Source organism: Streptococcus mitis SK1080 (assembly GCF_000220085.1).
Lineage (GTDB): Bacteria > Bacillota > Bacilli > Lactobacillales > Streptococcaceae > Streptococcus > Streptococcus mitis_K.
Genome location: NZ_AFQV01000027.1, coordinates 1 through 57671, shown reverse-complemented (window position 1 = coordinate 57671; position 57671 = coordinate 1). Strand labels below are relative to the sequence as shown.

52 protein-coding genes, 1 tRNA gene and 6 pseudogenes (1 of these 59 running past the window's edge) are annotated in these 57671 nt (G+C 41.0%); 39 read left to right on the top strand and 20 right to left on the bottom strand.

Annotated elements, in window-relative coordinates:
- Nucleotides 1-538 carry the 3' portion of an ABC transporter ATP-binding protein gene (locus tag HMPREF9957_RS11300; RefSeq protein WP_000571430.1) on the top strand. Its footprint begins 95 nt before the window's first position, so 538 of the gene's 633 nt are visible here — the last part of the coding sequence; the start codon falls outside the window, past its left edge; the stop codon is at nt 536-538.
- Between the two features lie 139 nt (nt 539-677).
- Nucleotides 678-836, top strand: a pseudogene (locus HMPREF9957_RS0102700) (competence protein ComA); the annotation flags it as partial.
- 180 nt (nt 837-1016) lie between these two features.
- On the opposite strand, the pseudogene tpx reads toward HMPREF9957_RS0102700, so the two are convergent.
- The 4 genes and pseudogenes from tpx to HMPREF9957_RS11280 form a co-directional block, all read right to left on the bottom strand.
- Nucleotides 1017-1507 (bottom strand): annotated as a pseudogene (tpx, locus tag HMPREF9957_RS11295) (thiol peroxidase).
- Between the two features lie 420 nt (nt 1508-1927).
- Nucleotides 1928-2857, bottom strand: coding sequence for a metal ABC transporter substrate-binding lipoprotein/adhesin PsaA (gene psaA / locus HMPREF9957_RS11290; protein ID WP_000733078.1), 930 nt, complete (start codon nt 2855-2857; stop codon nt 1928-1930).
- Between the two features lie 31 nt (nt 2858-2888).
- Nucleotides 2889-3737 (bottom strand): metal ABC transporter permease, encoded by an 849-nt coding sequence (locus HMPREF9957_RS11285; RefSeq protein ID WP_000559776.1) that lies wholly within the window; start codon nt 3735-3737, stop codon nt 2889-2891.
- Nucleotides 3734-4456 (bottom strand): metal ABC transporter ATP-binding protein, encoded by a 723-nt coding sequence (locus tag HMPREF9957_RS11280; protein ID WP_000619145.1) that lies wholly within the window; start codon nt 4454-4456, stop codon nt 3734-3736. The genes HMPREF9957_RS11285 and HMPREF9957_RS11280 overlap by 4 nt, the downstream gene beginning before the upstream one ends.
- Before the next feature lie 175 nt (nt 4457-4631).
- Between HMPREF9957_RS11280 and pepO the strand changes: the two genes are divergently transcribed.
- Entirely contained in the window at nt 4632-6524 is a 1893-nt protein-coding gene (gene pepO, locus HMPREF9957_RS11275; protein ID WP_000199256.1) for an endopeptidase PepO, read from the top strand.
- Nucleotides 6525-6637: 113 nt separating this feature from the next.
- Here the strand turns inward: pepO and HMPREF9957_RS11270 are convergent, their stop codons facing one another.
- Entirely contained in the window at nt 6638-7267 is a 630-nt protein-coding gene (locus HMPREF9957_RS11270; protein WP_000690862.1) for an MBL fold metallo-hydrolase, read from the bottom strand.
- 123 nt (nt 7268-7390) lie between these two features.
- The gene (locus HMPREF9957_RS11265) at nt 7391-7618 is read right to left on the bottom strand and encodes a hypothetical protein (protein WP_313970275.1); all 228 of its coding nucleotides are present in this window, start codon (nt 7616-7618) and stop codon (nt 7391-7393) included.
- 379 nt (nt 7619-7997) lie between these two features.
- Here HMPREF9957_RS11265 and HMPREF9957_RS11255 point away from each other — a divergent pair, with 379 nt between their 5' ends.
- Both HMPREF9957_RS11255 and dtd read left to right on the top strand, forming a co-directional pair.
- Nucleotides 7998-10220, top strand: a complete 2223-nt coding sequence (locus HMPREF9957_RS11255; protein ID WP_001123786.1) for a RelA/SpoT family protein — start codon at nt 7998-8000, stop codon at nt 10218-10220.
- A gap of 29 nt (nt 10221-10249) precedes the next feature.
- The gene (gene dtd / locus HMPREF9957_RS11250) at nt 10250-10693 is read left to right on the top strand and encodes a D-aminoacyl-tRNA deacylase (RefSeq protein ID WP_000691439.1); all 444 of its coding nucleotides are present in this window, start codon (nt 10250-10252) and stop codon (nt 10691-10693) included.
- A gap of 38 nt (nt 10694-10731) precedes the next feature.
- Here the strand turns inward: dtd and HMPREF9957_RS12875 are convergent, their stop codons facing one another.
- A complete protein-coding gene (locus HMPREF9957_RS12875) occupies nt 10732-11145 on the bottom strand; it encodes a hypothetical protein (RefSeq protein WP_000789399.1) in 414 nt (137 codons plus the stop codon).
- Nucleotides 11146-11308: 163 nt separating this feature from the next.
- Entirely contained in the window at nt 11309-11959 is a 651-nt protein-coding gene (locus tag HMPREF9957_RS11245; protein ID WP_000188507.1) for a metal-dependent transcriptional regulator, read from the bottom strand.
- Between the two features lie 111 nt (nt 11960-12070).
- Here HMPREF9957_RS11245 and HMPREF9957_RS11240 point away from each other — a divergent pair, with 111 nt between their 5' ends.
- On the top strand, nt 12071-12913 hold the full coding sequence (locus HMPREF9957_RS11240) for a metallophosphoesterase family protein (RefSeq protein ID WP_000160948.1): 843 nt from the start codon (nt 12071-12073) through the stop codon (nt 12911-12913).
- Between the two features lie 75 nt (nt 12914-12988).
- On the top strand, nt 12989-13426 hold the full coding sequence (locus HMPREF9957_RS11235) for an Rrf2 family transcriptional regulator (RefSeq protein WP_001166787.1): 438 nt from the start codon (nt 12989-12991) through the stop codon (nt 13424-13426).
- Between the two features lie 162 nt (nt 13427-13588).
- Here the strand turns inward: HMPREF9957_RS11235 and HMPREF9957_RS11230 are convergent, their stop codons facing one another.
- The 3 genes from HMPREF9957_RS11230 to HMPREF9957_RS11220 form a co-directional block, all read right to left on the bottom strand.
- A complete protein-coding gene (locus HMPREF9957_RS11230; protein ID WP_001273802.1) occupies nt 13589-14662 on the bottom strand; it encodes a DUF2974 domain-containing protein in 1074 nt (357 codons plus the stop codon).
- Nucleotides 14663-14785: 123 nt separating this feature from the next.
- Nucleotides 14786-15562: a ferredoxin reductase domain-containing protein gene (locus HMPREF9957_RS11225; protein WP_000820257.1), complete on the bottom strand. Its 777-nt coding sequence runs from the start codon at nt 15560-15562 to the stop codon at nt 14786-14788.
- 88 nt (nt 15563-15650) lie between these two features.
- Nucleotides 15651-16220, bottom strand: coding sequence for a TetR/AcrR family transcriptional regulator (locus HMPREF9957_RS11220; RefSeq protein WP_141562089.1), 570 nt, complete (start codon nt 16218-16220; stop codon nt 15651-15653).
- Nucleotides 16221-16628: 408 nt separating this feature from the next.
- On the opposite strand from HMPREF9957_RS11220, the gene HMPREF9957_RS11215 reads away from it, so the two are divergent.
- From HMPREF9957_RS11215 to HMPREF9957_RS11200, 4 genes are all read left to right on the top strand, one after another.
- On the top strand, nt 16629-17306 hold the full coding sequence (locus tag HMPREF9957_RS11215) for a response regulator transcription factor (RefSeq protein WP_000548995.1): 678 nt from the start codon (nt 16629-16631) through the stop codon (nt 17304-17306).
- Nucleotides 17299-18273, top strand: a complete 975-nt coding sequence (locus HMPREF9957_RS11210; protein WP_000887966.1) for a sensor histidine kinase — start codon at nt 17299-17301, stop codon at nt 18271-18273. Before HMPREF9957_RS11215 ends, HMPREF9957_RS11210 begins: the two co-directional genes overlap by 8 nt.
- A gap of 799 nt (nt 18274-19072) precedes the next feature.
- Nucleotides 19073-20584, top strand: coding sequence for an ATP-binding cassette domain-containing protein (locus HMPREF9957_RS11205; protein WP_004242726.1), 1512 nt, complete (start codon nt 19073-19075; stop codon nt 20582-20584).
- A gap of 293 nt (nt 20585-20877) precedes the next feature.
- Nucleotides 20878-21927 carry a DUF389 domain-containing protein gene (locus tag HMPREF9957_RS11200; protein WP_000016478.1) on the top strand — a complete coding sequence of 350 codons (1050 nt, stop codon included), beginning with the start codon at nt 20878-20880 and terminating at the stop codon, nt 21925-21927.
- Between the two features lie 255 nt (nt 21928-22182).
- On the opposite strand, the gene thrS is transcribed toward HMPREF9957_RS11200, so the two are convergent.
- The 3 genes and pseudogenes from thrS to HMPREF9957_RS0102680 form a co-directional block, all read right to left on the bottom strand.
- Entirely contained in the window at nt 22183-24126 is a 1944-nt protein-coding gene (gene thrS / locus HMPREF9957_RS11195; RefSeq protein ID WP_000608364.1) for a threonine--tRNA ligase, read from the bottom strand.
- Nucleotides 24127-24166: 40 nt separating this feature from the next.
- A pseudogene (locus tag HMPREF9957_RS13720) lies at nt 24167-24348 on the bottom strand (hypothetical protein).
- A gap of 100 nt (nt 24349-24448) precedes the next feature.
- Nucleotides 24449-24822 (bottom strand): annotated as a pseudogene (locus tag HMPREF9957_RS0102680) (hypothetical protein).
- 204 nt (nt 24823-25026) lie between these two features.
- Between HMPREF9957_RS0102680 and rpsO the strand changes: the two are divergent.
- The 6 genes from rpsO (at nt 25027) to HMPREF9957_RS11165 (ending at nt 30464) form a co-directional block, all read left to right on the top strand.
- Nucleotides 25027-25296 carry a 30S ribosomal protein S15 gene (gene rpsO / locus HMPREF9957_RS11190; protein WP_001018251.1) on the top strand — a complete coding sequence of 90 codons (270 nt, stop codon included), beginning with the start codon at nt 25027-25029 and terminating at the stop codon, nt 25294-25296.
- A gap of 814 nt (nt 25297-26110) precedes the next feature.
- Nucleotides 26111-26722, top strand: a complete 612-nt coding sequence (locus HMPREF9957_RS11185) for a CadD family cadmium resistance transporter (RefSeq protein WP_000531717.1) — start codon at nt 26111-26113, stop codon at nt 26720-26722.
- 235 nt (nt 26723-26957) lie between these two features.
- Nucleotides 26958-28004 carry a FecCD family ABC transporter permease gene (locus HMPREF9957_RS11180; protein WP_000949314.1) on the top strand — a complete coding sequence of 349 codons (1047 nt, stop codon included), beginning with the start codon at nt 26958-26960 and terminating at the stop codon, nt 28002-28004.
- A 1-nt stretch (nt 28005) separates the two neighbouring features.
- Complete coding sequence (locus HMPREF9957_RS11175) at nt 28006-28761, top strand: ABC transporter ATP-binding protein (RefSeq protein WP_000363108.1); 756 nt, start codon at nt 28006-28008, stop codon at nt 28759-28761.
- Between the two features lie 19 nt (nt 28762-28780).
- Nucleotides 28781-29791 (top strand): ABC transporter substrate-binding protein, encoded by a 1011-nt coding sequence (locus tag HMPREF9957_RS11170; RefSeq protein ID WP_000753251.1) that lies wholly within the window; start codon nt 28781-28783, stop codon nt 29789-29791.
- A complete protein-coding gene (locus HMPREF9957_RS11165) occupies nt 29772-30464 on the top strand; it encodes an alpha/beta hydrolase-fold protein (protein WP_000175758.1) in 693 nt (230 codons plus the stop codon). Before HMPREF9957_RS11170 ends, HMPREF9957_RS11165 begins: the two co-directional genes overlap by 20 nt.
- A 43-nt stretch (nt 30465-30507) precedes the next feature.
- Here the strand turns inward: HMPREF9957_RS11165 and HMPREF9957_RS11160 are convergent, their stop codons facing one another.
- Nucleotides 30508-31257 (bottom strand): lysophospholipid acyltransferase family protein, encoded by a 750-nt coding sequence (locus HMPREF9957_RS11160; protein ID WP_000500198.1) that lies wholly within the window; start codon nt 31255-31257, stop codon nt 30508-30510.
- Between the two features lie 132 nt (nt 31258-31389).
- Between HMPREF9957_RS11160 and HMPREF9957_RS11155 the strand changes: the two genes are divergently transcribed.
- The 6 genes from HMPREF9957_RS11155 to HMPREF9957_RS11130 all read left to right on the top strand — a co-directional run bounded on the left by HMPREF9957_RS11155 (nt 31390) and on the right by HMPREF9957_RS11130 (nt 38486).
- Entirely contained in the window at nt 31390-33726 is a 2337-nt protein-coding gene (locus HMPREF9957_RS11155) for a cation-translocating P-type ATPase (RefSeq protein ID WP_004242755.1), read from the top strand.
- 101 nt (nt 33727-33827) lie between these two features.
- Nucleotides 33828-34505, top strand: coding sequence for a tRNA (adenine(22)-N(1))-methyltransferase (locus HMPREF9957_RS11150; RefSeq protein ID WP_000624071.1), 678 nt, complete (start codon nt 33828-33830; stop codon nt 34503-34505).
- Complete coding sequence (locus tag HMPREF9957_RS11145) at nt 34492-35289, top strand: Nif3-like dinuclear metal center hexameric protein (protein WP_000881157.1); 798 nt, start codon at nt 34492-34494, stop codon at nt 35287-35289. The genes HMPREF9957_RS11150 and HMPREF9957_RS11145 overlap by 14 nt, the downstream gene beginning before the upstream one ends.
- 16 nt (nt 35290-35305) lie before the next feature.
- The gene (locus HMPREF9957_RS11140) at nt 35306-36409 is read left to right on the top strand and encodes an NAD(P)/FAD-dependent oxidoreductase (protein WP_000754645.1); all 1104 of its coding nucleotides are present in this window, start codon (nt 35306-35308) and stop codon (nt 36407-36409) included.
- 102 nt (nt 36410-36511) lie between these two features.
- On the top strand, nt 36512-37531 hold the full coding sequence (gene galE / locus HMPREF9957_RS11135; RefSeq protein WP_001156511.1) for a UDP-glucose 4-epimerase GalE: 1020 nt from the start codon (nt 36512-36514) through the stop codon (nt 37529-37531).
- Nucleotide 37532: 1 nt separating this feature from the next.
- Nucleotides 37533-38486, top strand: coding sequence for a glycosyltransferase family 2 protein (locus HMPREF9957_RS11130; RefSeq protein WP_004242728.1), 954 nt, complete (start codon nt 37533-37535; stop codon nt 38484-38486).
- A gap of 80 nt (nt 38487-38566) precedes the next feature.
- Here the strand turns inward: HMPREF9957_RS11130 and HMPREF9957_RS12865 are convergent, their stop codons facing one another.
- Nucleotides 38567-38764 carry a ferredoxin gene (locus HMPREF9957_RS12865; RefSeq protein ID WP_004235080.1) on the bottom strand — a complete coding sequence of 66 codons (198 nt, stop codon included), beginning with the start codon at nt 38762-38764 and terminating at the stop codon, nt 38567-38569.
- A gap of 45 nt (nt 38765-38809) precedes the next feature.
- Between HMPREF9957_RS12865 and HMPREF9957_RS11125 the strand changes: the two genes are divergently transcribed.
- From HMPREF9957_RS11125 to HMPREF9957_RS11090, 8 genes are all read left to right on the top strand, one after another.
- Nucleotides 38810-39283, top strand: coding sequence for an SAG1386/EF1546 family surface-associated protein (locus HMPREF9957_RS11125; protein ID WP_001040910.1), 474 nt, complete (start codon nt 38810-38812; stop codon nt 39281-39283).
- Nucleotides 39284-39291: 8 nt separating this feature from the next.
- A complete protein-coding gene (gene cmk, locus HMPREF9957_RS11120) occupies nt 39292-39963 on the top strand; it encodes a (d)CMP kinase (protein WP_000849401.1) in 672 nt (223 codons plus the stop codon).
- A gap of 129 nt (nt 39964-40092) precedes the next feature.
- Nucleotides 40093-40431 carry a zinc ribbon domain-containing protein YjdM gene (locus tag HMPREF9957_RS11115; RefSeq protein WP_001061603.1) on the top strand — a complete coding sequence of 113 codons (339 nt, stop codon included), beginning with the start codon at nt 40093-40095 and terminating at the stop codon, nt 40429-40431.
- 2 nt (nt 40432-40433) lie between these two features.
- Nucleotides 40434-41063 carry a Pr6Pr family membrane protein gene (locus tag HMPREF9957_RS11110; protein ID WP_000033946.1) on the top strand — a complete coding sequence of 210 codons (630 nt, stop codon included), beginning with the start codon at nt 40434-40436 and terminating at the stop codon, nt 41061-41063.
- A gap of 124 nt (nt 41064-41187) precedes the next feature.
- On the top strand, nt 41188-42339 hold the full coding sequence (locus HMPREF9957_RS11105) for an MFS transporter (protein ID WP_000808690.1): 1152 nt from the start codon (nt 41188-41190) through the stop codon (nt 42337-42339).
- Between the two features lie 98 nt (nt 42340-42437).
- A complete protein-coding gene (gene truA, locus HMPREF9957_RS11100; protein ID WP_000199182.1) occupies nt 42438-43187 on the top strand; it encodes a tRNA pseudouridine(38-40) synthase TruA in 750 nt (249 codons plus the stop codon).
- Entirely contained in the window at nt 43177-43950 is a 774-nt protein-coding gene (locus HMPREF9957_RS11095) for a bifunctional hydroxymethylpyrimidine kinase/phosphomethylpyrimidine kinase (RefSeq protein WP_000794773.1), read from the top strand. The genes truA and HMPREF9957_RS11095 overlap by 11 nt, the downstream gene beginning before the upstream one ends.
- Nucleotides 43928-44389, top strand: a complete 462-nt coding sequence (locus tag HMPREF9957_RS11090) for an ECF transporter S component (protein ID WP_000814971.1) — start codon at nt 43928-43930, stop codon at nt 44387-44389. Before HMPREF9957_RS11095 ends, HMPREF9957_RS11090 begins: the two co-directional genes overlap by 23 nt.
- A gap of 100 nt (nt 44390-44489) precedes the next feature.
- On the opposite strand, the gene HMPREF9957_RS11085 is transcribed toward HMPREF9957_RS11090, so the two are convergent.
- The 4 genes from HMPREF9957_RS11085 to HMPREF9957_RS11070 all read right to left on the bottom strand — a co-directional run bounded on the left by HMPREF9957_RS11085 (nt 44490) and on the right by HMPREF9957_RS11070 (nt 49240).
- Nucleotides 44490-45572: a M24 family metallopeptidase gene (locus HMPREF9957_RS11085; RefSeq protein WP_000040933.1), complete on the bottom strand. Its 1083-nt coding sequence runs from the start codon at nt 45570-45572 to the stop codon at nt 44490-44492.
- A gap of 127 nt (nt 45573-45699) precedes the next feature.
- Nucleotides 45700-46482: a lipid II isoglutaminyl synthase subunit GatD gene (gatD, locus tag HMPREF9957_RS11080; protein WP_000263160.1), complete on the bottom strand. Its 783-nt coding sequence runs from the start codon at nt 46480-46482 to the stop codon at nt 45700-45702.
- Nucleotides 46482-47825: a lipid II isoglutaminyl synthase subunit MurT gene (gene murT, locus HMPREF9957_RS11075; RefSeq protein WP_001050240.1), complete on the bottom strand. Its 1344-nt coding sequence runs from the start codon at nt 47823-47825 to the stop codon at nt 46482-46484. Before murT ends, gatD begins: the two co-directional genes overlap by 1 nt.
- A gap of 98 nt (nt 47826-47923) precedes the next feature.
- Nucleotides 47924-49240: an FAD-containing oxidoreductase gene (locus HMPREF9957_RS11070; RefSeq protein WP_000958929.1), complete on the bottom strand. Its 1317-nt coding sequence runs from the start codon at nt 49238-49240 to the stop codon at nt 47924-47926.
- Nucleotides 49241-49568: 328 nt separating this feature from the next.
- Between HMPREF9957_RS11070 and cshA the strand changes: the two genes are divergently transcribed.
- From cshA to HMPREF9957_RS11035, 8 genes and pseudogenes are all read left to right on the top strand, one after another.
- Nucleotides 49569-51143 (top strand): degradosome RNA helicase CshA, encoded by a 1575-nt coding sequence (gene cshA / locus HMPREF9957_RS11065; protein WP_000671120.1) that lies wholly within the window; start codon nt 49569-49571, stop codon nt 51141-51143.
- A gap of 255 nt (nt 51144-51398) precedes the next feature.
- Nucleotides 51399-52187: a GTP-sensing pleiotropic transcriptional regulator CodY gene (codY, locus tag HMPREF9957_RS11060; protein ID WP_000940732.1), complete on the top strand. Its 789-nt coding sequence runs from the start codon at nt 51399-51401 to the stop codon at nt 52185-52187.
- A complete protein-coding gene (locus HMPREF9957_RS11055; protein ID WP_000158735.1) occupies nt 52187-52762 on the top strand; it encodes a cysteine hydrolase family protein in 576 nt (191 codons plus the stop codon). Before codY ends, HMPREF9957_RS11055 begins: the two co-directional genes overlap by 1 nt.
- A gap of 80 nt (nt 52763-52842) precedes the next feature.
- Nucleotides 52843-52928: transfer RNA gene (locus tag HMPREF9957_RS11050), tRNA-Leu, on the top strand.
- 209 nt (nt 52929-53137) lie between these two features.
- Nucleotides 53138-54124: an Rpn family recombination-promoting nuclease/putative transposase gene (locus HMPREF9957_RS11045; protein WP_000603324.1), complete on the top strand. Its 987-nt coding sequence runs from the start codon at nt 53138-53140 to the stop codon at nt 54122-54124.
- Nucleotides 54121-54528: pseudogene (locus HMPREF9957_RS12855) on the top strand (Rpn family recombination-promoting nuclease/putative transposase); the annotation flags it as partial. The gene HMPREF9957_RS11045 and the pseudogene HMPREF9957_RS12855, both read left to right, overlap by 4 nt.
- 7 nt (nt 54529-54535) lie before the next feature.
- Nucleotides 54536-54931, top strand: a pseudogene (locus HMPREF9957_RS12850) (Rpn family recombination-promoting nuclease/putative transposase); the annotation flags it as partial.
- A gap of 377 nt (nt 54932-55308) precedes the next feature.
- On the top strand, nt 55309-57671 hold a 2363-nt coding region (locus HMPREF9957_RS11035), incomplete at its 3' end, for a YSIRK-type signal peptide-containing protein (RefSeq protein WP_000487816.1).

Below are 57671 nucleotides of genomic sequence, written 5' to 3'. Positions count from 1 at the left end.
AATTGGTTCAAGTGGTAGCGGAAAAACAACCTTGATGAACATGATTGGGAAATTAGAATCTTATGATGGGACGATTTTTTACCGAGGTAAAGACTTGGCCAATTATAAATCGAGTGATTTTTTCCGTCACGAATTGGGCTACCTCTTCCAGAACTTTGGCTTAATTGAAAACCAAAGTATTGAAGAAAACCTTAAGCTAGGTTTCATTGGTCAAAAGTTGAGTCGGGCGGAACAGCGGTTGAGGCAGAAGCAGGCTTTAGAACAGGTCGGTCTGGCTTATCTTGACCTAGATAAGCGCATCTTTGAGTTATCGGGCGGAGAATCGCAACGGGTTGCCTTGGCAAAAGTTATCTTAAAGAATCCACCCTTTATTCTGGCAGATGAGCCAACAGCTTCAATAGACCCAGCAACCTCTCAGTTGATTATGGAGATTTTGCTATCTCTTCGAGATGATAATAGGCTAATCATTATCGCAACACATAATCCGGCAATTTGGGAGATGGCTGATGAAGTGTTCACGATGGATCGTCTGAAATAAAAATCCTTGTTTTTATTACACGATGAGTTACTGAAATATTATCATGAATCAATAATTGGAGTTAATTTAGAATTGTACTTTATTAATATTGAGGTAACTTTTTCTTGATAAAGGAAGAAATAGTGGAGAGGAAGTTAGAATGAAAAAATTCGACAATTATATTATTGAGATGCCTTGCGATTCTAATTCAGATAAACTGCAAAAAATCTTAATAATTGAAAGTTTGGTAGATGATATTTTGCAATTTTCTCTCAGAATCAATAATAGTGTAGGAGAGATTTTCCTCCTACAACCGTTTCAAAAGAAATATTTACCCATTGGGAGAAGATGTTGCAGTGGATAATGTGTTACTCACTGAAAAATATAATTTTCAACGAAAAGATTTTGAAGGATTCATTTCAAAATAAACAATAATTAAAGAATAAGAAAAATCCTCCGTTTCAAAGAGTAGGGAACTCTTTGTGACAGAGGATTTTTTCTATAGGACTTTAGCAGCTGCAATTGCGGCTTCGAAGTTTGGTTCAGAGTTGATATTATCCACGTATTCAACGTAGCGAATCGTATTGTCAGTATCGAGGACAAAGACTGCGCGTGCCAGGAGGTGCCACTCATTGATTAAGAGGGCATAATCACGTCCAAAGGAATGGTCGAAATAGTCTGAGAGCATGATGGCATTTTCAATACCTTCAGCACCGCACCAACGTTTTTGGGCAAAAGGTAGGTCCTTTGAAACAGTCAAGACAACTGTATTATCCAGTCCAGCCAGTTCTTCATTAAAACGACGCGTTTGAGTTGAGCAGATACCTGTATCGATAGAAGGCACGACACTTAAGACTTTTTCTTGCCATCAAAATCAGCCAGAGATTTTTTAGAAAGGTCTGTTGTAGTGAGTGAAAAATCAAGAGCCTTGTCGCCGACTTGTAGTTGTTTACCTGTAAAGCTCACAGGATTTCCGAGAAAAGTTACCATAGGATACTCCAATCTTTTTTCTTCCATTTTAGCTGAAACAGTCGGAATTTTCCAATGATTTGACCGGAAATGTGGGCATAGAAAAAACGCCAGCTCATGTGAGAATGACGTTTTTCAGATTTTTTATCTATTTGATATTTCTCGAAGGTAGTGCGGACGGGAGCAACTTCCTTCGGAATTTCATCCCTAATTTTTGAGCCTTAGGTCTCAAAAATTCCGTCCTAGATAAGATCAAAGTTCTTATCTAGGATACCACTACAGTGAGAAATATCTGGTAAAAACTCACTTCGTTCGTACTGATTTAAGAAATCTTTATTCTTATAAACGCTTTTTTTAGCTAGAGATAGAACTAACAAAGCTAATATTAGAAGTAATGTAAAGAGAGACAAGAACCTAGTAATAGATAAACTAACATCTAGATTATTTTGCTAATCCTTCAGCAATCTTGTCAAGGTTGTATTTCATCATGTTGTAGTAGCTGTCGCCTTCTTTACCTTGTTCTGCGATAGAGTCAGTAAAGATTTGAGCGTAGATTGGGATGTTTGTGTCTTGTGAAACAGTCTTCATTGGACGGTCATCCACACTTGATTCTACAAAGAGTGAAGGAGTTTTTGTTTGGCGAAGTTTTTCAACCAAGGTCTTGATTTGGTCAGGAGTTCCTTCTTCTTCAGTGTTAATTTCCCAGATGTAGGCACTTGGGACACCGTAGGCTTTAGAGAAGTATTTGAAGCATCCTTCACTGGTTACGATCAATTTTTTCTCAGCAGGGATGTTGTTAAATTTCTCCTTAGCTTCCTTGTCAAGTTTGTCTAGTTTTTCAGTATATTCTTTGAGATTTTTTTCGTAGAATTCCTTGTTGCTAGGGTCTTTAGCGCTCAATTGTTTTGCGATATTCTTAGCAAAAATCATCCCATTTTCAAGGTTGAGCCACGCGTGTGGGTCTTCTTTACCTTTTTCGTTTTGGCCTTCAAGGTAGATAACATCAACGCCTTCGCTGACTGCAAAGTAGTCTTTGTTTTCAGTTTTCTTGGCATTTTCTACCAATTTTGTAAACCAAGCATTGCCACCAGTTTCAAGGTTGATCCCGTTATAGAAAATCAAATCAGCTTGAGAAGTTTTCTTAACGTCTTCAGGGAGTGGTTCGTATTCGTGTGGGTCTTGACCAACAGGAACGATACTGTGAAGATCAATCTTATCACCAGCAATATTTTTAGTAATATCAGCGATGATTGAGTTTGTAGCAACAACTTTTAGTTTTTGACCAGAAGCTGCATCTTTTTTTCCGCTAGCACATGCTACAAGAGCGATGACGGAAAGAAAGAGAACGAGTAATGTACCTAATTTTTTCATTAGATCCTCCAATTTATTGGGGTTTTGCCCCTTATTTTAACAAATGTTTATTTTTCAGTTTCAAATATCGTTGTTTTGGAGCGATAAAGAAGCTAATGAGAAAGAAACTAGCGGCTGTAAGCACGATACTAGAACCTGCCGCAACGTTAAAGCTATAGCCGATAAAGAGTCCCAAAACTGAAGCTGTAGCTCCAAAGGTTGAGGAAAGGAAAATCATGCTTTTTAGGCTATTAGCATACAGATAAGCAGTTGCAGCTGGGGTAATCAGCATGGCTACAATCAGGATAGTTCCGACACTTTGCATGGCTGTCACAGACACGAGAGTCAAGAGTACCATGAGAAGGTAGTGATAGAAATTGACAGGCATTCCCATGGCTTTGGCCAAGAGTTCATCAAAGGAAGTTATCAAGAGTTGCTTGAAGAAAATCCAGATTAACAAGAGAATGGCTGCCCCCACACCCATAGTAATAAACATATCCGTATCTTGGACGGCCAGGATATTACCAAAAAGGATATGGAACAGGTCAGTTGAACTTTTAGCGACACTAATCAAGATGATACCGAGGGCTAAGAAAGAAGAAAAGGTAATGCCGATGGCGGTATCGCTTTTGATAATCGAGTTCCCCTTGATGTAGGTAATGATGATGGCAGCTAGCAATCCAAAGACAATGGCTCCGATAAAGAAGTCAAGGCCCAAGATAAAGGAGAGGGCTACACCTGGCAAGACAGCATGTGAAATGGCATCTCCCATGAGTGACATCCCGCGTAGGATGATGAAACATCCCACAGCTCCAGCTACGACCCCGATGACAATGGCTGTTATCAAGGCATTTTGTAAGAAATGGAATTTTTGCAATCCATCGATAAATTCTGCAATCATAGGTCACCTCCATTGAAAAATAGTCGATTACCGTAAGCTTCTTTGAGATTGGCTTCGGTAAAGGTTTCTTTGGTTGGACCAAAGGCAATCACTTCTCGATTGACAAGCAAGACTTGATCGAAGTAGTGGGCAACCTTGCTGAGGTCGTGGTGGACGATGAGAACCGTCTTCCCAGCTTTTTTCAGATCTCTCAGCGTATTCATGATGATTTCCTCACTAACAGAGTCAATCCCAACAAAGGGTTCATCCAAGAGGATATAGTCGGCTTCCTGCACCAAACATCTGGCAATCAAGACCCGCTGGAACTGACCTCCAGACAGTTGACTGATTTGACGTTCAGCGTAGTCAGCTAGACCGACAATTTCAAGGGCCTCTTGCACTTTCTTCCAATGTTTAGCCTTTAAACTTCGAAAGAGAGGGATAGAGGGAAAGAGTCCTAGCGAGACACATTCCTTGACCTTGATGGGAAAGTTGTAGTCGATATTGATTTTTTGTTCGACATAGGCGATTCGATGTAAGGATTTTTTAACTTCCTTGTCATCGAGAAATGCCTGACCTTGATGTGGGATAATTCCCAGCATCCCTTTTAATAATGTTGATTTCCCAGCACCGTTTGGACCAATAATACCGGTAATTGTTGGTCCGTGGAGCACTAGTGAAATATCCTTAAGTGCCAACGTTTCTTTGTAGGAGACACTGAGGTTTTCAATACGTATCATAAACTTGTATTCCTCCTGCCTCTTAATATACATTAAAAAAAAATTAAGTCAAGTTAATTTTTAAAAAATTAAAATAATAACTGAGAAATGATGGCAAGAGAAAGTTCATTTTTAATTGCATTCCCAGTTAATTTTTGTTAAGCTAAAAACAAGTACAAATGAAAGCGAGAACAAGATGACACGTTATCAAGATGATTTTTATGATGCAATCAATGGAGAATGGCAACAGACAGCTGAAATTCCAGCAGATAAGTCTCAAACAGGTGGTTTTATCGATTTAGATGAGGAAATCGAAGAACTTATGCTGGCGACTACAGATAAGTGGTTGGCAGGGCAAGATGTTCCAGAGGATGCTATCTTGGCGAACTTTGTCAAATACCACCGCCTAGTTCGTGACTTTGATAAGAGAGAAGCTGACGGTATTAAACCTGTCTTACCACTCCTTAAAGAACTCCAAGAATTGGAGACTTTTGCGGATTTTACAGCTAGACTAGCAGAGTTTGAACTTGCAGGAAAACCTAACTTCCTACCTTTTGGTGTATCGCCAGACTTTATGGATGCCAGAATCAACGTTTTATGGGCTAGCGCTCCAAGCACGATCCTGCCAGATACGACCTACTATGCTGAAGATCATCCTCAGCGCGAAGAGCTCTTGACTCTTTGGAAAGAAACTAGCACAAATCTCCTCAAAGCTTATGATTTCTCTGATGAAGAAATTGAAGACTTGCTAGAGAAAAGACTAGAATTGGACCGCCGAGTTGCGTTAGTAGTGCTCTCTAATGAAGAAAGTTCAGAGTATGCTAAACTCTATCATCCATATTCATATGAAGACTTCAAGAAATTTGCGCCTGCCCTACCTTTGGATGACTTCTTCCAAGCTGTTCTTGGACAAGTGCCAGACAAGGTTATTGTAGACGAGGAACGTTTCTGGCAAGCAGCAGATCAATTCTATAGTGAAGAAGCTTGGCCTCTCCTCAAGGCAACCTTGATTTTGAGTGTTGTGAATCTCTCAACCAGCTATTTAACAGAAGAAATCCGTGTCTTGTCAGGTGCCTATAGCCGTGCGCTTTCAGGAGTTCCAGAAGCCAAAGACAAGGTCAAGGCAGCCTACCAGCTAGCACAAGGTCCTTTCAAACAAGTCTTGGGGCTCTGGTATGCCCATGAAAAATTCTCTCCAGAGGCTAAGGCGGACGTGGAGAAAAAAGTGGCAACTATGATTGATGTCTATAAGGAACGCTTGGCTAAGAATGACTGGCTGACTCCTGAAACTCGTGACAAGGCAATCGTAAAACTCAATGTCATCAAGCCTTATATTGGTTATCCAGAAGAATTACCAGAACGCTATAAGGACAAGGTAGTGGATGAAAATGTCAGTCTTTTTGACAATGCTCTAGCCTTTGCGCGTGTGGAAATCAAGCACAGTTGGAGCAAGTGGAACCAGCCTGTAGACTACAAGGAATGGGGCATGCCTGCTCATATGGTCAATGCTTACTACAATCCACAGAAGAACCTGATTGTCTTTCCAGCGGCTATTTTACAAGCACCTTTCTATGACTTGCATCAGTCATCTTCTGCTAACTACGGTGGTATTGGGGCAGTTATTGCCCATGAAATTTCCCACGCCTTTGATACCAACGGAGCTTCCTTTGATGAAAATGGTAGCCTCAAGGATTGGTGGACAGAGAGCGACTATGCTGCCTTCAAGGAGAAAACACAAAAAGTCATTGACCAATTTGATGGACAGGATTCTTATGGAGCAACCATCAACGGTAAATTGACTGTATCAGAAAACGTGGCTGACTTGGGAGGAATCGCTGCAGCGCTTGAAGCTGCCAAGAGAGAAGCAGACTTCTCAGCAGAAGAATTCTTCTACAACTTCGGTCGTATCTGGCGCATGAAAGGTCGTCCAGAATTTATGAAACTTTTGGCTAGTGTCGATGTGCACGCGCCAGCCAAACTCCGTGTCAATGTACAAGTACCAAACTTCGATGATTTCTTTACAACCTATGATGTCAAAGAAGGAGACGGTATGTGGCGTTCACCAGAAGAGCGCGTGATTATTTGGTAATGCAAAAAGGTAAGTAATTAGAAAAAGGCATCCAATCAGGTCTGAAAACTTGATTGGATGCCTTTTATAATGGAAAGACTTGCTGGATAGTTTACTTAATTGTCATCATCTTTCTAGAAAAAGGGATTGAAAGTTTTTTCGTGAGCGATGGTTGTAGCTGGACCATGTCCTGGATAGACATCATAGTTTGGTAGGGTGAAGAGTTGGGTCTGGATACTGTGAAGAAGTTGCTCCATGCTACCAGTCGGAAGATCTGTTCGTCCGATGGTTTCACGGAAAAGGGCATCACCAGTTAATACCAAATGAGCTTGAGGAAAGACGATAGAAACACCGCCGATAGAGTGACCTGGTGTTGGCAAGACAGTGAAACGAAATTCCTCTAGTTGGTATTTTTTGTGAAAGATAAAAGTGTGTTCTGCAGGTTTTGCGACCACATCTGCCATATCATCGTGGCGAGGAAGCCCAGAGAGATTATCAACAGGAGTATAGAGCCAGCTGGCTTCACTCTCTGCGATATAGACAGGAGGATTGCCAAAAATCTCGCGAACCCAGTCCAGACTCATGATATGGTCATAATGGGCGTGGGTCAATAGAATGGCACAGATCGGTTTGTTGAGGTTCTCTATTGTCTGACGAATGGCTTCCCAATGGCTACCAGGATCTACCACGATAAGGTGCTTTTCACCTTCTAGGTAATAGGTGTTTTCATAGGCAACAGGATTCACGGTTTTATGGATTTTCATATTGGCTCCAATCTCAAAGAATGTACTAAATTAAGTATAGCACAGTTGGGGCGAATAGGTAAGGATTTAGAATGAACTTAAAAACCAGCATGACTAGATGAAGACAGGCTGGTTATCAATTTATCAATATTGGAGAGGTGTCAATTGCCCTTCATAGGTCGCATAAACTCCGTCATTAGCTTGTTTGATAGATGTGATGTTTAGAGTGCCACCGTAGTTGGCTTCTCGTTTATCGCTATATTCACTATAAGTTATCCTATTGGGCAGGTTCTGGTCGTTAGCATAGTATTGAACGACTGTTTTTTTATAGCTTTGCTGGCTGAATAGAAACAGGCAGCTAACTCCTAACACTAGGAGAGCAAAGATGGAAATAGCAGTTTTTTTCATAGGTGTTCTCCTTATAAACTAAAGGATAAAAGAAAGTATCTTGAGGATTTTAATTCCAAAATCCAGTCAAGGTACCAGTGTATGTGACACGAGTTCCACCGTTTATCTTTCGTATCTTCAATGGAATTGGGGAAGTCAGAAAGTCTTTCGGTTACAATATGGTTTCCGTTCTTCTATCTCTCCTTCTATCACCTAAGTTTAAAATCTAACTTCGTAATATATTATAGACCAATAATTCAGAATTATCAAGCAATTCTGAATTATTTTTTTCTTATTCTGTTCCAATCTAGTTTTCATATTCTTAAAAAAGTGATAAAATGGTAGGAAGAATTGGAGAGTAGAGATGCCAAAAGAAGTGAATTTAACAGGCGAAGAAGTTGTCGCCTTAACCAAAGAATATTTAACAGAAGAGGATGTCCATTTTGTCCATAAGGCCTTGATCTATGCGGTGGAATGCCATAGTGGTCAATATCGCAAATCAGGTGAGCCTTACATTATTCACCCTATCCAAGTGGCAGGTATTTTAGCCAAACTCAAACTAGATGCCGTAACGGTTGCCTGTGGTTTCTTGCATGATGTGGTAGAAGATACAGATGCGACCTTGGACGATTTGGAAAGAGAGTTTGGTCCCGATGTGAGGGTAATCGTAGATGGGGTTACCAAGCTTGGTAAGGTCAAATACAAGTCTCACGAAGAGCAGTTGGCTGAAAATCATCGCAAGATGCTCATGGCCATGTCTGAGGACATTCGTGTTATCTTGGTCAAACTGTCTGACCGCTTGCACAATATGCGGACCCTGAAACATCTTCGAAAAGATAAGCAGGAGCGGATTTCCAAAGAAACCATGGAAATTTATGCCCCACTTGCCCACCGTTTGGGGATTTCTAGCGTTAAATGGGAATTGGAAGATCTATCTTTCCGTTATCTCAATCCAACGGAGTTTTACAAGATTACCCATATGATGAAGGAAAAACGCAGAGAGCGTGAAGCCTTGGTGGATGAGGTAGTTACGAAACTAGAAGACTATACGACGGATCGTCACTTAAAAGGGAAGATTTACGGTCGTCCCAAGCACATTTACTCGATTTTCCGCAAAATGCAGGACAAGAGAAAACGGTTTGAGGAGATCTATGACCTGATTGCCATTCGTTGCATTTTGGATACCCAAAGTGATGTCTATGCCATGCTTGGTTATGTACATGAACTTTGGAAACCCATGCCTGGTCGTTTCAAAGACTATATCGCTAACCGCAAGGCCAATGGTTATCAGTCCATCCATACGACTGTTTATGGACCAAAAGGGCCGATTGAATTCCAGATTCGGACCAAGGCTATGCACGAGGTGGCTGAGTACGGGGTTGCGGCTCACTGGGCTTATAAGAAAGGCGTTAAGGGCCAGGTCAACAGCAAGGAATCAGCTATTGGGATGAACTGGATTAAGGAGATGATGGAGCTCCAAGACCAGGCCGATGATGCCAAGGAATTTGTGGATTCAGTTAAGGAAAACTATCTGGCTGAGGAGATTTACGTCTTTACCCCAGATGGAGCTGTCCGTTCTCTTCCAAAAGATTCAGGACCGATTGACTTTGCCTACGAAATCCATACCAAAGTCGGGGAAAAAGCAACTGGTGCCAAGGTCAATGGTCGCATGGTTCCACTGACAACCAAGCTCAAGACAGGGGATCAGGTTGAAATTGTCACCAACCCGAACTCCTTTGGGCCAAGCCGTGACTGGCTCAATATGGTCAAGACCAGCAAGGCGCGTAACAAGATTCGTCAGTTCTTTAAAAACCAAGATAAGGAATTGTCTGTCAACAAGGGTCGTGAAATGTTGATGGCCCAGTTCCAAGAAAATGGCTATGTAGCCAATAAATTCATGGACAAGCGCCACATGGATCAAGTTCTGCAAAAGACCAGCTACAAGACAGAAGAATCCCTCTTTGCGGCCATTGGTTTTGGAGAAATTGGAGCTATTACTGTCTTTAATCGTCTGACTGAAAAGGAACGCCGTGAGGAAGAACGTGCCAAGGCCAAGGCGGAGGCAGAAGAGCTTGTCAAAGGTGGCGAGATCAAGGTTGAAAACAAAGAAACCCTCAAGGTCAAGCATGAGGGTGGTGTGGTCATTGAAGGTGCCTCAGGTCTCCTCGTACGGATTGCCAAGTGTTGTAATCCTGTTCCTGGTGACGATATTGTTGGTTACATTACCAAGGGTCGTGGTGTGGCTATTCACCGTGTGGACTGTATGAACCTGCGCGCCCAAGAAAACTACGAGCAACGTCTCCTTGATGTAGAGTGGGAAGATCAGTACTCTAGCTCAAATAAGGAATATATGGCCCATATCGATATCTACGGCCTCAACCGTACAGGACTGTTGAACGATGTACTGCAAGTTCTTTCAAACACAACCAAGAATATCTCAACAGTCAACGCCCAACCAACCAAGGATATGAAGTTTGCTAATATCCATGTGTCTTTCGGCATTGCCAACCTCTCGACGCTAACCACAGTTGTGGACAAGATTAAGAGTGTGCCAGAAGTTTACTCTGTTAAACGTACCAATGGCTAATTGTCCTAGCTCTTACTAGAAAGGCTATTATGAAAATCATTATCCAACGGGTTACAAAAGCCCAAGTGAGTATCGAAGGTCAGGTTCAGGGAAAAATCAATCAGGGGCTCCTATTACTGGTTGGTGTTGGACCAGAGGACCAAGAGGAAGATTTGGACTATGCCGTGAGAAAGCTTGTCAATATGCGGATTTTTTCAGACGCAGAAGGCAAGATGAACCTGTCTGTCAAAGATATTGAAGGAGAAATCCTCTCTATTTCTCAGTTTACCCTATTTGCGGATACCAAGAAAGGCAATCGTCCAGCCTTTATAGGTGCAGCCAAGCCTGATATGGCATCAGACTTTTATGATGCTTTCAATCAAAAATTAGCACAAGAAGTACCCGTTCAGACAGGCATCTTTGGAGCGGATATGCAGGTTGAACTGGTCAATGACGGACCGGTTACCATTATCCTAGATACTAAAAATAGATAAGAAAGACCAAGCCCAACCGGCTTGGTTTTTCTCATCTATCATAAAATACTCCAAAATGGAATCGGTTCCTGATAGGCTTGGGGGAAGTCTCTTTGCAGGCTTTGGCTTATGCGATAGGAAGGGATGATGTGTCCTAGGATGAGGAGAGTTCCCTGAAGGAAAAGTGGCACACCACTCAAACATATCAAGGAGAGAATCATCAGGCTATCCCATAGGAGGATTTGTAAGGCAAAACGCCAGAATCGCGGTCTAATCTGGGAATAGAGTTGACTAAAGTGGTCACAAAGCTGATTAGACAGATAGGTCAATAGCACAGGATGAAAGAAAATGAGCCAACCGCTATAAATTAAAATCCAATCCCAAGTAAGTCCCTCTTTAAATGTCAAAAATGCCAGCATGATTCCATCAATGACAAGGAGCTCAATGGTTTTGATGAAGATGATGTTTTTCATGATAAGCCCTCCTTTTTTCATCTGTTAGTGACGTAATATTTTATGTAATTATTATACAATATTTAGTTGGAGCACGAAAGCGTTTACTATCGTTTTTGATATAAAAAATAGATAAGAAAACCCTGAAAATCAAACTTTCAGGGTTGGTAGGGGACTTGAGAAATTAGTTGATTTTTTCGACATAGAGTTGTTTGGCAATGTCCATACTTACTTGTAAGTCCTCGTCTTTACTAAGGATAGTGAAGGTATTGCTGAAGCCATCAAACTGCTTGACTTGGAGCGGATCACCGATGTGAAGTGAGTGCTTGTCCAGATAACTGAGAATGTCAAAACTATCGTGCACCCGAGTCAGGCGGTAGGCGCCAGCCTCCTTGATGTCAGCTAGTGGGAGGTTATTGATTTCAACCAAGAGTTCTCCCTTAGCAGGAATAGTTCCTCCGTGAGGGCAGGTCTTGGGGAATCCTAGTAGTTTATCTAGTCTTTCCACGAACAGGTCAGAGACAGTATGTTCCAAGACCTCAGCTTCCTCGTGAATCTGGTCACTTGTATAGTCTAAATGATGGACTAGAAAAACTTCAATCAAGCGGTGCTTACGATAGAGCTCAGAGACCAATTTGAGGCCGAGGTCAGTCAGTAGATAGCCACATTCCTTGTCCTTAAGGATGAGATTTTCACTTTTCATCCGTTTAATCATTTCAGTTACGGCAGGGGGAGAGACTTGCATACGAGCCGCAATTTCCTTGTTGGTAATTTTATGCAGGTCTATGCCAATTTCATAAATACATTTTAGATAATCTTCTTTATTCGGGGTCATTCGTTTCCTCTTGTCTAATATCTTTATCTAGTATATCAAAAAAAGCTAGATTTCTCTAGCTGTGACTTTTTATGTTATACTTATTGCAAGAGAAAAAACGAGGAGATGTATATGACGAAAATAGCTCTTCTTTCAGATATTCATGGAAATACCACCGCCTTGGAGGCTGTTTTGGCAGATGCTCGGCAGCTAGGAGTGGATGAATACTGGCTTTTGGGAGACATTCTCATGCCAGGAACAGGGCGTAGAAGGATTTTGGACTTGTTGGCTCAACTACCGATTACAGCTAGAGTTTTGGGAAACTGGGAAGACAGTCTTTGGCATGGTGTCCGCAAGGAATTGGATAGTACTCGCCCCAGTCAACGCTATCTCTTGCGCCAGTGCCAGTATGTTTTAGAGGAAATATCCCTAGAAGAAATTGAATTGCTCCACAATCACCCTCTCCAGATTCATCGTCAGTTTGGGGATTTGACGGTGGGAATTAGCCACCATCTTCCTGATAAGAACTGGGGGAGAGAGTTGATTCATACTGGGGCGCAAGAGGATTTTGACCGCTTGGTGACCAATCCGTCTTGTGATATTGCTGTTTATGGTCATATTCACCAGCAGTTGCTTCGTTACGGGACTGGTGGGCAATTGATTGTCAATCCGGGTTCGATTGGCCAGCCTTTCTTTCTAGATGCCCAGTTGCGGAAGGACTTGAGGGCCCAGTATATGATTTTAGAGTTTGATGGCAAGGGCTTGGTAGATATGGACTTCCGACGGGTAGACTACGATGTGGCAGCTGAATTGCAACTGGCTAAAGACCTCAAACTTCCCTATTTTGAGGTTTATTATGAAAGTCTGATCAATGGGATCCACCATACTCATCATCAGGAATTTCTGAGAGAATTGGCCCAGAAAGAGGATTATGATAGGGAGTTAGATGCCTGGTTGAAAGGTGGTAACGATTGACATTACAACTAAAAAGGGTATAATAAAAGAAAAAGAAGAGTAGAGGCAGGGATGTCTCGTAAAAAGGAGAAGAGGATGCAAATTCCAAGTAGATTTACCATTGCGACTCATATGCTGATAATCATTGCCCTAGAGGGGAAGGAAAGCAAGGTGACCAGTGATTTTTTGGCTGCTAGTGTCGGGGTCAATCCTGTCATTATCAGAAAAACCTTGTCCCAGTTGAAGAAGGCAGAGCTGATTTCAGTCGCGCGCGGAACAGGGGGAACAGAGATTGTTAAGGATCTCAAAGACATTAGTCTATTAGATGTTTATCAGGCGGTTGAGTGTCTTGGTAAGACTGGTCAACTCTTCAGTTTCCATGACAATCCGAATCCAAATTGTCCAGTTGGAGCTCATATTCATGATGTTTTGGATCAAAAATTGGAGAGAATCCAACTGGCTATGGAGGCTGAACTTGGTCAGACCAGTCTAGAGCAAGTCGTGGCCGATGCAGAGAGTCAGATGAAGGATTGAATTCTTCTTTAAAACAAGAAAAGCTTATGAGAAGGTTTTTATACTCAATGAAAATCAAAAAGCAAACTAGGAAGCTAGCCGCAAGCTGTACTTGAGTACGGTAAGGCGACGCTGACGTGGTTTGAAGAGATTTGCGAAGAGTATTACCTTTTCATAAGCTTTTTATCTATTCTTCCAAGCTTGGTAACGAGTATCAATCAATAATTGGGTAAGGCGACCCATAGTTTCCCTTTCTTCTTGGGTGAGGGATTGCGCTTGGACGAAGAGATGACGAATGTGTTCGATAGCTTTTAAGGAAGACAGGTCATTGATGGAGCTAATCCCAGCATCTAGAATGGTGCCAAAGAAGAGATCGAAGTAGAGCTGAAGTTCTTCGTCAGGGACTGTCGCCACCCACTCCTTGAAAGTTGTGTCTACTTGTTGACTATCACTGTTGGTCTTATCCAGTTGGACGAAGTGCTTGTCCTCAATCTGCCAACTAAAGGTATCGTGCTGGGCGATACCACCTAAGGCAGTACTGTGCACGATGATTTGCTGGTTAGGGATTTCCATCATCATACCGATAATGGAGCCTTGTGGGATGAAGACCTTGGTTCTATCCATTATCCTTTTATAGCCCTCGGTTTGTGTCAGTTCTTTGTGGAGGCCAGGCGCATCAAAGGTATAAACTGCTGTGATTTGATTTTGCAAGTTTTGCTCAATTTGGCTAGCACCATAGATGGCTAAATTTCCTCCCTTGGAATGCCCAGCCAGAATGACCTTTTGCTTAGGATGTTGGGCAAAAAAGTTCTTTAAATAGCGGAGGGCGTGCTTTTGAGCAGGAATTTCCTTCATATAGGTCAGGTGAAAATCTTCCTTCCAGCCAATGATACTGTCATCAGTCCCACGAAAGACAATCAGATAGGTATCGAGAGTGAGACGGTAGGTCATAGCCGCAAATTGTTTTTGCAGCTCAGGGTCGATGTCATTAATAAAATGGGAGAGTTTGCAATTTTTGAAGCGTTTGTGTTGAGCTAGTTCATCTAATAGATGGAGGCGATTTTTACTGGTTAACATGTTAGACTCTCTTGGAACCTGAGGAGCCAGGTCTAAAAGTCGCTGAGGACTTGTGGAGACCAGATTATCAAAGGAGAGGTAGGTGATTTCTGTTAAGGCTAGAATGTCTAATTCATTTAAAGGAAGGTCGTAAAAGGAATCGTGTGCGACATCTTTCAGATAATCAAAAATATTGGCCATAAGAACTCCTTTCTTTTTATTTATCTTATCACAATCACATAGAATTTACTAGTTGGTTTGTACGAGCTCTCTACATACCGACCTATAATGGTATGATTCAGACACATAGAAGACAGTTTGCTTTTATTTCAAACCTCTAAACATACTTGTTTGTATCTGTTTGTCGTCAATCCCATTCTCTTTTAAGAAATTTTTCATCTCATTTATATCATCAGGTTGGCCGGTTAAGAGATAAATAGCTTGGTTACCGTATTTCACAACCGCATTTTTTAAAAATGCTTGGCTTTGAGAAAAGGTTTCGCTAGCTTTATAAGTTAGATTCGGATTATTCTTACTAAGCTCTTTTAACTCATTATCAAAAATGTTTACTCCTTTGTCTAAATGATTAAGAATGATAGAGCGCTTACCAGCCCACTCTTTCACAACTGGACGTAGAGTAGAAATACCGACATCAGAGGCAAAACAAACCAGTGCTTGGTCATTGTCTTTAACAGATAAAGATAACTCCAGCCAACTCATCTCAATTTTACTACCAGCTGGTAAATGTGTTAAGGTTTCCTTAAACACGCTACCACTATTATGGGTTACAATAAGAATTTCATCCTCATCAGGAGTGGAAGCAAGGGTTAGCCATCGGCTAACCTGATCCTCCTTTACTGGACTTTTGTCTGGACCAAACGAGCTGTCAGGAAGCTTAAACTGAGCATAGGAGCCAGCTTTCCATATTTGATTTTTTGGTTTTGTGATGTGAACTAAATACAAATCTCCGCTGGGATTTTCAATGGATTTTATCGATAAAGTTTGACTTCGTCCAAGATAGGTAATGATTCCCCAAGATATAAAGCCGAGCACTCCAAGTGTAGTTATAATAATTATGAACATTTTTTTCCCTCGTTTCATTTTTAACTCCTATAGTGTAGTAATTTTCTATGAATGAATAATATTTTTTTTCATTCAATAATTTCCAAAAAATAAAGAAAAGATTTCTTTATTTCAGTATTCCTTTAATGAAGTTGGTTGCTAGTATTTCTACAGTTTTGCTAATATCTGGAAAATCATTTTCTGTGATATGCATATCCATGTAGTAAAATAGGTTGTAAACTTGTAAAATATCTTGAATTTTTTCTGGAGAATGGCCTTCAGCCTGCAAACGATGAGTAAAGGTTTTCACGAGAAATTGATGAAATGGATTCGTGACTTTTCCTTCTTCTGAGGAATAGTAGCTATGCAATTCATCTGCTATGGCAGGATTGTACCATTCTGCAAGGATTTTATTGGAGGAAACGAGTGCTCTGGATTGAGCAAAGAGTTGACTAATAAGATCAATCATATCAATTTCCCAATCCAGTTCTTCGATCATAGTTTGGCGAACACGGTTGTTTTCATCAATATAGATATCTAAAAAAATAGCTTCTTTACTTTCGTAATAGTTATAAAAAGATCCGACTGCCATATGAGCTTGTCTAGCAATTTCTGAAATTCCTGTCGCCTTGTATCCTTTTTTTGAAAAAACTTCATAAGCTGCGGATTTCAAAGTCTGTTTTTTGTCCAATTTGATTCACCTCTTTTCTGAATGAATATTAAATATTGTTCATTCATATCTTAACAAATCTTTTTCAGATTGTCAATCTGAAAGCTAGAACTTTTTACGGATACCACTCGATAAGGAGCTTTTCAATGTTAGAAGAGTATAGAGTGTCGTTTTAACTACACTCAAGGTTTGGAAGAATAGATATAAATTTTGGTTAAGGGGATGTATAAAAGAACTGAAATGAAGGTTGAAAAAATTAAAAATAAAAGGGTAGTGCTGGCACTATGTCTGAAAATAAGGTATGATATCAATGGGGTTATTCACTATCTGTTTTTGAGCTGTTGTGACAAGGAAATGTCAAAAAAGTATTAGATACTAAGCCCTCTATTTATACTAAAGGATTTAAGACTCCTAAAATTAGCAAAGGAGAATCAGATGCACAAGATTTTATTAGTAGAAGATGATCAGGTTATTCGTCAACAAGTCGGAAAAATGCTCTCTGAATGGGGATTTGAAGTGGTTCTGGTAGAAGACTTTATGGAAGTTTTGAGTCTTTTTGTCCAGTCGGAGCCTCATCTGGTCCTCATGGATATTGGACTGCCCTTGTTTAATGGTTATCACTGGTGTCAGGAGATTCGCAAGATTTCCAAGGTTCCCATCATGTTTCTGTCTTCGAGAGACCAGGCTATGGATATCGTCATGGCAATCAACATGGGGGCGGATGACTTTGTGACCAAGTCGTTTGATCAGCAGGTTCTTTTAGCCAAGGTTCAGGGCTTGTTGCGCCGTTCCTATGAGTTTGGGCGTGACGAGAGTTTACTGGAATATGCTGGTGTTATCCTCAATACCAAATCCATGGATTTACATTATCAAGGTCAAATCTTGAATTTGACCAAGAACGAATTCCAGATTTTACGCGTGCTGTTTGAGCATGCGGGCAATATTGTAGCGCGTGACGACCTCATGCGGGAACTTTGGAATAGTGACTTTTTCATTGATGACAATACCCTATCTGTTAATGTGGCTCGATTGCGTAAAAAGTTGGAAGAGCAGGGCTTGGTAGGATTTATCGAGACCAAGAAAGGGATAGGGTACGGACTGAAGCATGCTTGATTGGAAACAATTTTTTCTAGCCTATCTGCGCTCCCGTAGTCGTCTTTTTGTCTATCTGCTTTCTTTGGCATTTCTGGTTTTGCTCTTTCAGTTTTTATTTGCCAGTTTGGGAATTTACTTTCTCTACTTTTTTCTCTTGTGTTGCTTTGTAACCATCTTATTTTTCACTTGGGACATATTGGTGGAAATGCAGGGCTATCGCCAGGAAATTCTCTATGGGGAGAGGGAAGCCAAATCTCCTTTGGAAATAGCTTTAGCAGAAAAATTAGAAGCGCGTGAGATGGAACTCTATCAGCAGAGGTCAGATTCAGAAAGAAAACTGACGGATTTGCTGGATTACTATACCTTGTGGGTCCATCAGATAAAGACCCCCATTGCAGCCAGTCAACTCTTAGTTGCAGAAGTAGCCGACCGCCAACTGAAGCAGCAATTAGAACAGGAAATTTTCAAGATTGACTCCTATACCAATCTAGTCTTACAGTACCTACGTTTAGAAAGTTTCCATGATGATTTGGTCTTGAAGCAGGTGCAAATTGAGGACTTGGTCAAGGAAATAATTCGTAAATATGCTCTTTTCTTTATTCAAAAAGGCCTAAATGTCAATTTACATGACCTTGATAAAGAAATCGTGACGGATAAGAAGTGGTTACTAGTTGTCATTGAGCAAATCATCTCAAACAGTCTCAAGTACACCAAGGAAGGTGGTCTGGAGATTTATATGGAAGGCCAGGAACTCTGTATCAAGGATACAGGAATCGGGATAAAAAACAGTGATGTCCTCCGAGTCTTTGAACGTGGTTTCTCAGGATATAATGGACGCCTAACCCAGCAGTCATCTGGACTTGGCCTCTACCTATCTAAGAAAATTTCTGAAGAACTAGGTCACCAGATTCGCATCGAGTCTGAGATCGGAAAAGGAACGACAGTGCGGATTCAGTTTGCTCAAGTGAACCTAGTCCTTGAGTGAGCAGAGACAATGAGTTTTTACCCAATCTCTTTTTGCTATATTTCAGGATATTTGAAGACTGTTTTTTACAAAACCAATAATAGAATTTTTAATACGGAATATAGTATAAATACTGGTTCAAAGTGAAGTTTTGTATGCTTTATACTTTTGTTGAGTATAAAATCTATAAACTAAGGGTGAATTACAAAAATTAATTTGAGATGAAGTGAATTGTAGACTTGGGAAATGTCTCCTATTCGATTTCAGAATGAATCGTTGATACAGGATTAAAAGAACTGCAACTTTCTTTTTATTTTGAATGAGATAGGTGTATATAGATTTGTGTAACTGGTGTAGAACTGTTTCCAAGAATTTATTGAATGTATCGAATACACACATTCTATTGATTTTGAACCAGTTTTTAATTTCTAAATGTTATAATAGTTTTATCAAGTAAAAGGAGACTGCCATGATTGGAGACAATATAAAATTCTTACGAAAATCACATAATCTGATATAACCAGAATTTTCACGGATTGTGGGTGTGTCACGAAATAGCCTAAATCGTTAGAAAAACTGAAAAAGCTTACTTTCAATAGAAGTATTGGAAATATTCATTTTACATCTATCAAAGAAACATGGGATAGACCTATATTTTACAAAATAGCAAATTATATTTTGAATGATAGTAAAAACTGCAGTACTTGTGTGATTTACAATTATTGCACTCAATGTCCGAGTATCGCACTATCTGAAATAAGGAATAGTAGAGATTGTTCTGCGATATGTAAAAAAAACGCATTAGCAAGGAGTATCGTATATGCTACCATATCTTAAAACTATTAGATGGTATCTCTTCTTTAATTTTCTTTTTGGTGTAGTATCGAATATCTGCACAGCTTTGTTACCGTATTTCACGCAGGCATTAATCAAAGGGGATTATCAAGTAGCTCTATATGGTTACTCTATGTCAGTGGCAGGCTATTTGAGTTGTAACTATATTCAAATGATACTTGATTGGAAGCAGGGGATTATCTTTTCGACTACTTTGAAAAATGAGTGGTTTCGTTCACTTCTGGGACTCAGCCACCACGATTTCAAGCAGAAAACAGTAGCAGAGTATATTTCCTATCAATCTAATGACCTAGATTCGTTGGAAAAGGATTACCTTCCTCCATTGATGAGTTTTATCAAACAAATTTTACGTATCATCATTTACGCTTTCATTATTAGCAGAACAATTAATCCTATTGTATCATTGATTTTAATCTTTTCCACTGGAATTAGTATTCAAATTCCTAAAATCGTTGGGAAGTTGACCGCTAATCGTAGACAGGTTTACTTGAAAAAACAAGGAGATTACTATCGAACTTTGGAGGATTTGCTCATGGGACATCATTTGGTAAATAAACTAACTATGTCGCATTTTTTGAATCAACAAAAGAGTTCCCTAAAGAATTTGCAGGATAAGTATTTTAAGTATGGTTTGACAAAAATTACAGGCATCTTATTGACAGGTGTTTCTTTTGAATTCATTAGTCTTGTTCTGTTTATTTATTTAGCCTACTCTCTATCTCACCAGCAACTCGGTATTCCTGAGGTGGTGGCGAGTTTCGGATATATTAATGCTTTTTCTGAACCAATACAGGAAATCCTTTATGATTTACAAATGTTAGAGTCCGTAAAGCCTGTAATCAAGAGTTTTCAAAACATTGTTGGGAGACCCGTTTCAGTTCAAGCACCTCAACATTCTTTTGATACGATTACTTTGAAAAACATTTCCAAACAACTGGGAGAATCAAAATTGATAATTACTTCCGCTACGATTCAAAAAGGGGATAAAATTGCGCTTATTGGTAAGAATGGGTCTGGAAAAAGTAGTCTTCTCAACATTTTAAATGGAACAGATGAAGATTTTGAAGGACAAATTGTGCTAGATGGGCTTGTTTTGGACCATCTTTGGGGAAGATTCGGTATGATTCTGCAACAAGAACATACATTTATTTCGAGTTATGAAAATAATGTAACGCTATTCAATAGTTTCAATGAAAAATTCAGAGAAGAAGATTTTGAAAAAATTCCACCACAATCCCTGTCAGGTGGTCAGCAACAACGAATGTATTTAAATCGTGAGAAAAATCGTAAAAATCCATTGCTTATCCTAGACGAACCTTTCTCTGCCTTGGATACTAATCAGTTTAAAATGGAATTGGAAAGAGTTCTGGAACTACCAAGTGCCGTCATTGTTACTTTACATCGCCAAAACGAATTATTAAGTAAGTTTGACCAAGTTTGGGAAATTAAGAATGGAGAACTTGTAATTTTGAAATAGCTAAATTATAAAGAATAAAACGCATATTATCAGGAGTTCAGAGGAGATACCGGTTTTTCTTTTTATAATAAGGAATCTAAAATTTCTTGCTTTCTCTATCTGTTCAATTGATAGATTTCGTCAGAGAAAGACTGTAAAATTTTTGATATAATGTTAAGGATGGACTGACGGATATTTAAAAGATAATGTTCAAAAGAATTACAGGTGAGAAGAAAAATATGTCAGTTTGGACAGAAGTCTCTCTCCCATCATCCATGCAGAAATAAGATTATATGAAATAAAAGGAGTAACCAATGTCCGGAAACTATTCAACACGTGAATTCCGCGAGAAACTATATGATGATCTTCATGTTCGATTAAGAGATACAGTGATTTTGATGTGTGCGATTTTTATTGCCTCTATCGGTCTAAATATGAATTCAACAGCTGTCATTATTGGAGCTATGCTGATTTCCCCTCTTATGACACCGATTGTTGGACTGGGGTTTGGTTTAGCTATTTTTGATACGCGTTTAATCAAGCAATCTCTAGAGGTTTTATTTACCCAAGTATTGGTCAGCTTGCTTGTCTCGGCTCTGTATTTCTGGATTTCTCCCTTATCTTATGAAAGTAGTGAATTGATTGCACGAACCTCTCCAACCATTTGGGATGTTCTCATTGCTATTGCTGGTGGGATAGCAGGTTTCATTGGTTCAAGGAAAAAAGAAGCAAACAATATCGTACCAGGAGTAGCCATCGCAACAGCTCTGATGCCACCTATCTGCACTGCAGGTTACGGTTTAGCTAATGGAAATGTACGATTTTTATTTGGAGCTCTTTATCTTTTCTTGATCAACTGTGTCTTTATCATGCTAATCAATATTGTTGGAACAAGAATTTTGATGAGAAAATCTCCCTTAAGTTCATTTAAAGAGCTAAATATTAAAATGAGAATTGGGTTGATATCTTTGATTGTATTATTGATTCTTCCAGCTAGTTATTCAGCAGTCACTCTGACGATAGATCAAGCGCGAAAAGAAGGAATCAAACAGTTTGTAGGAAAAGAGTTCGCCAATCATACGGTCATCAATCAAGTCTACAAGTCAAGGAACAATGAATTAGTCTTGACGGTTGTTGGAGATCCGATTTCAGAAGAAGAATTAGAAACGCTCCACCAAAAACAAGCCTCTTACGGTATTCAATCTGTTCAATTGAAAGTCAATCAAGTTCATAATTCGACAAAATTAGACGGTGAGACGACCAAGGAATTTTATGAAACCATTAACAAGTATATCGATCAAAAACTCTCTGAAAAAGATTCACAAAAAGATCTCGTAAAAGAAAATGAAGCAGACAAGGATTGAGGATATTGACCTTATGCAACTCATGAAAGCAAATTTTGTGTGGTGGTTTGGTCAATCACTACTAGCTCGGATTAAATAATACTCTTCGAAAATCAAATTCAAACCACATCAGCGTCGCCTTACCGTACTCAAGTACAGCTTGCGGCTAGCTTCCTAGTTTGCTTTTTGATTTTCATTGAGTAAAAATATAAAAAGCAACAGCTGAAATAGTTGTTGCTTTTTAGGTAGCTAGGATTTTATCCCAGGTTTTATCTCTTATTTCTCAACGCGTGATTTGTTGGCGATATCAGCTAGGATAGCTTGAATAAAATCATCTACTGAGACAGTTTGTGTTTCTTTTTGTCCGTAGCGACGAACGTTGACTGTTCCGTCTTCCATTTCCTTGTCTCCAACGATCAATTGGTAAGGAATCTTGCTAGTTTGTGAAGCACGGATCTTGAACTGCATTTTTTCATTGCGCTCATCGACATCTGCACGGACACCACGGTCACGGAGTTTTTTAGCTACTTCCCATGCGTAGTCCACGTGTTTTTCGTTAGATACTGGGATGAGGGTTACTTGGTGTGGTGCAAGCCATGTTGGGAAGGCACCCTTGTAGTTCTCAATCAAGATAGCTGTGAAGCGTTCCATAGTTGAGATAACTCCACGGTGGATCATAACTGGACGGTGCTCTTCGCCATCAGCTCCGATGTATTTAAGGTCGAAACGTTCTGGAAGCAAGAAGTCAAGTTGGATAGTAGAAAGAGTTTCTTCTTTTCCAAGAGCGGTCTTAACTTGAATATCCAATTTTGGTCCGTAGAAGGCTGCTTCACCTTCGGCTTCAAAGTAGTCCACGCCCATTTCATCAAGAGCTGCACGAAGCATGGTTTGAGCATTTTCCCACATTTCATCGTTATCAAAGTACTTGTGAGTATCTTGAGGGTCACGAAGAGAGAGGCGGAAGCGGTATTCAGTCAAGTTGAAGTCTTCATAAACATCGATAATCAACTGAAGAGCACGTTGGAATTCTTCTTGGATTTGTTCTGGAGTCACAAAGAGGTGACCGTCGTTGAGAGACATTTCACGTACACGTTGAAGACCAGTAAGGGAACCAGATTTTTCATAACGGTGCATCATACCGATTTCAGCGATACGGATTGGCAACTCACGGTAAGAGTGAACATGATGTTTGAAGACTTGGATGTGGTGTGGGCAGTTCATTGGACGAAGGACAAATTCTTCCCCGTCACCCATGTCCATAGTTGGGAACATGTCTTCTTGGTAATGATCCCAGTGACCAGAAGTCTTGTAAAGCTCAACTGAAGCAAGTGGTGGAGTGTAGACGTGTTGGTAGCCAGAAGCCAACTCTTTGTCTACGATGTAGCGTTCCAACTCACGACGAATAGTCGCACCATTTGGCAACCAGAATGGAAGCCCTTGACCAACCTCTTGAGAAATCATGAAGAGGTCAAGCTCTTTACCAAGTTTACGGTGGTCACGTTCCTTAGCTTCTTCACGCATTTGAAGGTAGTTTTTCAAGTCTTTCTTGTCAAACCAAGCTGTACCATAGATACGTTGCATCATAGCGTTGTCGCTATTTCCACGCCAGTAAGCACCTGCTACATGGAGAAGGTGGAAGATTTGGATGCGGCCTGTTGATGGAACGTGAGGGCCACGGCAAAGGTCTACATATTCACCCTGACGATAGATAGTCAAACCGCCTTCGTCTTCTGAGTGTTCTTCAATCAATTCCAACTTGTAAGGATCATTTTTGAAGATTTCACGTGCTTCGTCTTTAGTCACTTCTTCACGAATTGATGGGAAGTTTTCTTTGACGATTTTTTGCATTTCTTCTTCGATACGAGGAAGATCTTCGTTAGAGATTTGACCAGCAGTGTTGTCAGTATCGTAGTAGAAGCCGCCTTCGATGGCTGGACCAACTCCCAAGTGAATGTCTGGGAACAGACGACGAGCTGCTTGGGCGAACAAGTGAGCAGCTGAGTGACGCAAGATTGGAAGGGCATCTTCGTGATCAGGTGTTACAATTTCGATGCTTCCATCTTCAGTGATAGCACGAGTAGTGTCTATGAGTTTGCCGTTGAATTTACCAGCCAAGGCCTTTTTAGCTAGGGAATTGCTGATAGATTGGGCAATTTCAAAAGTTGTAACGCCAGATTCGAATTCACGAACAGCGCCATCTGGGAAAGTAATGTTAATCATGATGTTCTCCTTACTTATATTATTTACGAATGTGTTAACCCTATTCTGAAAACAGGGACAGAGGATAGTGAAAGCTAGAAAAACAAAAAGCGACATCCTCAAAAGGACGTCGCAACGTGGTTCCACCTTCATTTATGTACCTCAAAAGAGAGGGACACCTCTGATTGGCTCTAACGTGGCCACCGTTTTATGTTTTCATAAAAAACTCAAGAGTAGTGTCAGTTTAGGCTTTCTATGCGTTTCCAGCAACCACGCACTCTCTAGTAGAAAGGGACTAAGTGACTTGTCTCTATGGATTATTATAGCATGATTGTGAGATTTTTCAAGGATTTTGTGAAAGTTTTTTGTTTTTCATTTTTGTAGAATATGCTTGATGCCAATACCGGAAGCCATGCCCACCAGAGCCAAGGTTTCATAGATTAGCAAGTAAATTAGTATAAACTCACCAAAAGTTATGATAGTAAAGCAAAAGAGCAGTCCGTTACCAATTAACCACCAAAGTGAGAAACGGAAACGGTAGCTATAGAGTAACGATACAATCAAGATTACCAGAGGTGTAAAGAAGAGAAGATTGTTTATATAGAGTCCCTTGAGTGTAAGAGGGTCAGAAATGATTAGTGATAACAACTGATAAAGTGGCCAATAAAAGAAAAATATGACCAGATAGTATGGGAGATGGGAATAGAATCTAGGCATGATAATCACCTCGTTTTAAAAAACAGACAACTTAGATTTCTTGCTATGATTATTATAGCATATTTAAAACAAGAAAGTAAATCTGTTGACAAAGAAGTTAGTTATTGGTAGAATAGGGATTGTCGTAAAGACAAATAACTTCTTCTTGGTTACAGGCATGCCAACCTGTCACTCGGATGAAGCCAAATAAAAAGGAGAAACATCATGGCAATCTCAAAAGAGAAAAAAAATGAAATCATCGCACAATATGCACGTCACGAAGGTGATACAGGTTCAGTAGAGGTTCAAGTTGCTGTCCTTACTTGGGAAATCAACCACCTTAACGAACACATCAAACAACACAAAAAAGACCACGCTACTTACCGTGGATTGATGAAAAAAATCGGTCGCCGTCGTAACTTGCTTGCATACTTGCGTAAAAACGACGTTAACCGTTACCGTGAGTTGATCAACTCTCTAGGACTTCGTCGCTAATTCAAGATACAAAGGCCGTCAAAAGCACAAAGCAAAAATAGGAAAATTGACGAAGAAACTTCAGTTTCTAGGAAATTTTATCTTTTTTGCCAAGTGCTTAGGCCGTGTTCAATTGAGCATATCTTGATAATGAAGCTACTCTAAATTGGGTAGCTTTTTACTTTTGTAACCTTACCTCGATGTACTCAAGTATAATCTTCGGTTACGGTTCCTAGCACTGTAAGGTAAAATAAACCAGATATTCTCCCTTCGGGGAGATTTTTTTTGTTTCACTGAACGTTTCGTACGATCTTCGCCTCGTCGCCTAGTCTATAAACGATTTATCCAGCAAGAATTATGATGCTAAGGGCGTCAAAAATCCGTATGAAAATAGGGAAAGGACACCGTGTTCGATGAACACAAGGAGTTTCATCTTTTTCACTAGGATTTTAGCCCGGGCTCAAATCAGCTCTCTGATTTTCAGAGGGCTTTTTTATTGAGGTTTTATCGGTCACAATTTTGGAGACTACAAAAACCTCAAATGGTATCAGCTAATTACACCATAAGGGTGCGTAGCTACTCGGCTTGAAAAGCCGAGTAGCTGTCTGCAAGCCCCCTCGGAGAGCCCACACTTTACGAAGTAAAGTATAGTATGTTATACTTTACATGGAAGTAGTCACCGAATTCCAGTTAGAAATTACTTTGTAACTACGTTTTGAGGAGTAGTAAAATGCTTTCCTATGTTCGACATTACCCACTAGCGATAGCTAAATTAATGTGTCTGTGCTCTCCTAAAATCTGCTGATTTATTACTGACCAATACAGGAGGTTTTTTATGGGACAGACAATCATATCTGCTATTGGTGTTTATATTTCCACCAGTATCGATTATTTAATTATTTTATTTATTTTATTTGCACAGCTATCACAGAATAAACAAAAATGGCATATTTATGCGGGGCAATATCTAGGCACAGGCTTACTTGTAGGGGCGAGTTTAGTTGCTGCTTATGTCGTTAATTTCGTGCCTGAAGAATGGATGGTTGGATTGCTTGGTTTAATCCCTATCTATTTAGGGATTCGCTTTGCAATTGTTGGAGAAGGTGAGGAAGAAGAGGAAGAAATTATTGAAAGATTAGAACAAAGCAAGGCAAATCAACTGTTTTGGACAGTTACATTGCTAACAATTGCGTCTGGCGGAGATAATTTAGGTATCTATATACCTTATTTTGCTTCGTTAGATTGGTCACAGACCCTCGTGGCGTTGCTTGTGTTTGTAATCGGCATAATTATCTTATGCGAGATTAGTCGGGTGTTATCCTCTATTCCGTTACTATTCGAGACAATTGAAAAATACGAGCGAATCATTGTGCCCTTAGTATTCATTCTACTTGGACTATACATCATGTATGAAAATGGCACGATAGAGACTTTTCTGACCGTGTAGATTTTTTTGTTTCACTAGGATTTTATCCCGAGCTCAAATCAGCTCTCTGATTTTCAGAGGGCTTTTTATGTTATCAACTTACCTCGATATACTCAAGTATAATCTTCGGTTACGGTTCCTAGCACAATAAAACCAACTATATTCATTTGTTCTCATCTTGTTCCATTGTTGAAAATATGGTATACTTTTCATGAGAATTTTCTAAATTTTTAAGATTCTATCAAAGGAGGTTTGCATGCTTTCCAAATTTTCTGGAAGCCGACAAGACCAGCAATTTGTGTTACTTTTAGTTATTTTGCTAGGTATTTTAGGGATTTCTCTCTTTCTAGCAGTTTCAATGGGATCTGTTGCGATTGATCTAGGAGATACCTATCGGATTATTTTGAGCAGGTTGGGATTTCCTCTTGAGATAGGAGAGGTTTCCAAGTCTACTCTTGCCATTGTATGGAACATGAGATTCCCTCGAGTATTGTTAGGTCTGATAGTAGGAGCAGGCCTTTCTATGTGTGGTAGCGTGATGCAGTCCACAGTGAACAATCCCATCGCAGAGCCTTATGTCTTAGGAATATCTGCTGGTGCAACTCTAGGAGCAACCTTGAGCATCATTCTTGGTTTAAAAGTGATGATTAGCCTTGGAGCTTTTCTTGGAGCTATTTTGGCAACAATTGCTGTCCTCATCATTGCCTCTATGCAGGGAAGGATGACGACTTCTAGTCTGATTTTATCAGGAACGGTGGTCAACGCTCTCTTTCTGGCTTTTTCAAACTTTATTATCTCAGTTGGCGCTAATGCGGATAGTGTGATGACCATTAAGTTTTGGACCATGGGCTCGCTCGCTGGGACTTCCTGGGCAGACTTGGTCCTGCCAACTATAGTAGTAGGAATAGCCTTTCTATTTTTCTCTACTCAGTATCGTGTTTTCAATGCGATGATGATGGGAGATGAGGCTGCTTTAACTTTGGGGATTCCCTTACGCTTTTATTGGTATCTTTATGTGACCATGGTGGCTGTGCTGACAGCAGTCTTAGTGGCAACCTGTGGGATTATTGGATTTGTCGGTCTGATTACTCCACATTTAGCTCGAGGGTTAGTAGGAACGAATTACAAGAGGCTTTTTCCTGTTGCAACCTTGCTAGGTGCCCTCTTTGTCATCTGGGCAGACGTACTCTCTCGTATCATCATTCCAAACGCAGAGCTTCCTATTGGTATTTTCACAGCCTTAGTAGGTGCTCCCTTCTTTATCTACATTGTTGGAGGTAGGCGAAGGGAGGTGAGGGTCTGATATGGACTTGATTTGTCAGGATATCCATTTTGGACTAGGAGAGAAAAAAATCCTCAAAGGAGTCTCTCTTAAGGTTGAAGGGCATCAATTTCACACGATATTAGGGCCAAATGGAAGTGGAAAAACCAGCCTACTTAAACTCCTCTATCGTCAGGAAAAGGCGGACAAAGGCTTGATAAGCCTAGATGGAAAGCCACTGGAACATTGGTCACTCAAAGAAACAGCCAAGCAAATGGCAGTTGTCACTCAGTTTAATCAATTGCAGTTTGATTGTACAGTTGAGGAAATCGTCTTGCTGGGAAGAACTCCCCACCTCTCTTTTTTACAGAAGGAAAGGGAAAGGGATTATGCGCTTGTTCAAGATGCCCTCGTTAAGGTGGATATGCTCGAGAAGAAAACTCGTCTCTATTCTTCTCTGTCAGGGGGAGAGAAACAGCGAGTCTTACTAGCCCGCGCCTTGGTGCAAGAACCGACTCTCTTGCTCCTTGACGAACCAACCAATCACCTGGATATCAAGTATCAGTTAGACTTGTTGGCCATTGTGAAGGAGCTCAAGGTCAATGTTCTAGCTGTCCTACATGATATTCAACTTGCTTGTCGCTATTCGGATTATCTCTATCTGATGAAAGAGGGAGAAATCCTTTACCAAGGGACTCCAAAGGAGACCATCACCCCTGAGTCATTGCAAACTGTATACGGAGTTCAAAGTCAGGTGACTTGGACCAAGGATCAGCAAGCCATGATTCACTATTTATAAGAATGAAAAGGAAAACAAGATGAAAAAAACACTAAGCATTTTACTCGTAACAGTAGCTACTCTAACCATGGCAGCTTGTGGTAACACTACTACAGAAAAAGCTACCACACAATCTAGCACAGAGACAAGTCAAAAGGCTAAAGCAGAGACGACTTATCCGTTAACGGTTAAGACCTATGATGCTAAAGGAAATGAAGTCGAACAAGTCTTTGACAAGGCACCTGAAAAAGTTATCACCAACAATCTTTCAACCACTGAAATCTTATTGGAGTTGGGGTTGAAGGATAAAATTGTTGGCATGCTCAATCCAGACAATGCTGTGACGGACAAATACAAGGACGCGATTGCGACTATTCCTCAAATTGGGGATAAAAAAACAGTCTCACAAGAGACAGTCCTTTCTTATGAACCAGACGCTGTGATGGGTCGAAACATGATGTTTTCTGAAAAATCCTTGGGGACAGTTAGCACTTGGAATGAAAACAAAATCCCAGTCTATACGCAAAAAGCTTCTCTCTCAACAATTCAGCAAGATTTGGGGAATATCGTAGAAGATGTCAAAAATCTTGGAATGATTTTTAATGTTCAGGACAAGGCCAATGAATACGCGGCTCAATTACAAACTAAAATTGACGCTGTTAAGAAAGCAAACCCAGCAAGCCAAGGTGAAAAGAAAAAGGCTTTGATTATGGTTGCATATAATGATGAAACCTTCGGTGCCTACAAGTCTGCTTTGCAAGAGAGCTTGCTGAACCAACTTGGTTATACAAACGTTGCTACGGGGACATCAGGCTTGACCTTGGAAAATCTCGTGTCAATGGATCCTGAATTGATTATCTATGTAACCAGCGATCGCAATAAAAAATTAGATGAAAAAGCAGTAGAGTTGATGAAGGCAAATGCTGTTTTGGAAAGCGTTCCTGCTATTAAGAATCAAAAAATCATGACCATCTCTTACGATGAATTGATGGACTATGGTCCAGCAGTGATTGATTCCCTTGAGAAAATCAATGACTTTATCAATAAATAATGAGTTTGATTGGGAAGGAATTCAAGTTGAAATCAGCCTTCCTTCTAACTACGACCCCAATCAACCCTATCCGGCTATTTTATTGAATGATGGAAACTTGGACTTCCTATCGTCCTTTTCCGAATCTGTGATTTTAGTGGGTTTGACCTCTAAAAATCGCCTAGACGACTACACTCCATGGAAGGCATCTGCTCTGAGAGATGGGGTTCCAGATTTTGGAGGTCAGGCCAACGCCTATCATGATCATTTATTTGGAGGTCTTTTAGACAAGCTGCGGTCGCTTTATCGACTGGATGAAGCACGCCTTGCCTACGGAGGTTACTCACTAGGTGGTTTGGCGGCAGTCTACAGTCTTTTCAGCTTTGACAAGGTTTCCTGTGTCTTTTCGATCTGCGGTTCCTTTTGGTATCCTGATTTTGTGACTTACTGCAAGAAAGAAAATGTGAAAAATTTGGACTGTTTGCTGTATTTACAGAACGGTCAAACAGAAGGAGTCAATCATACTAATCGCTTGGCTCAAGCACCAGTCTATGCTGAGCAGATCCATACCAGTCTTCAAAAATGCTATCCGAACGGCCAGTTTGTCTTTGATCCTTATGGACACCATGAACAAGTAGCTGAACGATTCCTAGCTTTTTCCAGCTGGTTGGTCCAAAAATGGAAAATTGAATAAAAGATTTATCCCTTGGCTTTTGCCAAGGGATTGTTGTATTTATTTAACCAAGTTTTTCTCTCTTTTTATCTGGATTCCATACGAAGCTTGCGATAAAGCTAAAGATGATGGTTAGGATAGCGAGGACAATGGCCAGGATGAGGGCAGGAATGCGGATAAGCCACCAGAGTGGGTTTGGTTTTTTATCATTGTGCCATTGTTTCGTTTCGTCGTCCAGACGTTGAAATTCTGCTTGGATGCGATTGGCGACTGTTTCAATGCCTTCATCATTCATTTTCTTGATATCTGAGATATCGATTGGATTTCCGAAGTTCATATCAACACGCTCACGGCTAACCAAGCCCTTCAAAGTCATGGGACCTGTGTAGGTAACCGGCATGATACGGACCTTGGCCATTTTGGCAATCAGAGCTACGCCCCCCTTGACATCGTTTGAGTGACGGCTCCCACTTGGAAACATGATGAGAGAGCGATCACTTTTTTTAAGAACATTGATAGGGTATTTGATGGCAGAAGCGCTAGGATTTTCACGGTCAATAGGAAAAGCACCACACATACGAATCCACCAGCCAAAGATACGGTTGGTAAAGAGCTCTTTTTTGGCCATAAAGATAAACTGTTTTGGCTTGGTCGCAAAAGCCATGTAAACTGGATCCCACCAAGTGCGGTGAGGCGCAACCAAAATATAATTTTCATCTTGATTAGGAATTTTATCAGTATTATGATAATGGGCATTGCCATTGATGGACCATAGGAGCAATACAACCAATCCACGTAAATAAGTATAAAACATGCGATCTCCTTCGATTCTTTTCTTGTTATTATTATACCTTATCAAAGGAGGGCTGGCAAACTTTTCCCTTGACTAGGTGCATATTTGGGGTGAGATTAGAATTCTGTTAAAAAAAATGATATGATAGAATTTATGGATAAAAATAAGATTATGGGATTAACCCAAAGAGAAGTCAAGGAAAGACAGACTAAGGGCTTGGTCAATGATTTTACTGCATCGGCCAGTACCAGCACTTGGCAAATCGTTAAACGAAATGTCTTTACCCTTTTTAACGCTTTGAACTTTGCCATTGCTTTGGCTCTAGCCTTTGTGCAGGCTTGGAGCAATCTGGTCTTCTTTGCTGTTATCTGCTTTAACGCTTTTTCTGGAATTGTGACCGAGCTGCGGGCTAAACACATGGTGGACAAGCTCAATCTCATGACCAAGGAAAAGGTCAAGACTATTCGTGATGGTCAGGAAGTTGCTCTGAATCCTGAAGAATTGGTGCTAGGAGACGTCATTCGTTTGTCTGCTGGAGAGCAGATTCCCAGTGATGGTTTGGTTTTGGCAGGCTTTGCGGAAGTCAATGAAGCCATGTTGACGGGGGAAAGTGATTTGGTGCAAAAGGAAGTGGATGCCTTGCTTTTGTCAGGGAGTTTCTTGGCTAGTGGGTCAGTTTTAGCTCGTGTCCATCATGTAGGTGCAGACAACTATGCTGCCAAGCTCATGCTGGAAGCCAAGACAGTGAAACCCATCAACTCCCGAATTATGAAATCACTGGACAAGCTAGCAGGTTTTACTGGGAAAATTATCATTCCTTTTGGTCTGGCTCTCTTGCTAGAAGCCTTGATGTTGAAAGGCTTGCCCCTTAAGTCATCCGTTGTAAACTCGTCGACAGCCCTTTTGGGAATGTTGCCCAAGGGAATTGCCCTTTTGACCATTACTTCGCTCTTGACTGCGGTGATCAAGTTGGGCTTGAAAAAGGTCTTGGTGCAGGAGATGTATTCTGTTGAGACCTTGGCGCGCGTGGGTATGCTCTGTCTGGACAAGACGGGTACCATCACCCAAGGAAAGATGCAGGTAGAGGCTGTCCTTCCACTGACGGAAACTTATGGTGAAGAGGCTATTGCTAGCATCATGACCAGCTACATAGCTCATAGTGAGGATAAAAATCCAACAGCTCAAGCTATTCGCCAGCGTTTTGTGGGAGAGGTTACTTATCCTATGATTTCCAATATCCCCTTCTCAAGCGACCGCAAGTGGGGAGCCATGGAGTTAGAAGGTTTGGGGACAGTTTTCTTAGGGGCACCTGAGATGTTACTGGCTTCTGAGGTCCCAGAAGCCAGAGAGGCCTTGGAGAGAGGTTCACGTGTCTTGGTCCTAGCTCTCAGTCAGGAGAAATTAGACCATCATAAACCACAAAAACCATCTGATATTCAGGCTCTAGCCTTGCTGGAAATCTTGGACCCTATTCGAGAAGGAGCAGCTGAGACGCTGGACTATCTCCGTTCTCAGGAAGTGGGGCTCAAGATTATCTCTGGGGACAATCCAGTCACTGTATCCAGCATTGCCCAGAAGGCTGGTTTTGCGGACTATCACAGCTATGTCGATTGTTCAAAAATCACGGATGAGGAATTGATTGCTATAGCTGAAGAGACAGCTATTTTCGGACGGGTTTCCCCTCATCAAAAGAAACTCATCATCCAAACTCTGAAAAAAGCAGGGCATACAACGGCTATGACAGGGGACGGGGTCAATGATATTCTCGCCCTTCGTGAGGCGGATTGCTCTATCGTAATGGCAGAGGGAGACCCGGCAACACGTCAGATTGCTAATCTGGTTCTCTTGAACTCTGACTTTAATGATGTTCCTGAGATTCTCTTTGAAGGTCGTCGTGTGGTCAATAACATTGCTCATATTGCACCGATTTTCTTGATAAAGACCATCTATTCTTTCTTGCTCGCAGTTATCTGTATCGCCAGTGCTTTATTAGGTCGGTCTGAGTGGATCTTGATTTTCCCCTTCATTCCAATCCAGATTACCATGATTGACCAGTTTGTGGAAGGTTTCCCACCATTCGTTCTGACTTTTGAGCGAAATATCAAACCTGTCGAGCCAAACTTCCTCAGAAGATCCATGCTTCGTGCCCTACCAAGCGCTCTCATGGTCGTCTTCAGCGTTCTGTTTGTGAAAATATTTGGAAGTAGCCAAGGTTGGTCTGAGTTAGAAATCTCAACTCTCCTATATTATCTTTTGGGGTCAATTGGTTTCTTATCTGTATTTAGAGCCTGCATGCCATTTACCCTCTGGCGTGTCCTCTTGATTGTTTGGTCAGTAGGAGGCTTCCTAGCCACAGCTCTCTTCCCAAGAATCCAAAAACTGCTTGAAATTTCAACCTTGACAGGACAAACATTACCTGTTTATGGTGTCATGATGTTGGTCTTTACCGTGATTTTCATCCTGACTAGTCACTATCAAGCCAGAAAATAAAGAAAGGCTGCAATCTGTGGATTGCGGTCTTTTTAGGTACAAGATTGCCAGCTGAAATGTGGTATAATAAGAGGTAATAGAGTTTTGGAAAGTGAGAGAAGATGATTTCAAAGAGATTAGAATTAGTGGCTTCCTTTGTGCCACAGGGAGCCATTTTACTAGATGTGGGGAGTGACCATGCTTATCTGCCTATCGAGTTGGTCGAAAGAGGACAAATCAAAAGTGCCATTGCAGGTGAGGTGGTGGAAGGTCCCTATCAGTCTGCGGTCAAAAATGTTGAGGCTCACGGCCTAAAGGAAAAAATCCAGGTTCGTTTAGCCAATGGCTTGGCAGCTTTTGAAGAGACTGACCAAGTGTCTGTCATTACCATTGCTGGTATGGGTGGTCGTTTGATTGCTAGGATATTGGAAGAAGGCTTGGACAAGTTAGCTAATGTAGAGCGTTTGATCCTCCAGCCTAATAATCGTGAAGACGATTTGCGTATCTGGTTACAAGAGAACGGATTTCAGATTGTAGCTGAAAACATCTTAGAAGAAGCTGGCAAGTTTTACGAGATTTTGGTTGTGGAAGCAGGACAAATGAAGCTATCAGCCAGTGATGTTCGCTTTGGTCCTTTCTTGTCCAAAGAGGTCAGTCCAGTCTTTGTCCAAAAATGGCAAAAAGAAGCTGTTAAGCTAGAGTTTGCCCTTGGACAAATTCCAGAAAAAAATCTGGAGGAACGTCAAGTTTTAGTAGATAAAATTCAAGCCATTAAGGAGATTCTCCATGCTAGCAAGTGAAGTCATTAACCGATATGAAGCCTTTTGCCCTCAAGAATTTTCTATGGAAGGAGACAGTCGTGGTCTGCAAATTGGCACTTTGGACAAGGATATCCAAAGGGTCATGGTTGTTCTCGACATTCGTGAAGAAACGGTGGCTGAAGCTATTGAAAAGGGTGTGGACTTGATTATTGTCAAGCACGCGCCGATTTTCCGTCCGATCAAGGATTTGGTAGCTAGCCGTCCACAAAATCAGATTTACATCGACCTCATCAAGCATGACATCGCAGTTTATGTCAGCCATACCAATATTGACATCGTTGAAAATGGCCTAAATGACTGGTTCTGTCAGATGCTAGGTATCGAGGAAACGACTTATCTGCAGGAGACAGGTCCTGAACGTGGGATTGGACGTATTGGGAATGTTCAGCCTCAGACCTTTGGAGAATTGGCCCAACATGTCAAGCAAGTCTTTGGTCTAGATAGTCTTCGAATGGTGCATTATCAAGAGAATGACTTGCAGAAGCCTATTTCAAGAGTGGCCATCTGTGGTGGAAGTGGGCAGTCTTTCTATAAGGATGCTTTAGCCAAAGGAGCGGATGTCTATATCACTGGTGACATTTACTACCACACTGCCCAGGATATGCTGTCTGATGGCTTGTTGGCACTGGATCCAGGTCACTATATCGAAGTGCTTTTTGTGGAAAAAATTGCAGAGCTTCTTAATCAATGGAAAGAGGAAAAAGGCTGGACAATCGATCTTGTACCTAGTCAAGCATCGACCAATCCTTTCCACCATATCTAGTTAGAAAGTGAAAACAATGAAAAAAGTTGCCATTATCGGAGCAGGAATTGTGGGAGCAACAGCTGCCTACTACCTTTCGCAAGAAAGTGACCTAGAGGTGACCGTTTTTGACCATGGACAAGGTCAGGCTACCAAGGCGGCAGCAGGAATTATCAGTCCTTGGTTTTCCAAACGCCGCAATAAAGCCTGGTACAAGATGGCGCGCTTGGGGGCAGACTTTTATGTGGATTTGTTGGCTGATTTAGAGAATTCAGGGCAAGAAATCGACTTTTACCAACGTTCGGGAGTTTTTCTCTTGAAAAAGGACGAATCCAAGCTAGAAGAACTCTATGAACTAGCCCTCCAGCGTAGAAAAGAGTCTCCCTTGATAGGGAAATTAGCCATTTTAGACCAAGCATCAGCAAATGAATTATTTCCTGGTTTGCAGGGATTTGATCGCTTGCTCTACGCTTCTGGTGGAGCGAGAGTAGATGGCCAACTCTTGGTGACTCGTTTGCTAGAAGCCAGTCAGGTCAAGCTGGTAAAAGAAAAAGTGACTCTGACACCTTTAGCATCAGGCTACCAGATTGACAAAGAGGTGTTTGATCAGGTTATTTTGGCGACGGGAGCTTGGTTGGGGGACTTGTTAGAACCCTTGGGTTATGCTGTGGATGTCCGTCCTCAGAAAGGACAGCTCCGAGATTATCAGCTTGCCCAAGACATGGAAGCTTACCCTGTTGTTATGCCAGAAGGGGAGTGGGATTTGATTCCTTTTGCAGGTGGGAAATTGTCCTTAGGTGCTACCCATGAAAATGATATGGGATTTGATTTGACGGTAGATGAAACCTTACTCCAACAAATGGAGGAGGCAGCCTTGCCTCACTATCCAATCTTGGCAGTAGCGACTTCAAGAGCTGAGCGTGTGGGAATCCGTGCCTATACCAGTGATTTCTCACCTTTCTTTGGGCAAGTACCTGGCTTAGCAGGTGTCTATGCTGCTAGTGGACTAGGTTCATCAGGCCTCACAACGGGTCCTATCATTGGTTACCATCTAGCTCAACTGATCCAAGACAAGGAGTTGACCTTAGACCCTCTAAACTACCCAATTGAAAACTATGTCAAACGAGCAAAAAGCGAATAAGAATTTTACTGAAATTTTAGCCTCCCCTCTAGGATGGCAAATGACATTCCCTATCAAAAATGGTAAAATAAGAAAAAATAATCCGAGAATCGAGGAAAAAAGATGCAAGAAAAGATTTTGGTAACGGGTGGGGCAGGTTTTATCGGGACCCACACTGTTATTGAGTTAATCCAAGCAGGTCATCATGTTGTTGTGGTGGATAACCTTGTTAATAGTAACAGAAAAAGTTTAGAAGTTGTTGAGAGAATTACAGGAGTTGAAGTGCCTTTCTATGAGGCAGATATCCGTGATACAGATACTCTCAGAGATATTTTCAAGCAAGAAGAACCAACAGGTGTTATTCACTTTGCTGGTTTGAAGGCTGTCGGTGAATCTACCCGTATTCCTCTTGCCTACTATGACAACAATATCGCTGGAACTGTTAGTCTTTTGAAGGTCATGGAAGAAAACAACTGTAAAAACATCATTTTCAGTTCTTCTGCGACAGTTTACGGAGATCCTCATACAGTGCCCATCTTGGAAGATTTCCCACTTTCAGTGACCAATCCATATGGCCGCACTAAGCTTATGCTAGAGGAAATTTTGACGGATATCTACAAGGCAGACTCAGAGTGGAATGTAGTCTTGCTTCGTTACTTTAACCCAATCGGAGCCCATGAGAGTGGTGATTTGGGAGAAAATCCAAATGGTATTCCAAACAACCTCTTGCCATATGTGACTCAAGTAGCAGTTGGGAAATTAGAGCAAGTGCAAGTGTTTGGAGACGATTACGATACGGAAGATGGAACCGGTGTTCGTGACTATATCCACGTTGTTGACTTGGCTAAAGGTCACGTTGCAGCTCTGAAAAAAATCCAAAAAGGCTCAGGTCTAAACGTTTATAACCTTGGAACAGGTAAAGGCTACTCAGTTCTTGAAATTATCCAAAACATGGAAAAAGCAGTGGGATGTCCAATTCCTTACCGCATTGTAGACCGTCGCCCAGGGGATATCGCAGCCTGTTATTCAGATCCTGCAAAAGCCAAAGCAGAACTAGGCTGGGAAGCAGAATTAGGCATCACCCAAATGTGTGAAGACGCATGGCGTTGGCAAAGCAAGCATCCAAATGGATTTGAAGACTAAGATGGTGATTTCAATCATTGTCCCCTGTTTAAACGAAGAGGAAGTACTTCCTCTTTTTTATCAGGCTTTGGAAGCTTTGATTCCTGACTTGGGAGCAGAAATCGAGTATATCTTTGTCGATGATGGATCAAGTGATGGAACCTTGGAACTCTTAAAGGCCTATCGGGAGCAAAATCTGGCAGTGCATTATCTTTCTTTCTCTCGAAATTTTGGCAAAGAAGCAGCCCTCTATGCAGGCTTGCAATATGCGACAGGAGATTTGGTGGTGGTAATGGATGCAGACCTCCAAGATCCCCCTAGTATGTTACTTGAGATGAAAGATTTACTAGACCAAAATGCAGATTTGGACTACGTAGGAACACGGAGAACTAGTCGGGCGGGAGAACCCTTCTTTCGCAGTTTTTGTGCTAATCTTTTTTATCGCCTCATGCAAAAAATCAGTCCAGTAGCCCTGCCGTCAGGTGTCCGTGATTTTCGCATGATGAGAAGGTCTGTGGTCGATGCCATTTTAGCTTTGACCGAGTCCAATCGTTTTTCTAAGGGACTCTTTGCCTGGGTCGGTTTTAAAACCCACTATCTGGACTATCCCAATGTCGAAAGGCAGGCTGGCAATACCAGTTGGAGTTTTAGGCAACTCTTTTTTTACTCCATTGAAGGGATTGTTAATTTTTCAGATTTTCCCTTGATTATAGCCTTTATGGCTGGTCTCCTATCTTGTTTCATTTCTCTACTGATGACCTTTTTTGTTGTGGTTCGGACCCTCATTTTGGGCAATCCGACATCTGGCTGGACCTCTCTGATGGCTGTCATTCTCTTTCTTGGAGGCATTCAACTCTTGACCATTGGGATTCTTGGCAAGTATGTTAGTAAGATTTATCTAGAGACTAAAAAAAGACCACTTTATCTTATCAAAGAAAAAAGTGACCTTCCTGATTTTACAGAAAAAATAAAGTGAAAAGACTATAATTTTACATGGAAATGTGCTAAACTAGAAAGAGTGAAACGTTCTTGTCAATTTACTACGAAAGATTAGAGTTAATCTTTAATCAAGGCACGTGTCGGACAGTTTCTAACAGCTTCTACGACGTCTTGGCTAGGAGAAATTTCTTTTTCTAGTTGATCAGGGTCATCGTAAAAACGCACGATTCCATTATCGTGGTAATCAAATAATTCAGAATAAGTTTGGCAAAGCCCACAGGCAATGCAACGTTCAGGTATAAGTGTGATTTTCATATTTATATTGTAATAAGAAAAGTCAAAAAAAACAAGGAGTAAGGTATGGCAAAAGAACCGTGGCAAGAAGATATTTATGATCAAGAAGAATCAAGAGCAGAGCGTCGTAAGAGAACTCAAGGCAGAGATGTAGTGGCCAATCGTGTCTTGACGATCTTAGCTAGTATTTTCTTTGTAATTGTGGTGGTGATGATTATTGTTCTTATCTATCTATCAACGGGGGGGAGTAATCGCACGGCAGCCTTGAAAGATTTTCACGATTCTGATGCAAGTGTAGTACAAGTCTCATCTTCAAGCAGTTCTCAGCCTGAACAAAGTTCAGAGCCAGAATCTACTTCTAGTAGTTCAGAAGAAGCTACTAATCCTGAAGGAACGATTAAAGTTCTAGCAGGAGAAGGGGAAGCAGCTATTGCCGCTCGTGCAGGAATCTCCATTGCTCAGTTAGAGGCCTTGAATCCTGGGCATATGGCTACAGGGTCTTGGTTTGCTAATCCAGGTGATGTTGTTAAAATCAAATAGGAGTTGATATGAAAACCATTCAAATTGCTATCGACGGTCCTGCTTCAAGTGGTAAGAGTACGGTCGCAAAAATTATTGCCAAGGATTTTGGATACACCTATCTAGATACAGGTGCCATGTATCGTGCAGCGACCTACATGGCTCTCAAGAACCAATTAGGAGTTGAACAAGTTGAAGAACTCTTAGACTTATTGGACCAGCATCCAATCAGTTTTGGACGCTCAGAAATTGGAGAGCAGCTTGTCTTTGTAGGAGATGTGGATATTACCCATCCTATTCGTGAAAATGAAGTGACCAATCATGTTTCTGCTGTTGCGGCAATTCCTCAAGTACGTGAGAAATTAGTTTTTCTCCAGCAAAAAATCGCCCAGCAAGGCGGGATTGTCATGGACGGTCGCGATATTGGAACTGTTGTATTGCCACAAGCAGAATTGAAAATTTTCCTAGTAGCTTCGGTAGATGAACGAGCAGAGCGTCGTTACAAGGAAAATGTTGCCAAGGGAATTGAAACAGACCTTGAAACTCTAAAAGAGGAAATTGCTGCGCGTGACTACAAGGATAGTCATCGTGAGACTTCGCCTCTCAAACAAGCAAAGGATGCTGTCTACCTTGATACAACTGGTTTGAACATTCAAGAAGTAGTTGAAAAAATTAAAGCAGAAGCTGAAAAAAGAATGTAAATGTAGAAAAGCCGATAGATGGATATCGGTTTTTTCTAAATTTGTCAAAATGCTGATTTTAGGGTATAATAGTTGCTGTTCGAGAAATTTTGATTTTCAAAGAATAGTGAATGATGATAAGGAGAAACCATGAACAACCTACCAAATTGCCCACAATGTAACTCAGAGTATGTCTACGAAGACGGTGCCCTACTGGTTTGCCCAGAGTGTGCTTATGAGTGGAATCCTGCTGAGGTTACAGATGTAGAAGAGGGTCTTGTTGCTATCGATGCCAACGGAAATAAATTGGCTGACGGTGATACAGTAACTCTCATCAAGGACTTGAAAGTAAAAGGTGCGCCAAAAGATTTGAAACAAGGGACGCGCGTGAAAAATATCCGCATCGTAGAAGGCGACCACAATATCGACTGTAAAATTGATGGCTTTGGGGCCATGAAACTTAAATCAGAGTTTGTGAAGAAAATTTAAGCATGTCAAAACACTATAAACTTGTATTTTATAGCCGTATCTTCTTGTTTCTAGCGGCTTTTACGGGAGTTTATCTTGAAATCGCCAAGCATGGTGGATTTGGGATGTTGCTCTATTATACGGTTCTGTCCAACCTCTTAGTAGCGATTTTTACGCTCTACCTCCTAAAGGTTATGAGCCGTTTAGGTGAAAACTGGCAAAGGTCAAGTCTCTTGCGTTTAAAAGGTGGGGTCACCATGAGTATCATGATTACCTGTGTGATTTACCATTTCCTATTAGCGCCTATTGCGACTAATTTCTATACCCTAGAAAATTTCCTTTGCCACTATATCGTTCCCCTCTGGTTTTTAGCAGATACCCTCTTTTTTGACAAACAGGGTCAATACAAGATTTGGGATCCAGTTGTGTGGACGATTTTACCCTTGCTGTATATGATTTTTGCTCTTTTTAATGGCTTGGTACTGAAACTTGATGTTCCTAATTCTAAGGTCAGTCCCTTCCCTTACTTCTTTTTGAATGTAAACAAGGGTTGGGATGTCGTGTTCAAGTGGTGTCTGATTATCTTTGTTGCCTATATGGTGGCGGGATTTATCTTCTACTTGATCAAGCAAATCAAGAGAAAATCATCCTAAGACACAAGGGATTCATTTTCGAGTTTAAGAAGGAGTCTATACACTAAAGAGGCTTCTTCTTTTCTTGCTTGTTTGATAACTATCAAAAAATTAGAAGATTAAGAGAAATATAGAAAGAGATTTCATGAAACAATTTTTAGAACGGGCCAGTATTTTGGCTCTCTCCCTCGTTTTGATTACCTCCTTTTCCATCTCGAGTGCCCTGCCAGCTATGTTCGACTATTATCAAGGCTATCCTAAGGAACAAATTGAGCTCTTGGCGAGCTTGCCTTCCTTTGGAATCATGATTATGTTATTACTGAATGGTTTTTTAGAAAAAATATTCCCTGAGCGCTTACAGATTAGTTTGGGCTTGCTGATTTTATCACTGAGTGGAACAGCACCCTTTTGGTATCAAGCCTATCCCTTTGTTTTTGGAACAAGGATTCTTTTTGGTTTGGGTGTTGGGATGATCAATGCCAAGGCCATTTCCATTATCAGTGAACGTTATCAAGGAAAAACGCGAATTCAGATGTTAGGGCTACGCGGTTCTGCAGAGGTCGTTGGGGCTTCTCTCATTACCTTGGCAGTCGGCCAGTTATTGGCCTTTGGTTGGACAGCTACTTTCTTAGCCTATAGTGCTGGATTTTTGGTACTGACTCTCTATCTGCTCTTTGTCCCTTATGGAAAAGAAAAGAAAGAAGTCAAGAAAAAAGCGAAGGAAGCAAGTCGTTTAACTCGAGAAATGAAAGGCTTGATTTTTATCCTAGCTATAGAAGCAGCAGTGGTAGTTTGTACCAATACGGCTATTACTATCCGTATTCCAAGTTTGATGGTGGAAAGAGGACTTGGAGATGCCCAGTTATCTAGTTTTGTCCTTAGTGTCATGCAGTTAATTGGGATTGTGGCTGGTGTGAGTTTTTCTTTTTTGATTTCTATTTTTAAAGAGAAACTGCTCCTCTGGTCTGGTATTACCTTCGGCTTAGGGCAAATCGTGATTGCCCTGTCTCCATCCTTGTGGGTGGTAGTGGCAGGAAGCATTCTGGCTGGTTTTGCCTACAGTGTAGCCTTGACGACAGTCTTTCAACTTGTCTCTGAAAGAATTCCAGCTAAACTCCTCAATCAAGCCACTTCATTTGCTGTATTAGGCTGTAGTTTCGGAGCCTTTACGACTCCATTCGTTCTAGGTGCGATTGGCTTGATGACTCACAATGGGATGTTGGTCTTTGCTATCTTAGGATCTTGGTTAATTGTAACCTCTATCTTTGTCATGTACCTACTCCAAAAGAGAGCTTAGGATTGGTTTCCTAGGTTTTTCTTTTGAGTTTTTTGTACCCAGACAATATTTATTTTAGAACCTTGTCTACAGATTAATTTCTTGATAAAATAGAAGTTATGACGAGATATAAAGCAACTATTTCCTATGATGGTTACGCCTTTGCTGGATTTCAGCGCCAGCCTCATGCGCGTAGCGTTCAGGAAGAAATTGAAAAAACCTTGACTAGATTGAATAAGGGGAAAGCCATCACTGTTCACGGTGCTGGTAGGACTGATAGTGGGGTTCATGCTTTGGGACAGGTTATTCATTTTGACCTACCTTATCAGATGGATGAGGAGAAGCTCCGTTTTGTTTTGGACACTCAGTCTCCTGAAGATATTGATGTGATTTCAATTGAGCTTGTGGCGGATGATTTTCATTGTCGTTATGCCAAGCATAGCAAGACCTATGAGTTTATCGTGGATAGAGGACGTCCCAAAAATCCGATGCGCCGTCACTATGCCACCCACTTCCCTTACCCACTTGATGTGGAGAGGATGCAGGAGGCCGTCAAAAAGCTAGAAGGAACCCATGATTTCACTGGCTTTACAGCCTCTGGGACTAGTGTAGAGGATAAGGTTCGCACTATTACAGAAGCCAGTCTTAGGGTTGATGAGACAGGCCAGTTTTTGACTTTTACCTTTTCAGGAAATGGTTTCTTGTATAAACAGATTCGCAATATGGTGGGGACACTGCTCAAAATCGGCAATAACCGCATGCCAGTAGAGCAGATTGACCTCATCTTGGAGAAGAAGGACAGGCAGCTTGCAGGTCCCACTGCAGCACCAAATGGTTTGTATTTAAAGGAGATTCGTTATGAAGAATAATCGTATTTTAGCACTTTCTGGAAATGATATTTTTAGTGGTGGTGGTTTGTCAGCTGATTTGGCTACCTATACTTTGAACGGCTTGCATGGTTTTGTAGCAGTGACTTGTTTGACAGCCTTGACAGAAAAAGGATTTGAAGTCTTTCCAACTGACGATACCATTTTTCAACATGAATTAGATAGCTTGCGTGATGTGGAGTTTGGGGGGATTAAGATTGGTCTTTTACCAACTGTCAGCGTAGCTGAGAAGGCTCTGGACTTTATCAAGCAACGCCCAGGAGTGCCTGTGGTTCTGGACCCTGTCTTGGTCTGCAAGGAAACACACGACGTAGCAGTTAGTGAACTCTGCCAAGAGTTGATTCGCTTTTTCCCTCATGTTAGTGTAATTACGCCTAATCTTCCTGAAGCAGAATTATTGGTAGGTCAGGAAATTAAAACTTTGGAAGACATGAAGGCTGCAGCGCAAAAATTGCATGCCTTAGGAGCGCCAGCAGTCATTATCAAGGGAGGCAATCGCCTTAGTCAGGACAAGGCTGTGGATGTCTTTTATGATGGACAAAACTTTACAGTCCTAGAAAATCCTGTTATCCAAGGGCAAAATGCTGGTGCAGGTTGTACCTTTGCCTCAAGCATTGCAAGTCACTTGGTTAAAGGTGATGAACTTTTGCCAGCAGTAGAAAGCTCTAAGGCTTTCGTTTACCGTGCCATTGCACAAGCAGATCAGTATGGAGTAAGACAATATGAAGCAAACCAAAACAACTAAAATCGCCCTTGTATCCCTATTAACCGCCCTCTCTGTGGTTCTAGGTTATTTCTTAAAAATTCCAACACCGACAGGCATTCTAACACTCTTAGATGCAGGTGTCTTCTTTGCGGCCTTCTACTTTGGTAGTCGTGAAGGGGCTGTAGTCGGAGGACTAGCAGGTTTCTTGATTGACCTCTTATCAGGCTATCCCCAGTGGATGTTCTTTAGTTTGGTCAACCATGGCTTGCAGGGATTTTTCGCAGGATTTAAAGGCAAAACTCGGTGGCTAGGCCTTATCTTAGCAACGATTGCCATGGTAGGGGGTTACGCCTTGGGTTCTACTTTGATGAATGGCTGGGCAGCAGCCCTACCAGAAATTCTACCAAATTTCATGCAAAATATGGTAGGGATGATTGTAGGATTTATTCTTAGTCAAAGTATCAAGAAGATTAAGTAAAGAGGATGAGTCAAAAGTCCTAAAATTAGAAAAACGCATAATATCAAGTGCTGAAACCTTGATAGTATGCGTTTTATTGTGGGAAGATTTTCGAAGAATTTTAATCAAAATAAAGCAAATCTTTGCTGGTGCTTGTAAAGAGGTCAAATCCATTCTTAGTGACAACACCGCAGTCTTCGATACGGACACCGACTTTACCCGGGATATAGATACCTGGTTCAACAGAGAAGCACATGCCTTCTTCGATAACCATGTCGTTTCCTTCCATAATAGATGGGAATTCATGGACATCCATACCGATACCGTGACCGAGACGGTGGTTGAAGTATTCACCGTAACCAGCTTTTTCGATGACTTCGCGAGCAGCGCGGTCCACTTCATGGGCAGTCACACCTGGTTTGATAAAGTCAAGAGCAGCTTGTTGGGCTTCAAGAGTCAAGTTATAAATGTCTTTCTTGAATTGGTCTGGTTTGCCGACTGCGACTGTACGAGTCATATCTGACGCATAGCCGTTGACCAGAACACCGAGGTCAAAGAGGAGAAGAGCATCATTTTCAACTTTGTTAGCTGCTGGAATGCCGTGTGGATTTGCAGCGTTATCACCAGTCAAGACCATAGTATCAAAGCTCATTTCATAACCTTCACGTTTCATAGCAAAGTCAATTTGGGCGATGATATCTGTTTCTGTCTTATCAAGAGAAATATTGTCAAAACCAACATGGACAGCCTTGTCCGCATAGAGACCTGCAACCATCATTTTTTGCACTTCATCAGCTGATTTGATGAGGCGCATGCGTTGGATACGAGGAGTGAGGTTGTCAAACTCAGCAGTTTCAAAGACTATTTTCAAGCCATGGTATTTGGTCAAGATAAGATTGTCAAACTCGACAGCAACACGTTTGAAATCAAGCTGTGGAAGAGCATGTTTCATTTTTTGCCATGGATTTTCAGAATCCACATAGCCTACAACTGGGAAAGAGACAGTGCTAGTAGCACGCTCAACCTCAAGGGCTGGGACAAAGAGGAGGGGTTCTTGATCCGCTAGGACAAAAAGGAACATTTGGCGTTCATGGGGATCACTGTAAAAGCCAGTGAGGTAATTGATTGTGACGGGGTCAGATACGACAGCGACGTCTAGTTTTTCTGATTCAAGATATGTTACGATTTGTTGTAATTTAGACATATGCTACCTTCTTTCTACCCCTCTATTTTGGCAAAAAAAGAGAGAAAATGCAAGGGAGAAGGGTAAAAGAACAGACAAAAAGAACTTCGACAAGATAACGGAGTTCTTTGATATAGTTTCACTTTGTTTAAGAAAAGTCAGCTTTGCTTTTGACGTCGCTGTATTCTTCAGCGATTTCTTGGCTGAGAATATCCTCATAAGCAGGGAGTTGAATTTCCTGACCATATTTCTTTTTGAGGGCAGTAGTGACTAGGCGATAAGCTAGATTGGCATTACGAGAGAGGATAGGTCCGTGGAAGTAGGAACCAAAGACATTCTTATAATGAACCCCTTCGCCGACCTTTTCTTCGTTATTTCCATTTCCATAGACAACCTGTCCCAGTGGTTTTTGGTCATCAGAGAGGAAGGTACGTCCTTGGTGGTTTTCAAAACCATAGTAGGTTTCATCGAAATCTTCATTGTGAATCTTGATGTCACCGATAAAACGGTTATTGGTCTGGTTGAGCGTGTAGTGGCCCATGACACCGAGCCCTTCGATACGTCTCCCTGAAGCTTCAATATAATACTGACCCAATAGTTGGAAACCACCGCAGATAGCCAGAACCACACCGTCATTTTGGATGTAGTTGTCAATGCTCTCTTTTTTAGCAGGTAGGTCGTCTGCAATGATACTCTGTTCAAAGTCTTGACCACCACCAAAAAAGGCAATGTCGTAATGATTTTCGTCAAAGTCATCATGGAGTGAAACGATGTCAACCGTCACATGAGCTCCCAGTTTTTCAGCCACATACTTGAGCATGAGAATATTTCCATTGTCCCCGTAGGTATTCATGAGATTTCCGTAGAGGTGGGCAATGTTGAGCTGATAGGGGTAATTGCCAGCTTTTGAGGAAAGTGAAGTATAAACCATTAGTTCATCTCCTTTCTAACAATCTGACGACTAGCCAGCAGTTCGCGGAACTCAAGCATAGCAGTATAGGTAGCCAGAATATAAGCATGCTTGCAGTCTTGGTTCTCAATGGTCTTAAGAACTTGCTCCAGACTACTTGTTTCAGTGATTTTATCGGCTGGATAGCCTGTCACTCGGAGACGACGTGCAATTTCAGAATGGCGAACACCTCCAGCGTTGATTTCGGGAATGTCCATGTCAGTGATTTGTTCAAAATCAGCATCCCAAATCCAGCTAGTATCAATACCGTCTGCATAGTTGGCATTGAGGAGGACAGATAGGCTAAATGGATAAGGAGCTAGTTTAATCATTTCGATAGCTTGAGTTGCACCGACTGGATTTTTAATTAAGACAAGGGTACATTCCTTGTCACCTATATGGAAGGTTTCTTGGCGTCCAAAGACAGCACGACTCTTATCAAATCCCTGCTTGATGAGTTGGGAATCTGCGCCGAGGAAACGGGCGATAGCAACCGCAGCTAGGGCGTTGTAGATATTGTAGAGACCACCGATTTGGATGCCGTATTCTTGACCGTCAATGACAAATCGTGAGCGATTGTTGGTCAACTCAACCAAGTCTGTCAAGCGATAGTCGAGATCAGGACGTTTACATCCACAGCCTTCACAGATATAGGCACCCAAGTTTGCATAGGTATTGTGTTCGTACTTAAGGATGCTGTGGCAGTCAGGACAGAGAATTCCTTCGGTATTATAGTGAGCCAGCTGGGCTGGACCTTTCTCCAAGTCAAAACCAAAATATTTTACAGGATTTGGAATAGCTGGCTTGTAGAAAAGTGGACTGTCTCCATTAAGGAGAACAGTGGCAGTAGGTACCTTACGAATAGCATCCAAAATCATCTTGTAAGTTGTGTAAATCTCACCATAGCGGTCCATCTGATCACGGAAGATATTGGTGATGACAAAAAGGCTTGGCTGGATATAGTCACAGATACGAGATAGACTGGCTTCATCGATTTCTAGAACGGCAATATTTTTCCCATTTTTAGAAGATTTGGCTGTTAAGAAGGTTGTCGCAATTCCTGTAATCATGTTGGCACCGCTTGGGTTGGTCAGAACTTGACCATAAACCTCTTTTAAAATGCCGACAGTGAGGGCAGTTGTCAGGGTTTTTCCATTTGTTCCAGTGACCACGACAATCTCGTAGTTCTTAGCTAGGTTTTGTAAAATATCTTTATCAAATTGAAGGGCGACTTTCCCTGGGAGCGTACTTCCACGTCCAAGACGGCTTAAAACGAAGTGGGAAGAACGCCCAGCAAGAAGGCCCAAAGTAGTTTTTAAGTTCATGTTTCTATTATATCACAAAAGAGGGAAAAGACAGATTTGGTGTTTCGCAGAAGCAAAAACAGCCCGAAGAGGGCTGTCAGTTAAGATGAGATTTCAACTTAAATTGCAAACAAGTCATTCAAGTTCTCAGCCAAGGTTGGGTGAGTGAAGATTTGTTTTGTGAAGTAAGTATAAGGAATCTTGTTGTCCATAGCAACAGTGATGATGTTGATGATTTCTTGAGAACCTTCTGAGAAGATGCTTGCTCCAAGAATTTCTTTTGTTTCAGTATTAACAACAGCTTTGAAAGCTCCGCGAAGGTCTCCGTTTACGTGACCACGAGGCATTGCTGCAACAGGAATTTCCTTAACGGCGTATGGAAGTTTCAAATCAGCCGCTTGGCTTTCAGTCAAACCAACTTGTGAAAGTGCAGGTGTGATGAACATAGTATTTGGCACATTGAGACGGTCTTCAAGTGTGTAGCTGCCATCTCCAGCAAGGTAGCTGTAGACAACACGGAAGTCATCAAGTGAAATGTAAGTAAATTGAAGACCACCGTTGACATCCCCAACTGCAAAGACACCAGGAACGTTTGTTTGACAATGTTTGTCTACTTTAATAGCACCACGTTCAGTTAGTTCAATATCTGTATTTTCAAGTTGAAGTGGTTCTACATTTGGTTTGCGTCCAGTTGCATAGAGAAGGGCGTCGAAACGGTAAGTTTCGTTTTCAGTCACGACAAGGACTTGGTCACCATCGTTTTTGATTTCAGTAGTATGGATATTTTGAAGCAATTCAATGCCATCTTCTTCCATGTATTGTTTAGCAAGAGCTGCGATGGAAGGTTCTGCACGAGGAAGGAAAGTATCCAAGGCATCTAGGACTGTGACCTTGCTTCCAAGTTTGTTGTAAAGACCAGCAAATTCAAGACCGATATTTCCGCCACCAAGGATTCCAAGTTTTTCAGGCAACTTGTCCAAGTTTTGGATACCTGTTGAGTCAAAGACGTTTTTGCTTGTAGCAAGTCCAGGGATTGGCAAGACGTTTGAAACAGCACCAGTGTTGATGACGATTGTTTCAGCAGTCAGTTCTTTCTTTTCATCACCAGCTTGGATTTCGATGACTTTATTTGAAAGGAAGTGAGCTTCCGCATCAAAGATATCTACGCCTGTACCAGCAACAGTAGCATAGTTTTTACCGTTGAGGCGACCAGTGATCGTGTTTTTGGTAGCAATCACTTCTTCAAAAGACAAGTCTTTCTCAGCAGCAACTAGCAAAGTTTTAGTTGGGATACAACCAATGTTGATACAAGTTCCACCGTACATAGCTTTGCTACGTTCAACGAGGGCAACTTTTTTACCAGCTGAAGCCAATTTACCTGCTAGTGTTTTACCAGCTTTACCAAATCCGATAACGATTAAATCATAAGTTAACATTTAGAGTTCCTCCTATTCGCATTTCATTCTAGCACAAGAAAAAAACTTTTGCACAATTCTGCTACGCTTTAAAAAAGTTTATGAAAAAGTGGAAATTTTGCCCTTGTTTTCTTAAAAAATCGTTTACATGATTTTATCGACGGATTTAGCTATCTTTTGCTCTAGTCTTGTGTTATACTAGATAGGTTACAAAGAAAACAGTACTTTTCTTTTGTGGAAAAGAAGCAACACGATTTTGTATCCAGTATATGAAAATACGTCATAAAAAGAAAAGTATACACTAAGCCCTATAGGGTGGCTTCGCACCACCTTTAGAAAGAAGAAAAACGTGAAATTTAATGAATTAAACTTGTCTGCTGATTTGCTAGCAGAGATTGAAAAAGCTGGTTTTGTAGAAGCCAGTCCAATCCAAGAACAAACCATTCCCTTGGCTCTTGAAGGTAAGGACGTTATCGGTCAAGCTCAGACTGGTACAGGAAAAACTGCAGCCTTTGGCTTGCCTACCCTTGAAAAAATCCGTACAGAAGAAGCGACTATCCAAGCCTTGGTCATCGCTCCAACTCGTGAATTAGCTGTCCAAAGTCAAGAGGAATTGTTCCGCTTTGGTCGCAGTAAGGGTGTAAAAGTTCGCTCAGTTTATGGCGGATCAAGCATTGAAAAACAAATTAAGGCTCTTAAATCTGGTGCCCATATCGTGGTGGGAACTCCTGGTCGCCTCTTGGACTTGATTAAACGCAAGGCCTTGAAATTACAAGACATTGAAACTCTTATCCTTGATGAAGCGGATGAAATGCTCAACATGGGCTTCCTTGAAGATATCGAAGCTATCATCTCCCGTGTCCCTGAAAACCGTCAAACTCTACTCTTCTCAGCAACTATGCCAGATGCCATCAAACGTATTGGTGTTCAGTTTATGAAAGAACCTGAGCATGTCAAGATTGCTGCCAAGGAATTGACCACAGAATTGGTTGACCAGTACTATATCCGTGTTAAGGAACAAGAAAAATTTGACACCATGACTCGTCTCATGGATGTGGAACAGCCTGAGCTTGCTATCGTATTTGGTCGTACCAAGCGCCGTGTGGATGAATTGACTCGTGGTTTGAAAATTCGTGGCTTCCGTGCAGAAGGAATTCATGGCGACCTAGACCAAAACAAACGTCTTCGTGTCCTTCGTGACTTTAAAAATGGCAATCTTGATGTTTTGGTTGCGACAGACGTTGCAGCGCGTGGCTTGGATATTTCAGGTGTGACCCATGTCTATAACTACGATATTCCACAAGATCCTGAAAGTTATGTTCACCGTATCGGTCGTACAGGTCGTGCTGGTAAGTCAGGTCAGTCTATTACTTTCGTATCACCAAATGAAATGGGCTACCTTCAAATCATTGAAAACTTGACTAAGAAACGTATGAAAGGTCTTAAACCTGCAAGTGCAGAAGAAGCCTTCCAAGCAAAAAAACACGTAGCTCTCAAGAAAATCGAACGTGATTTTGCAGATGAAACCATTCGTGCCAACTTTGAGAAATTTGGTAAGGACGCTCGTAAGCTAGCTGCCGAATTTACTCCAGAAGAATTGGCAATGTATATCTTGAGTCTGACTGTCCAAGATCCTGATAGCCTTCCTGAAGTGGAGATTGCGCGTGAAAAACCACTACCATTTAAACCATCAGGTAATGGCTTCGGTGGTAAAGCTAAGGGAGGTCGTGGAGGCCGTCGTGGGGATGACCGTCGAGACCGTGATCGCCGTGGCAATGGTCGTCGTGATGATTTCAAAAAAGGAAGTCGTGGCAATGATCGTTTTGATAAGGAAAAACGTTACCGTAAGGATAATAAAAAACCACGCACTACTTCAAGCGAAAAGCAAACAGGCTTTGTTATTCGTAACAAGGGCGATAAATAAGAAAAAGCGGTTCAAAATGAATCGCTTTTTTTATATAAGGAGACCGAATGTGAAAAAAGATAAATAAAATTGTTGTATTATCTTTTTATAATGTTATGATACACAAAAACAGGCAACTTGTCAATAGAAAAGGAACAATTTAATTAAAAATATTCTGGTTTTTAAAAATTGCAAGTCAATAAGGAATTTTCAGATAATTATTGAAAAAGAGACGTTTTTATGTTATAATGATAGCGATTAAATTCGAGGTGAAAAATGGCACATTTATTAGAAAAAACAAGAAAGATTACATCAATTTTGAAGCGCTCAGAGGAGCAGTTGCAGGATGAGCTGCCTTACAACGCTATTACGCGTCAGTTAGCGGATATTATTCATTGCAATGCCTGCATTATCAATAGTAAGGGACGTCTGCTTGGCTATTTTATGCGTTATAAAACAAATACAGATCGCGTAGAGCAATTCTTCCAAACTAAGATTTTCCCAGATGACTACGTTCAAGGGGCTAATATGATTTACGAAACAGAAGCAAACTTGCCTGTTGAGCATGATATGAGTATTTTCCCTGTTGAGAGTAGAGATGATTTTCCAGATGGCTTGACGACTATTGCACCGATTCATGTATCGGGGATTCGCCTTGGTTCTTTGATTATTTGGCGCAATGATAAAAAATTCGAAGATGAGGACTTGATTCTTGTTGAGATTGCCAGTACCGTGGTTGGGATTCAACTCCTCAACTTCCAGCGTGAAGAAGATGAGAAAAATATCCGTCGCCGTACTGCTGTTACCATGGCGGTTAATACCCTTTCTTACTCCGAACTCCGTGCTGTTTCAGCAATTTTAGGAGAATTAAATGGAAATGAAGGGCAGTTGACTGCGTCTGTGATTGCAGACCGTATCGGAATTACCCGCTCTGTGATTGTCAATGCCCTTCGTAAACTTGAGTCCGCTGGAATTATTGAAAGTCGCTCGCTTGGAATGAAGGGAACCTATCTTAAGGTCTTGATTTCAGATATTTTTGAAGAAGTGAAGAAAAGAGATTACTAATGACTAAGGCTTTGATTTCGATTGACTATACGGAAGATTTTGTTGCTGATAGTGGTAAATTGACAGCAGGGGCTCCAGCTCAAGCTATTTCAGAAGCCATTAGCAAGGTGACTCGATTAGCTTTTGAAAGAGGAGATTACATCTTCTTTACCATCGATGCTCATGAAGAAAACGATTGTTTCCATCCAGAAAGTAAACTATTCCCGCCTCATAATCTGATTGGGACTAGTGGACGGAATTTATACGGAGATTTGGGGATCTTTTATCAAGAGCATGCTTCAGACAGTCGTGTCTTTTGGATGGATAAACGCCATTACTCAGCTTTCTCAGGGACTGACCTAGATATTCGTTTGAGAGAGCGTCGAATTTCTACAGTTATTTTAACAGGAGTCTTGACGGATATCTGTGTCCTGCATACAGCTATCGATGCCTATAATCTAGGTTATGATATCGAGATTGTTAAACCAGCTGTTGCTTCCATCTGGCCTGAAAATCACCAATTTGCCCTAGGTCATTTCAAAAATACACTTGGAGCTAAGTTAGTAGATGAAAATCTAAATGAACTTTCTGAGTAATTTGGTTGATGAAATGAAAAATTTTGAAAAAAAGTGTTGACAAGGATCCCAAAAGTTGATATACTAGTAAAGTAATCGACGCGGGGATGGCGGAATTGGCAGACGCGCAGGACTAAGGATCCTGTGACCGCTTTAGGTCGTGAGGGTTCAAGTCCCTCTCTCCGCATAGGATAAGAGTTAGCTTAGGCTAGCTCTTTTGTTTTTATCAGGCTTATAATATCCGTGGTGGGCAGCCCTCGCTTTCAGATAAATAATATAGTTTAAAATTTCTCCTAATTTTCTCTACTCTTTCTATTTTTTCCGAATAAATAGATAGAACCATAGAATCTAGCAAAATTAGATTTTAAAATATGCTATAATAGAAGGAGGGAATGGATGATTCTCAGACATCCGGGCATCAGCCCAACCAATGATTTGATTGCTAAGAAAATCTTTAGCAATCCGGAAATTACTTGTCAATTTATTCGCGATATGCTGGACTTGCCAGCAAAAAATGTAACCATTTTGGAGGGTAGCAATATTCACGTCTTGCCTTCCCTGCCTTACTCGGCGCAGGACTTCTATACAAGTATAGATGTTTTGGCTGAACTAGATAATGGAACCCAAGTTATCATCGAAATACAAGTCCATCATCAGAATTTTTTCATCAATCGCCTGTGGGCTTATTTATGTAGTCAGGTCAATCAAAATCTCGAAAAAATTCGCCAACGAGAAGGTGATACCCACCAGAGTTACAAACACATCGCACCAGTATATGCTATCGCTATTGTGGATAGCAATTACTTCTCAGATGATTTGGCTTTTCATAGTTTTAGCATGCGAGAGGACACGACAGGTGAGGTCTTAACAATTACAAACAACGGTCAAGAAAACCATCTGGTCAAAATGGCGTTCTTGGAATTAAAAAAGTACAGAGAAACCAGCAAAGACAAGGTTCGCAAGCCCTGGTTGGAGTTTTTTGGGAATAAACCCTTTACCCAACAACCTGAGCGAGCCATCAGCCAAGCAGACCAACTGCTGGACTACAAGAGCTGGTCCGAGGAGGACAGGAAGATGTTTAGTCAACTACGTATGCGAGAAGAACAGGCATTGTTGGCACAGGACTATGCTTTGGAAACTGCTAGGGCGGAAGGCATTGAACAAGGTTTAGAACGAGGTCTTGAACGTGGGCGAGCTGAGGGTATTGAAAAAGGTTTAGAACAGGGACTGGAACGAGGTAAAGTTGAAGGAAGGGAAGAAGGAAAACTCTTTGCTTTCCTAGACATGGTTTGCCAAGATCTTCTGACTTCGGAGATTGCAAGTCAGCAGTTAGGTATGACTGCCTCTGAGTTTGAAGAACTATTGAAAGAGCATCACAAATAAGGACTAAAAAATACAGAGAAACCAGCAAAGACAAGGTTCGCAAGCCCTGGTTGGAGTTTTTCGGTAATAAACCCTTTACCCAGCAACCCGAGCGAACCATCAGCCAAGCAGACCAACTGCTAGACTACAAGAGCTGGTCCGAGGAGGATAGGAAGATGTTTAGTGAACAACGCAGACGCGAAGAACAAGCATTATTAGCACACGACTATGCCTTGGAACGAGCCGAAGAAAAAGGATTGGAGCGTGGACTTGAACGTGGGAAAGTTGAAGGAAGGGAAGAAGGGAAACTTTTTGCCTTCTTAGACATGGTTCGCCAACATGTCTTAACTTCCGAATTTGCAAGTCAACAATTAGATATGTCCGTAGCTGAGTTTGAGGCGCTATTGAAAGACCATCATAAATAAGACCTAAAAATACAGAGAAACCAGAAAAGACAAGGTTCGTAAACCGTGGTTGGAGTTTTTCGGTAATAAACCCTTTACCCAGCACCCCGAGCGAGCCATCAGCCAAGCAGATCAACTGCTGGACTACAAGAGCTGGTCCGAGGAGGACAGGAAAATGTTTAGTCAATTACGTATGCGCGAAGAACAGGCCTTGTTGGCACAGGACTATGCCTTGGAACAAGCTGAAGAAAGAGGATTAGAACGTGGTATTGAACAGGGACTGGAGCGTGGGAAAGTTGAAGGAAGTTTGTCTATGTTAGTAAATCTAGTCCGCCAAGGTCTTCTAACACCTGAGGTTGCCAGTCAGCAATTAGGTATGTCAGTCGCTGAATTTGAGGCGCTATTGAAAGACCATCATAAATAAGACCTAAGAATACAGAGAAACCAGCAAAGACGAGGTTCGTAAACCGTGGTTGGAGTTTTTCGGTAACAAGCTCTTTACTCAGCAATAAGCTTTCATCAATGCGCTATCTATAAAATGTGAGGATAGGCAGTCTACTATCTTAAAATAAAATAATGACAGATTTTTCCTAAGTAAAAGGTGAAATCTGTTTTTTTATTTATATTAAATTTTATAGTTTATCTATTCGGAATATAAGTATGTTAACACTTGCATATATATATATATAATCCTTTTAAAATGTCCATAAATACGATTGCTGTAGTATTTTTGTTTTAAATAAACTTTATATAAATGCTTGATTTCGCATTGTAAAAGTATTAATATAGTGTTGAGATATTATGTTTCAAAGCTTTTTAGCTAATCAGTTGAAACAAGGAAAGGATATGCTTATGTTTGGTAAAAAGCGTAACGACAATGGTGAAAAAGTTTACCGTTATTCTATAAGAAAGTACCATTTTGGGGCTGCGAGTGTAGCGATTGCAGCGCTCGTCTTTTTTGCGAATGGAGTAGCTAAGGCAGATATGGCCGTCTCTCCTGCAACAGCCAATACTGAAAAAGTGGGGGTTGCTGTTACTGGTCTGACAGAGGGAGTTCCACCTACAGAGGGACATTCAGAAAAATCACAGGAAGTAGGATCTGAGAAAGAGGCAATTGCTAAGAAATCAGTTGATAAGTCTGTTCTTAATCAGGCTCTCAGTGATCTTCAAGCAGAGATTGCTAAGATAGATAATGGGAAGTTGTCAAGTATAGCTAGTCAGATTTCTCAATTAACCGACGAAAGCAAACGTTTGCTTGGAGACGAAAATACATCTGAAGAAGCAGTTGCAACCTTAGTGGCTCGAGTTCAAACTATGGTAGAGCAAGTACGTCAGCTCCAGTCTAAGGACGATAATAAGCCTGCTAACGAAGCTAGTGCTGTTTCTAAGGAAAATAAAGAAGTCTTGAATGCTACACGGACTAACGAAGCGAAATTAGATGGTAATCTCACTTTAGATAAGCCTGCAAAAGTAATAGAAGGTTCCACAGTTAGTTCTAACGTTCAAGATGAAAAAGAACTTGAAAAGACTGATAAAAGTACTCTTTCTGTTGAAGGAAATGAAGATGGCAGAAAGTCTGAAAAAGCTGGTAAAGAGGAGGAAACTGTAAGCAAAAAAGATAAACTAGAAGTACTATCTGGTTATTTGGTTCGCTACTTAAATGTCGCTAGAAAAATTGAACGCCCTGAGACCAAGAAATTTTTGGAAGGTGTGGAAGAAGTTGTTCGCTCTGTTGAAGATGGATTGAAAAATCCAAAATTAACAGCTCCAGAAATCGAAGAATTAATGAAACGTGGGAAAGAAGCAGAGAAAAAACTAGCACTTGCTGTTACACGAGAACATTCAGGGAAACGTGATTTAGATAATGGCAAGAAGATGACGCCTGATTCATATTTTAGAGCAGCAGTCAATAGAGCTGCAAACGGAGTAGTCTACGATGCTAAAGGTAATGAAAATTTAACGGATGCATTAGTAGGCTATGTTACCAAAGAAGGAGATAATTCAGGTTATCCACCAGGAACTATCTTATACATTTCTCATAATGATAACGGAAGTAGTGCAGGAAATAATAATAATAACTTAGGTCCTCAGCCTGTAAAATATTTAAAAAATAAAGTTCTTGCGAAAGTAACAAAAAATTCTAATGGATATCACTGGGTGATTTCGTACAATAACGGGAAAGAATCAAGACAAAATCCAATTTATTACTTTACTATTCCTAGTGGTCATTCTGTACAAAATATGACTTTGAAAGAGAATGGTTCTGTTGTAAAACACGGTGGGGTTGCTCAAGTATTTAATGGTGAAGCGGATAAATATTTAACGGCTGTTGGTTCACCTAATGATGGGGTAAACGGTGGTTCTTACTATGAAAATGTTGCGAATGTCAATAATGGAATTGTTGGTGACCGTGGCGGGATTTATACTTTAGATGACTTCGTAAAAAATAATACTAGCGTGTATTATAATCGTGATGGTATGTCAAATGAAGACATAAGAATCATGGATAAGTTGTACGATAAGATTAAAAGTTCAACTCAAAATGTTTTTGCGTTTAGACCAAGAGATTTTGATGCCGGTAATACTTATGAAGTAGAATTTGATACAAAAGCTGATACTGAAGTTCCACTATATTATATTGTAGGTATGAAATCATATGAAAAAATACCTAGTGGACGTTTTATGCACAAGAGTTATCAACAATGGTATGGCGTGCAAGAACGATATAATGTAACGGTTAATACGAATGTGTTGAAAACAACTTTCTTAAAAGGTACAGGGATTGGTACTTTGGACACAGAAAGTGGTCTAATGAGTAATGCCGTTACTATAGAAGATACATTTGATCATAATAGACAAACTAATCCTGGACGTGGAGATGTTACCGATTACCATACGTATAAATCGACAGGTAATTTTAGTGCTGATTACTTCAAGAATTACCATAATCGCTTTAGTAGACAAAGTTCAGAAGATGGCGTAAACACAACTGCTGATAGAGCAAAAGGAAACCATACCCTTTATATTGAAGCTAGAATTAAGGGACAACCAATTAATTTTCGTTTGCCATATAAAATTGTGACTCAGTCTGATATTTATCAACCAGTAGCTAAAGAAGTGACGGATACAAAGAACTATAAAGCTGATTTAGGCAATGCCGATAC

Bases quoted from the DNA above. Each gene is read 5' to 3' on its own strand.
- psaA (WP_000733078.1), bottom strand. From the start codon at position 2,857: ATGAAAAAATTAGGTACATTACTCGTTCTCTTTCTTTCCGTCATCGCT.
- HMPREF9957_RS11285 (WP_000559776.1), bottom strand. From the start codon at position 3,737: ATGATTGCAGAATTTATCGATGGATTGCAAAAATTCCATTTCTTACAA.
- HMPREF9957_RS11280 (WP_000619145.1), bottom strand. From the start codon at position 4,456: ATGATACGTATTGAAAACCTCAGTGTCTCCTACAAAGAAACGTTGGCA.
- pepO (WP_000199256.1), top strand. From the start codon at position 4,632: ATGACACGTTATCAAGATGATTTTTATGATGCAATCAATGGAGAATGG.
- HMPREF9957_RS11270 (WP_000690862.1), bottom strand. From the start codon at position 7,267: ATGAAAATCCATAAAACCGTGAATCCTGTTGCCTATGAAAACACCTAT.
- HMPREF9957_RS11255 (WP_001123786.1), top strand. From the start codon at position 7,998: ATGCCAAAAGAAGTGAATTTAACAGGCGAAGAAGTTGTCGCCTTAACC.
- dtd (WP_000691439.1), top strand. From the start codon at position 10,250: ATGAAAATCATTATCCAACGGGTTACAAAAGCCCAAGTGAGTATCGAA.
- HMPREF9957_RS12875 (WP_000789399.1), bottom strand. From the start codon at position 11,145: ATGAAAAACATCATCTTCATCAAAACCATTGAGCTCCTTGTCATTGAT.
- HMPREF9957_RS11245 (WP_000188507.1), bottom strand. From the start codon at position 11,959: ATGACCCCGAATAAAGAAGATTATCTAAAATGTATTTATGAAATTGGC.
- HMPREF9957_RS11240 (WP_000160948.1), top strand. From the start codon at position 12,071: ATGACGAAAATAGCTCTTCTTTCAGATATTCATGGAAATACCACCGCC.
- HMPREF9957_RS11235 (WP_001166787.1), top strand. From the start codon at position 12,989: ATGCAAATTCCAAGTAGATTTACCATTGCGACTCATATGCTGATAATC.
- HMPREF9957_RS11230 (WP_001273802.1), bottom strand. From the start codon at position 14,662: ATGGCCAATATTTTTGATTATCTGAAAGATGTCGCACACGATTCCTTT.
- HMPREF9957_RS11225 (WP_000820257.1), bottom strand. From the start codon at position 15,562: ATGAAACGAGGGAAAAAAATGTTCATAATTATTATAACTACACTTGGA.
- HMPREF9957_RS11215 (WP_000548995.1), top strand. From the start codon at position 16,629: ATGCACAAGATTTTATTAGTAGAAGATGATCAGGTTATTCGTCAACAA.
- HMPREF9957_RS11210 (WP_000887966.1), top strand. From the start codon at position 17,299: ATGCTTGATTGGAAACAATTTTTTCTAGCCTATCTGCGCTCCCGTAGT.
- HMPREF9957_RS11205 (WP_004242726.1), top strand. From the start codon at position 19,073: ATGCTACCATATCTTAAAACTATTAGATGGTATCTCTTCTTTAATTTT.
- HMPREF9957_RS11200 (WP_000016478.1), top strand. From the start codon at position 20,878: ATGTCCGGAAACTATTCAACACGTGAATTCCGCGAGAAACTATATGAT.
- thrS (WP_000608364.1), bottom strand. From the start codon at position 24,126: ATGATTAACATTACTTTCCCAGATGGCGCTGTTCGTGAATTCGAATCT.
- rpsO (WP_001018251.1), top strand. From the start codon at position 25,027: ATGGCAATCTCAAAAGAGAAAAAAAATGAAATCATCGCACAATATGCA.
- HMPREF9957_RS11185 (WP_000531717.1), top strand. From the start codon at position 26,111: ATGGGACAGACAATCATATCTGCTATTGGTGTTTATATTTCCACCAGT.
- HMPREF9957_RS11180 (WP_000949314.1), top strand. From the start codon at position 26,958: ATGCTTTCCAAATTTTCTGGAAGCCGACAAGACCAGCAATTTGTGTTA.
- HMPREF9957_RS11175 (WP_000363108.1), top strand. From the start codon at position 28,006: ATGGACTTGATTTGTCAGGATATCCATTTTGGACTAGGAGAGAAAAAA.
- HMPREF9957_RS11170 (WP_000753251.1), top strand. From the start codon at position 28,781: ATGAAAAAAACACTAAGCATTTTACTCGTAACAGTAGCTACTCTAACC.
- HMPREF9957_RS11165 (WP_000175758.1), top strand. From the start codon at position 29,772: ATGACTTTATCAATAAATAATGAGTTTGATTGGGAAGGAATTCAAGTT.
- HMPREF9957_RS11160 (WP_000500198.1), bottom strand. From the start codon at position 31,257: ATGTTTTATACTTATTTACGTGGATTGGTTGTATTGCTCCTATGGTCC.
- HMPREF9957_RS11155 (WP_004242755.1), top strand. From the start codon at position 31,390: ATGGATAAAAATAAGATTATGGGATTAACCCAAAGAGAAGTCAAGGAA.
- HMPREF9957_RS11150 (WP_000624071.1), top strand. From the start codon at position 33,828: ATGATTTCAAAGAGATTAGAATTAGTGGCTTCCTTTGTGCCACAGGGA.
- HMPREF9957_RS11145 (WP_000881157.1), top strand. From the start codon at position 34,492: ATGCTAGCAAGTGAAGTCATTAACCGATATGAAGCCTTTTGCCCTCAA.
- HMPREF9957_RS11140 (WP_000754645.1), top strand. From the start codon at position 35,306: ATGAAAAAAGTTGCCATTATCGGAGCAGGAATTGTGGGAGCAACAGCT.
- galE (WP_001156511.1), top strand. From the start codon at position 36,512: ATGCAAGAAAAGATTTTGGTAACGGGTGGGGCAGGTTTTATCGGGACC.
- HMPREF9957_RS11130 (WP_004242728.1), top strand. From the start codon at position 37,533: ATGGTGATTTCAATCATTGTCCCCTGTTTAAACGAAGAGGAAGTACTT.
- HMPREF9957_RS12865 (WP_004235080.1), bottom strand. From the start codon at position 38,764: ATGAAAATCACACTTATACCTGAACGTTGCATTGCCTGTGGGCTTTGC.
- HMPREF9957_RS11125 (WP_001040910.1), top strand. From the start codon at position 38,810: ATGGCAAAAGAACCGTGGCAAGAAGATATTTATGATCAAGAAGAATCA.
- cmk (WP_000849401.1), top strand. From the start codon at position 39,292: ATGAAAACCATTCAAATTGCTATCGACGGTCCTGCTTCAAGTGGTAAG.
- HMPREF9957_RS11115 (WP_001061603.1), top strand. From the start codon at position 40,093: ATGAACAACCTACCAAATTGCCCACAATGTAACTCAGAGTATGTCTAC.
- HMPREF9957_RS11110 (WP_000033946.1), top strand. From the start codon at position 40,434: ATGTCAAAACACTATAAACTTGTATTTTATAGCCGTATCTTCTTGTTT.
- HMPREF9957_RS11105 (WP_000808690.1), top strand. From the start codon at position 41,188: ATGAAACAATTTTTAGAACGGGCCAGTATTTTGGCTCTCTCCCTCGTT.
- truA (WP_000199182.1), top strand. From the start codon at position 42,438: ATGACGAGATATAAAGCAACTATTTCCTATGATGGTTACGCCTTTGCT.
- HMPREF9957_RS11095 (WP_000794773.1), top strand. From the start codon at position 43,177: ATGAAGAATAATCGTATTTTAGCACTTTCTGGAAATGATATTTTTAGT.
- HMPREF9957_RS11090 (WP_000814971.1), top strand. From the start codon at position 43,928: ATGAAGCAAACCAAAACAACTAAAATCGCCCTTGTATCCCTATTAACC.
- HMPREF9957_RS11085 (WP_000040933.1), bottom strand. From the start codon at position 45,572: ATGTCTAAATTACAACAAATCGTAACATATCTTGAATCAGAAAAACTA.
- gatD (WP_000263160.1), bottom strand. From the start codon at position 46,482: ATGGTTTATACTTCACTTTCCTCAAAAGCTGGCAATTACCCCTATCAG.
- murT (WP_001050240.1), bottom strand. From the start codon at position 47,825: ATGAACTTAAAAACTACTTTGGGCCTTCTTGCTGGGCGTTCTTCCCAC.
- HMPREF9957_RS11070 (WP_000958929.1), bottom strand. From the start codon at position 49,240: ATGTTAACTTATGATTTAATCGTTATCGGATTTGGTAAAGCTGGTAAA.
- codY (WP_000940732.1), top strand. From the start codon at position 51,399: ATGGCACATTTATTAGAAAAAACAAGAAAGATTACATCAATTTTGAAG.
- HMPREF9957_RS11055 (WP_000158735.1), top strand. From the start codon at position 52,187: ATGACTAAGGCTTTGATTTCGATTGACTATACGGAAGATTTTGTTGCT.
- HMPREF9957_RS11045 (WP_000603324.1), top strand. From the start codon at position 53,138: ATGATTCTCAGACATCCGGGCATCAGCCCAACCAATGATTTGATTGCT.